Here is a 44724-nt window from a genome sequence, read left to right as displayed (position 1 = left end):
CTTTCGGCCGGTGCGGCGAGAGTGCGTGCCGGGCGCCGTGGGTGCTGTGCGGGACTTTCGAAACACCCCCTAGGACGGCGGCAGGCACTCCTTCGCCGGTGGCTTCCCCTCCGGCCAGGCGATCTTCACGAAGCGGTTGGTGCCCTGCGGGGTGACCTCCACCACCGGTACGGCCTTGTTGTACGGGTTGCCGTGCACGTCCAGGCAGATCCAGCCGCTCGCCCCGCTCACCTTCAGCGAGCCCTTGACCTGCGGCCACTGCAGGCCGACATCGGCGAGCGGCGGGACCACCTCGCCGTCGGGGGTGGCCTCGCGGATGCCCTTGACGGCCAGCTGCATGGCGTCGTACGCGATGATCAGCTGGCCGTCCGACAGGGTGATCGGGCCGAGCGGGCCGACCGGTTCACGCTTGCTGCTCGCGAGCAGCCCGTTGAGTACCTCCGCGTCCTTCGCCGAGCCGCCGGTCTTCACCGGGTCCTTCGTCCAGGCGTCCGGGTGGGCGAGAGCGGTGTAGCGCACGGAGAGGTTGTGGGTGAGGGCGCTGCGGTCGAGTTCCTTGTCGCCGGTGAGGTAGGAGCCCTCGTCGCCGGTGAGCAGGGTGAACCTGCGGTCCTGGCAGCCACGTCCGCCCAGCGCGTTGATGAACTGCCGCAGCTGGGTGTGCCGTCCGGCGAACAGGATGGTGTCGGTGTCCGGCGCGGTGTCGCACACGAGGTGGGTGATCTGCCGGAACGTGTTGGCGGTCGTGCCCTCCTGGCTGCGGTCGTCGGGCGGGGTGAAGGGCTGCGGCTCGTACGGCGAGCCCTTGATGAGGTCCGCGAACGACTTCTGCAGGGTCGTCGTGTACGGGTCGCCCGGCTTGTCGTAGACCAGCAGCGCGTTGCCCGCCGTCACCTCGGCGAAGGACGCGAGCGCGCGGGCCTCGTCGGTGTTGGTGGGGGAGACCCGGGCCAGCCCCGGGAAGGGGTCGGTGCCGTCCTGCCCGTTGGCGAGGTCGTCGGCGGTGATGGAGGTGCCGATCACCGGAATCCCGCGCCGGGTCAGCTCGGCGACCGCCTTCTTGTTGTTCTCGGTGCTCAGCCCGACCCCGGTCACCGCCCGCAGCCGGTCCGGGCCCTTGGTCATCTTCTCCAGCTGGTCGACCGTGTGCTCCCAGTGGGCGCCGGTCGCCCCCGGGTTGGCCAGCACCAGCCGGATCGCCGGGGTCTGCCCGGCCGACCTGTGGTTGGCCTGGTACTGCGCGAGATACGCGCCCTGCAACTCGTGCAGCGCGTCCCCGAGGTTGTCGCTGTCGGTCGCGGTGAAGGGTTCGAGGAGGGCGACGGTGACATAGCTGTCCGCCTTGAGGGACCTGTTCTCCCGGTCGATCGCCCTTACCGTGTCCCGCAGTTGAGGCCGGCCGAAGTAGTAGTCCGTCGCCGACACGCCCACGCACTCGTCGCTGCCCTCGGGCCGTACGACCCCGGGGGCGCAGGACCGGTCGTCGTGCGCGAGCGCCCGTACGCCGAAGACCAGGCCGGTCACCACCGCGGCGGCGACCAGCAGGGCGAGGTAGCGGCGCAGGGGGATCTCCCACACGCCCTCGCGCAACCGTGTGCCCAGTCCTCTGCCCGAACCCCCGCCCGCACCGCTCCCCGCCATCACGCCTCCCCGTCCGGTTCGTCCTCGTCGTCGTCCGGGACGCGCAACGGCCGCCCGGCGAGCGCGTCCTCGGGCCAGTCCCGCGAGGCCCGCCACAGCAGCGCGTTGCCCGCCGGGCGCAGGTTGGACAGCTGCTCCAGCTCGAACCGCAGCCGGTCGCACACCTTCGGGTCGGGCAGCGCGAGCGGGTCGGTGAGCTGCCACACGGCGTGGAGCAACCGACGTATTCGCAGGTGCAGTACGGCGTCCGCGCCCTGAGGCACGACCTGTTCGGCGTCGGTGCGCCCGAGCGCGATCGCCGCCCGCCGGTCGTCCCGCGCCGCGAAGTCGTGGCCCTCGGCGTCGTGCGCGTGGAAGTAGGGCGCCGACGCGATGAACCGCAGCGACCGCAGCCAGACGCGGATGTCCAGGGTGAGGAAGCTGTCCCGCAGATACGCCACCGCCGACTCCGGGCGGCCCAGGGCGAGTTCGTGGTGCAGCCGGTAGCGGGCGCGGGCCGGATCGTCGTCGGCCGCGTGCGCGTAGTAGCGGATGAGCGTCTCGTGCGCCTGCCGCCACTGCCCGTGGTCCGCGTCCCGGTGGTGCAGCCGCAGCAACAGCAGGGTCCGTACGAAGGAGTCCCCGACGAACCGGCCCGGCGCCTCCACCAGCCCCTCCGCCACGAGCCGGGTCTGCAACGCCCGTACGTCCGCCGGGCCGAAGTCGTCCGGCAGGAGCGCCTCGGCGAGCGCGCAGGCCGAGTCGTGGTCGTGGGCGGCGGCCAGCACGGTCAGCTCGTCCAGACGGTCGGCGGGCACCAGCCGGTCGAGGAGTTCGAGGTAGGTGGGCCGCCCGTCGCGGTTGTCGTCCAGCCGTACGTCCGCCGTCAGCAGCTCGCCGAGGGAGGCGGCATCCGGCAGGTTCTGCGCGGCGGAGTCGGCGAGCCGGACGATCCCCAGCGGGTTGCCGCCGGTCAGCCGGTGGGTGGCGTACGGCAGTTGGGGCGGCACCGGGACCTCGGCGCAGGCGGCGCCCACCAGGTGCAGGGTGTCGTCCGGGTTGAGCGGCGGCAGCGCCACCAGCAGGGCCCGGGAGGAGGGGGCCGCCGGGTCAGGCGCCCAGTCGCTGCGCCGCGCGACCTCCGCCAGCGTCCGCCGTACGGCGTTGCGCAGGACCGGGCGGTCGGTGCCGCGCAGGCCGCCGACGAACACGACCTGGTCGGCGATCCCCTCGGCGCGGTCGCGCAGTATGGCGTCCACCAGCCCGGGGCCGGGAGCCCGGTGCGCGTTGTCGATGAGGACGACGGGCCGCCCCAGCCGCTGCATCCGCGGCAGCATCCCCGCGTACGCGTCGGTCAGGTCGGCGAGCAGCGCCCGTACGAGATACCGCTCGGCGTGCTCCCGCGAGGTGCCGCCGGCCCGGAAGTGCCCGGACAGCAGCATCAGGCCGCGGCGGGCGTCGGCGCCCGCGTTCGGGTAGGCGCGCCACCAGGCGGAGGCCCGCTGCTGGCGCCGGTTCACGAAACTGTCGGAGAAGGACTCCAGGGTCGCCTCGATCGCCGACGCCACGAGCGGACCGGTGCCGCTCACCGCCGAGACGACGTTGGCGGTGACCCGGCCCGCCATCCGCCCCGCGAACCCGGCGACCCACGACCCGCCCTCGTTCAGCAGCAGGATCCGCTCCACCTCGCGCCGGATCCGCTCCGAGTCCGCGTCGTCCCAGCCGCCCGCCGCGACCGCGACCAGGCCCGACATCAGCCGCGGGAACGTGATCCGCCCGGCCCCGGTCACCGGCTCGGCCAGCTGCTCGGCGACCACCAGCAGCGCCTGCGACACCGGCGACCAGGCCTCCAGGGGCCGCCCGCCGGTCGGCCGCGCGAACTGGACGTCCTCGCAGTCGATCGACGCGACCGGCGTGTGCCCCTTGTAGGCGTCCCGCAGCTCACCGAGCACCGCGCTCTTGCCGAGCCCCCGCCCGCCGGTCAGCAACACGAAGGGCAGCTCCTTGGGATGCTCCACGGGAGTGGCCCGGTGCTGGTGCGGACGCAGGCCCACGAGCCGCGGAGCAAGACCGGCCGGATCGGTGTCGAACAACGCCCCGCGCCCGTGCAACCGTCTGCCCACCGCATCTCTCCCCCCAGAGACTCCAACCTCAGGGTAAAGAGAGGGAGTTGGTGCGGGCCAGACCGTGTGATGTCCGTTGGGTTACGAAACTCTCGACCGACTCTCGACCGGTCAGTCCACGGTGATCGAGTCCAGCTTCGCCCGCAGGTACGTGTGCGAGTCGACGGGCTCGTACGCCACCCGCCCCACCGGCGCGGGCAGCGACTCCACCAGCGTGCCCGGCGTGCACTCCCCGAAGTAGACGAGGGACATCAGCTCCTCGGCGGGCGCGTCGGCCGGCGGGGGGAGCACGCGGTGCCGTCCCGAACGCCAGCGGTCGCCGGTCCAACGGGCCATGAGGTCACCGATGTTGATGGTGAACGCCTCCGGGTCGAAGGGCGCGTCCTCCCAGCCGACACCCCCGTCCGCAGGGTCTGTGTACACCTGCAGTCCGCCCTTGCCGGCCTGCCGGTCGAGGATCGTCACCGTCCCGAAGTCGGTGTGCGGGCCGATGCGGAACTGCCCCGGCTGCGGCTCCCCGACGACCTCGGTCCCCGGGTACCAGTTGATGTTGAAGCCGTACGTCGGATGGTCCATGTGCTTGGAGAAGAAGTCGGTGTCGAGCCCGAGCGCCTCGCCCAGCAGGGACAGCAGCTCCTTCTCCAGGTCGGCCATCCGTGCCAGGTACTCCTCGCAGAGATCCCGGAGCTCGGGCACCTCCGAAGGCCAGACATTGGGCGCGGCCCACTCCGCGTCGACCACGGGGTCCTCGAAGTGCTCGTGCGTGGCGAACGTCAACGACTCCTTCAGGTCCGGCGGGGTCTGAGTACCCTCCGAATACCCGTTGGCCTCCGCACCCGGCCCGAGCCAGCCGCGCCCGCCGACCTTCGCCGTGTACGGCTGCTTGACGTCGACCGGCATCCGGAAGAACGCCCGCGCGGCCTCCCGGATGCGGGAACGCAGGGCCGGGTCGACCCCGTGCCCGGTGACCAGCAGGAATCCGGCGGTCTGGAGCGCCTCGTCGACGGTGCGGGCGATCTCGGCGCGGGTGTCGGGGGTGCCTTCGACCCAGGGTTTCAGGTCGATCGTGGGGACGCGGGGGTTGCCTGAGCTTCTGGGGTCGCGGGAGTCACTCACCGATGTCCTCGTTCCACAGTGCCGGGTTGTTCTTGATGAAGTCGCGCATCATCTCGACGCACTCGGGATCGTCCAGGAGCACGATCTCCACGCCGTGCTCCGCGAGCCAGTCGTGGCCGCCGTGGAAGGTGGCCGCCTCGCCGACGACGACCCGCGAGATGCCGAACTGGCGGACCAGGCCGGAGCAGTACCAGCACGGGGAGAGGGTGGTCACCATCGTCGTACCGCGATACGACCGCTGCCGTCCCGCGTTCCGGAAGGCGGCCGTCTCCGCGTGCATCGAGGGGTCGTCGTCCTGGACGCGGAGGTTGTGGCCGCGGCCGAGGAGGGTGCCGTCGGAGCCGTAGAGGGCGGCGCCGATCGGGATGCCGCCCTCGGCGAGCCCGGCGCGGGCCTCGTCGACGGCGGGGGCGAGCCAGGTACGTGCTGTCGCCTGATCCAAAGGGTCCATGTCTTCACTCTGCTGTGGCGGAAACACGAGGGCAACGTGCGGAAAGTACTCTCCGGGCATCCCGCAGCCGGACGAACTGTCAGCGCCCTGGAGGTTCCCGTGCCCGCACTCACCCTCCGCGAAATCCTGGAGCTGGACCCGGTGCGGGCCGCCGAACCCCGGCTCCTGGCGGGCGAGGGCTCGCTGGACCGTCCCGTGCGCTGGGTGCACTCCAGCGAGGTGTACGAGGGCGCGAACTTCCTGGACGGCGGGGAACTGCTGCTGACCAACGGCTTCGGGCTGACGGACGCGGACGAGGAGGTCCGGCGGCGGTACGTACGCGAGCTGGCGGCACGGGACGCGGCCGGGCTCGCGGTGGAGGTGGGGCGCTCGCTGCCGTCCATGCCGGACGAGGTGACGGACGAGGCCCGCCGGCTGGGCCTGCCGCTGCTGGCCCTGCACCGGGTCGTGCCCTTCGTACGGATCACGGAGGCCGCGAACCGGGCGATCGTGGCCCGGGGCCTGTCGGGGCGGTCGGTCGTCCGGCCGTGGGGCGACGACCATACGGCGGCCCTGCTGGCGGACCTGGCCGACCGGGCGGCGCTGAACCAGCCCGAGGTGGAGGCGCGGGCGGCCCTCGCGGGCTTCCACCCGGGCCCCGGGGCTCGCCTGCTCGGCGTGTCCCTGCACGGCACGCGGGACGTGAGCACGGTCGATCGCGCGGTACGTCTGCTGGGCGGGGCGGGCGTGCTGCGGGCGGCGTTTCCGGGCGATGTACTGGCGCTGCTGTCCCTCCCCGGCTCCCGTGCCGGCGACCCCGTACGGGCCGTCCAGGACGCCTTCCGTACGGCCGGCGAGCCCGGCCTGACCGTCGCGGTCGGGCACGCCGTCGCCGCCGGCGGAGGCTGGCTGCGCTGGAGCGACACGCTGCGGGCGGCCCGTACGACGCTGGAGCTGGCGCTGACCGTGCCGGCCGCCGAACCGGGCATGGCGGGCGGCCCGCTGGTGACGTCCTCGCGCGCGCTCGCCCTGGAACGGGAGCTGACCCGAGGCGGCGTCGACGCCAACCGGGAGCGGCTCGCCGGGCTGGTCCAGCACGCCCTGGGCCCGCTGCTGGCCTGGGAGGCGGCCCACCCCAGCGACCTCGTCCGCACCCTGGAGGTGCATTTGCGGCACGGCTGCTCGCCGACGCGTACGGCCGCGTTGCTGCACATCGGCCGCCAGTCCCTCTACCAGCGGCTGGAGCGGATCGAGTCGTTGCTGGGGCTGGAGATCGGTGACCCGGACCTGCTGGGGGAGCTGCTGACGGCGGCCTGTGCGCATCGTGTGGTGCGGGGGATGAGGCCGGCGGTGACGGGCGGGTTGCGGACGGTGGCCTGACCTAAGCGTCAGCGGAAGGTGACCTGGCTCGGTCCGTTGAAGGGCGCGTAGCACGTCACCGTCCGTGGGGTGCGCAGGATGTCGTCCTCCGCAAACAGCTGCTGCGCCGCCTCGAAGGACACCTCGCCGCAGGCGACGGGGGCGACACGGTCGTAGAAGTCACGCGACGACTCCGGCAGGGGCTCCCCGGGCTTACCTTCGTCCTCGCCCCATACGTCCCACAACAGCGTCTCCACCTTGTTGAGCGCGGCGAGGTCGAGCCGGATGCTGCCGGCCACGTACCGCTCGCCCCAGAACGGCCCCTCCGACGGCGGGTGCAACCCGAAGGTCTTTTCGTCGGCCTCGCCTTCACGGATCGCGTGCCAGGCCTCGCCCGCGACGACGAAACGGTCGCGCGGGACGTCCATCGGGTCGAAGTCCACCTTCCAGTGGTCGGTGACGAAGGGATCGGCGAGCTGAGTGTCGGCGAACGACCAGCCGCGTTCCTCGTCCCAGTATTCGGTGACGACGTGGTCGACATGGAAACCGTTGGACCCCCAGTAGTCGGCGAAGCCGATCCGGATGCGGGCCGGGACGCCGAAGTGGCGCAGGAACGAGCAGTGCAGCAGCGCGAAGTCCCGGCAGGTCCCGACGAAGCGGTCTTGGGGCTCGCGCCGCCGGTGCAGCGAGGCGTCGTTCCGCTCCAGGAGGATCCGCAGGATGTCGTCGATGTAGCGGGTCTCGGCGTCGTTGTGCAGACGGTCGACCGGGTGGGTGTGGCCGAACAGGTCGCCCTCAACGCGGTGTATTAGCAAGTCTCGGGTGAGGCAGGCGAGTTGGGGAGCGTCGTCCGGTAGGCCGATGTAGTGGGGAGCGAGGGCGCCGGGATCGGAGAAGGCGCTCTGCGCGGCGTAGAAGGCAAGAGTGTCCGGGGTCTCGCGGTTCTCGGGCATGGCCCGAACCGTGTCAAAATTCCCCGCGAAATGTCCAGGAGTCCGGGCAGGTAACCTGTGCCGATCACCGCCGCGTCAGCGGCAGTTGGGCCCCCCTTGGAGGAACGTTCATGGTTGCTGCTCCGGTTCTGGAGGAGCTGCGGGAGGTCTGCCAGCCGCAGGCCAAGCTCGCGAGCCGCAACGGCGAGCACTGGGCGGGCCGGCTGTACATGCGGCGCGTCTCGCTGCGGTTCACCCGGCACCTCGTGCGCACGCCGGTCACCCCCGACCAGCTGACCTGGACGATGGTGGTGTGCGGGGTCGCGTCCGGGGCCGCGCTGATGATCCCGGGCCTGACAGGTGCCGTACTGGCGGTCGTCCTCATGCAGTTGTTCCTGCTCTTCGACTGCGTGGACGGCGAAGTCGCCCGCTGGAAGGGCCAGAACAGCGCGTCCGGCATCTACGTCGACCGCCTCGGCGCCTACCTCGCCGACGCGGCCCTGCTGGCGGGCGCGGGCTACCGCGCCGCCGAGTCCGGCGTCGGCGGATGGCTCTCGATCGGCATCGCCACCGCCCTGGGTGTAGTGCTGCTGAAGGCCTCGACCGACCTCGTGGACGTGGCCCGCGCCCGGCGCGGCCTGGGCGTCGTCGACGACGAGTCGACCCGCCCGCGCTCGCAGGGCGTGGCGACGGTACGCAAGCTGGCGGCCGCCTTCAAGATCCACCGCGTGACGAACGGCATCGAGGCGTCGCTGGTGCTGCTCGTCGCCGCCGTCGCCGACCAGATCACCGGCGGCATCGAGCCGACCCGCTGGGCACTGGGCGCCCTCGCCGTCATCACGTGGGTGATGGTTCCGGCCCACGTGCTGTCGATTTTGTCGTCGTCGCGACTGCGCTGAAAACTCCGTACGACAGTCGGCCGATCGCGTACCGTGAGGATACGAAAGCGCACGTGAACGGCCGTCACGGGGGAGGCGGTTATGGCAGGCCCGTCCCCGCAGCGCACCGCAGTCCTCCTCACCGCGGCCGGCACCGCGTTCGGCATCTACGTCCTGGTCGTCACCGCGCCCGACCGCCATGCCGACTCCACCTCGACGCTGTTCTCGGGGGCTGTCGGCGGCCTGTATCTCGGGGCCGGACTGCTGGCCCGGCTGCGGCGGCCCGGCAACGCGGTCGGGCTGCTGATGCTGTTCGTCGGCATCGGCTGGTTCGCGGAGGACCTCCAGATCTCCACCGACCCGCTGGTGCACACCATCGGCCTCTTCCTGCGCTCCGCGTCCACAGGCTTCCTGATCCCGCTGCTGCTGGTGTTCCCCTACGGCCGTCTGCGCACCCGCGAGGACGACGGCGCGGTCGCCGCTGTCGCCGACCGGGTGCTGCTCGCCGTCGGCTGTGCGGTGGCCTTCGTCCTCCAGTCGGCCGGCGTGTTCTTCCACGCGTCGGTGACCGAGAACCTGCTGCTCGTGCACTACGTGCCGTGGCTCGGCCAGTTGACCGACGCGATGCAGCTCGTCGTCAGCGCGGCCGTGGTCGCCGTACTGCTGTGGCGCTGGGCGAAGGCATCCCGGCCGTACCGACGGGAACTCGCTCCGCTGCTCGCCGTCGGCCTGGTGGGAGGTCTCGCCTCCGGGCTCGACGCGGCGCTCGGCGCCGACCGGGAGTGGTCGCACCCCGCGCTGCTGGCGGCCGCGCATCTGTCGGTGCTGTGCCTGCCACTCGCGTTCCTCGCCGGGGTGTGGCGGATCCGGCTGGGCCGGACCGCCGTGGCCGAACTGCTGCGCCGGCTGCCGCTCGACTCCCGCCGCCGACTGCGCGACGAACTCGCCAGGACCGTCGACGACGAGTCGCTCCAGCTGGGCTTCCCCGCACTCGACGGGGACGGTTACCTCGACACCGACGGCAGGCCCCTGACCGCCGGGCCCGGGCAGTGGACGAGCGTCCTGGAGCGCGGCGGGCGGCCGGTCGGCGTCCTCATCCACGACCCGGCGCTGCGGGAGGACCGGTACGTCCTGGAGGCGGTCGTCTCCGCCGCCGCGCTGGAGCTGGACAACCAGGCCCTGGTCGCCGAACTGCGTGCCTCCCGCCGCCGGGTCATCGAGGCCGGCGACGAGCAGCGGCGCGAGGTCGAGCGGGCCCTGCACGACGGGGCCCAGCAGAAGTTCATCAACCTGGGCCTCCAACTGCGCATCGCCCGCCGCTGGTTGGACCGCACGGCGAGCGGCCCGGAGCTCGCCGGAATGCTGGACGACGCGCTCGCCACGTTGGAGCAGGGGCACGCCGAACTGCGCGTGGCGGCCCGCGGCATCCACCCCGTGGTGCTGAGCGAGGCCGGGCTGGTGCCGGCCCTGCGCTCGCTGACCGCCGACCTGCCCCTGCCCGTCGACCTGCACGCCGACGGACTGCCCGAGCTGCCCGAGCCGGTGGAACTCACCGCGTACTACGTCGTGAAGGAGGCGATCAGCAATGTGCTCAAGCACGCCGACGCCCGCACCGTCCGCGTCGACCTCCAGCACGCCGACGGAACGCTGAGCCTGAGCGTCACCGACGACGGCGTCGGCGGCGCGGACCCGGGGGACGGCGGCACCGGCCTGCTCGGACTGCGCCACCGGGTCTCCGCGTACGACGGCAGCCTGACCGTCCGCTCCCGCCCCGGCGAGGGCACGGTTGTCGCCGTAACCCTGCCCACCCGTGCCACGAGAGAGAAGGGCGAGCCGGTATGACGGCCAAGTTGGGTTCCCGGGGGCTGCACATCGTGCTGGCCGACGACGACCCGGTCTACCTGCGAGGACTCGCGATCATTCTGGAGGACGAGGGCCACGAGATCACCGCGCGGGCCGGGGACGCGCGCGGGCTGCGGGCCGCGGTCGCCGACACTCTGCCCGACCTCGCCGTGGTCGACATCAGAATGCCGCCCACGCACACCCTGGAAGGGTTACGGGCGGCCGTGGAGATCCGCTGCGCCCATCCGTCGGTGGGCATCCTGCTGCTGTCCAAGGACATGGAGCTGACCCATCTGCGGCAACTCCTGGAGGCCGGGCCCGCGGCCGCCGCCGGGGGCATCGGCTACCAGCTCAAGTCGCGAGTCACCGGAGCGGACTTCGTCACCGAGGTCGTGGACGAGGTCGGGGCCGGCCGGTACGCCATCGACGGGGAGATCCAGCGCGCCCTCTACCGCACCCCGCGCCGCCGCGACCTGCTGGCCGCCCTGACCGACCAGCAGCTGAAGGTGCTCGAACTCATGGCGCGCGGGCTGTCCAACTCGGCCCTCGCGGCGCGACTGTCGATCAGCAAGAGGACGGTGGAGGACCACGTCAACACCATCTTCGACAAGCTGGGCCTGAGGCCCGAGGCCAAGGAGATGTACGACCGCCGGGTGCGCGCGGTGCTGATGTACCTCTCCTCCGACGACTGATCCCGCGCTCAGGGTCCGCCGCCGGGCGTGACCAGCCGCGTCAGCGCCGCCGCCGATAGCCGTTCCTTCCCGAGGAACCCCACCGCCGGGGACCGGGCGATCCGTTCCCCGTACAACTCGGCCTCCCGCGCCGAACACAGCACCACCGCCGTCTCCGGAGCCACCCCGTGCAGGGCCCGGCAGACGGCGAAGCCGTCCTCGAAGCCGTCCCCGTCCGACAGCCCGATGTCCAGCAGCACGGCGTCCGGCCGCGCTCGCACAACGAGGGCGAGCGCCTCGGCACCCGACCCCGCCTCCGCCGCCGCGAAGTCGCCGTCCGCCTCCAGCAACGCCCGTGCCACGGCTCTGAATCCGGGGTCGTCGTCGACGATCAGCACGGTGCGCGGCATGGGCCCATGGTCACCGCCGACGGCGGATTCCGTCATCCGTGTGGGCACGGATCCCAGCCCCGCGGATCCCGTGCGGACCACGATGTGCCCGCCCCGGACGGGCGCCCACACTGACGTGACCGTACGCCGACCGGCGACCCGGAAGGAGCCACAGGGAGACCATGAAACGCACACGGGGGAGAGGGCGCACGGCTGTTGCGCTCGCGTTGGTCCTGGCCGTCCTCGGCATGCTGGCGGCGAAGTGCCCCGGCGAGAAGGTCGCCGTACGGGCCGTCGCGCGCGGAGTGATGAGCGCGGCGCCGTTCTTCGTGAGACTCGGCACCGACATCGCCATCGGGGCCGCGATGGACTACATAGCGGGGGAGATAGGGGGCGGCGACCCGGGTCTTTACGGGGGTACCCGGGACGCCGGCCACTGCGACAAGGCGAAGCTCGTCGAGTTCCTCGAGAAGCCGGAGAACCGGGGCAAGGCCAAGGAGTGGGCCAAGGCCGCGGGCCTGGACGACGTCGGCGAGATCAAGGGCTTCGTGAAGAAACTGACGCCGGTCCTGCTGCGCGCCGACACCCTGGTCAAGAACCACGACTTCAAGAAGGGCAAGGCGAAGGCCTTCGACGCGCTGCTGGAGGCGGGAATCGCCGTCCTGGTCGACCAGTTGGGGCGGCCGGCGGTCCAGTGCAGCTGCGGCAACCCGCTGGCCTCGTTCGAGGACGACATCGACGCCGCCGACGTGAAGTTCGACGACCGCAACAAGAAGTGGCCGGCGTACGACTCGAAGAAGGTGGCCAAGGTCAAGGCGGCACCGGAGGACGAGAAGGTCGAGGTCTTCCAGCTCGTCGACGTCGAGGATCCGGAGGCCGGGCTGGCCCGCGAGGCGGGTTCCGACGGTACGGAGGACGAGGTCCTGCCGGAGGCGCCGAACCCGGACGACCCGTCCGTCGCGCCCACCGACTCGCCTACGTCCACGTCCACGTCCACGTCCACGTCTACGGCGGAGACGGTCACGGTCCCCGACGTACGGGGCCAACCTCTCGCCGACGCGCAACCCGCCCTGGAGGCCCAGGGCTTCCAGGTCACCACGACCGAAGAGGTGACCGACACGGCCGCGCCCGGCACGGTCGTCGCACAGAGCCCGGAGGCGTGGACCGAGGCGTCGGCCGACTCCCTGGTGACGCTGACCGTCACGAGTGACGGCACCGTCACCGTCACCCCGGAACCCACGGGAGACATCGAGGACGGCGACAGCAGCGGGGAGACCGGCGGCACCGCCGAGAGCGGGGGATCCGACGAGGACGGCGCGGACGTCGGTGCGTCCGACTCGGGCGGACTCTTCGGCGGTACGGCCGACGAGGGCTGACGCCGGGAGCGGGGCGCCGGTGCCATGCGGGCTGGCACCGGCGCCTCAGCTCTGCCGCTCCAGCACCGCTCAGTCCGTGCTGGAGCTCCTGGTCGCCGACGCCGCGACCGGCGGCATCGAGCCCACCCTCTGGACCCTGGGTACCCTCGCCGTCATCATGTGGGTGATGGTCCCGGCCCACCTGCTGTCGATCCTGTCGTCGTCGCGGCTGCGCTGAGCGCGATCACTGGACATTCGGTTGCAGGCGGATCATCGGGATGCCCGGGCGTACCTTGGCGATGGCCGCGAAGTCGTCGTCGATGTGGAGGACGGTCAGACGGTGGTGTTCGGCGGTGAGGGCGATGAGGATGTCGATCGGTGACGGGCCTAGGTGGTGGCCGATCTTCAGCAGTTCACGCTGTACGGCGACGATCCTCGGCCAGGCGTCGTCGAGCGCCGGTACCCAGCCGAAGGTCTGCCCGAGCATGGTGAAGAAGGGCTTGTGGTCGCGGTCCGCGCGCACCCCGCGCATCAACTCGGCCTCGACAGGAGGGGAGATGGCCACCAGGCCGCGCGCGATCTGTTCGGGCCAGGGAGCTTCGATCTGCCCCCGCAGGAGTCGCCATACCGCCGAGGTGTCGGCCAGGTAGGTCACTGCCCTGATCGCTCCAGTTCCTCGAGGGCCTCGAAGTCGAGGTAGTCGTCCGCGTTCTCCTGCAACCAGCGCAGCGCCCGTGCCCGGTCGTCCGCGCTGACCGCGGCCGCTATCGTCAGGGCGCGGTTGATGGTGTCCCGCTTCGTCTTGGTTCCGAGCTGCTGCTGGGCGAAGGCCAGCATGTCGTCGTCGACGTCGACCAGGGTCCTGGACATGTGGCCTCCCGAGCTGACGCTTGATATACACGTTCATGCCAGTATATCAAACGCTGTATCGCGCGGCCGGAGGGTCTCGCTGTCATGCTCTCGGTGCAGGTCCCGGCTCACGGTCGTTCGAATACCGCGTAGTCCGCGAAGCTGCGGCGGTAGCGCAGGTGACGGGTCTCCTGGGTGTGCCGGCGCTGCCACTCCTCGACCTCGCCGGGGGCCTGGCGAGGTCCTGAACTCGCGCCGCAGTCCGCCTCGTCGCCCGAGACGCAGTGCGCCTCGTACTCCGGCTGTGCCGAGGCGTCCTGCACGATCGTGTAGGGCACGTACCGGAAGATCCGGCGTCCGGCGGCCGGGGCTCCGCCGTGTTCCCGGCCTTGGTGTTGCCGCAGCAGTACGTTCGCGCCGGTCTCCGCGCTGCCGTCGAACACGGCCCGGGCCTCCTCCCGCCGGGTCGCCAGCTCCTCGCAGGTCGCGCACCCGGGGACCGGGACGGGCGGCCGACCGGCATCGGCCTCCAGCAGAGGCGGCGCCGCGAACCCTTCTCTGGAACGGTCGTTGGCCGCCCGTACGCCCGCGCTCAGCCGTTCCTCCCGGGTCGCCGCCCGGATCCGCGCCGGGTCCGCCTGCCACTCCCGGCCGCCGCCGACCGGGCGCAGCATCGCGTACGGGCCGACTCTGTCCTGGTACTCGCCCACCTTGCGCAACTGCGGGTCGTAGACGAGCGTTCCCGGTTCCAACCGCTCAGGCATGTGCAACTCCCGGCACCTTTCGTAACTCTGGGTGTATCGAGCGTCGCCCAGGGGAACGGTCGGTATCAATGCCTGGCGCGTGCCACAGGGTCACTGTCACGTAGGACGGAGGGGGATGCCGTGAGCCGACGCAATGGTGAGGCGGGATCAGGGGCCAGTACAGCCGCCGTGTTCGGGGAGGTGCTCAAGCACTTCCGCGAGGCCGCGCTGCTCACACAGGACGCGCTGGCCAGGGAGATCCCCTGTGACCGGTCCCAGGTGGCCCGGATCGAGGCCGGTACGCGGGTGCCACAGGACACGTTCGCGAAGAAGTGCGACGAACTGCTGGGTACGGGTGGGGTGTTGCTGCGGTTGTGGGGGCGGATCGACTGGTATCCGGAGGTGCAGCATCCGGACTGGTTCGAGCGCAGGGCCGAGATGGATGCGAAGGCGGTGGCCCTGCGGGAGTATCAAGAACAGGTCATCCCTGGCCTGTTGCAGACCCAGGGTTACGCGCACGCGCTGTTCTCCCAGATCGCGAGCGGTGATGAGGTCGAGGAGCGCGTCCGGGCTCGGCTGAGCCGTCAGCCGCGCTTCCTCGCCGACGACGGCCCGTTGTACGTCGCCGTGCTGGACGAGAGTTGTCTGCGCAACGCGGTGGGCAGCCCGGAGATCATGCGTGACCAGTGCGCCCATCTGCTGAACGCCGGACAGCGCCCCAACATCCGTATCCAGGTGGCCCCGGCGGGACTCTACGGGCTCATTCGCCCCACGACCTCGATGTCGTTGATCAGGCTGCCCGATGGGCACGAGTGGATCTACTCGGAGTCGCTGGGCCGTGGGTATTTCAACGACGATCCGGCCGCCTTCGCGCGCCACGGCCAGACCTATGATGTGCTCAGGGCGGACATCCCGTCAGCCCGCGAATCCGCCGCTCTGATCAGCGACGTGATGGAGGGGTACGAGCACGATGGACAGTCACGAACTCGGCGCGGCGACCTGGATCAAGAGCAGCCACAGCGGCAACGACGGCGGCAACTGCGTGGAAATCGCCCCCGGTTTCCCCACCGTCGTCCCCGTACGCGACAGCAAGAACCCTGACGGCCCCGTCCTGCTCCTCGCCCCCGCCGCCTGGTCGGCGTTCACGTCCGCTCTCCGCTGACCAGGAGCAACAGCTCGTCGCTACTTGAGCTGTTCGGCTGTGTAGTAGCGGTTAGTGATCAGCATCTCGTAGTTGGTCTTGTCGACGCTCTCCGGCTGCAGCAAGTGGACGGGCACGTCCTTGACGCCGTTGTTGTAATCCCTTCTGTTGTCCACGTTCGGTATCCGGCCGGTGAGTATGTCGTCGACCAGCTCCGTGGCGGCCCTGGCGAGCTCGCGGATGTCCTTGAAGACGGTTTGCGACTGTTTACCCGCGATGATCGACTTCACTGAGTCCAGCTCGGCGTCCTGGCCGGTGACGACCGGGAGGGGCTTGCCGTCGGTGCCGTAGCCGTCCGACTCCAGCGCGGACAGGACGCCCCGGGAGATGCCGTCGTACGGCGACAGGACCGCGTCGACCGTCTGGTCGCTGTACCACTTGGTGAGGAGGTCGCTCATGCGCTTCTGCGCGGTGGGTCCGTCCCAGCGCAGGGTGGTGATCTTGTCGAGCTCGGTCTCGCCGGACTGGACGACCAACTGCTTGCTTTCCAGGAACGGCTCCAGGAGCGCCATCGAACCGTCGAAGAAGTATTTGGTGTTGTTGTCGTCGGGGGAACCGGCGAACAGCTCGATGTTGAACGGGCCGCCCTTGCCGTCCTCCAGGCCGAGCTTCTCGATGATGTGGCGGGCCTCTTGCCGGCCGACCATCTCGTTGTCGAAGGAGACGTAGTAGTCGACGTTCTTGGTGCCGAGGATGAGCCGGTCGTAGGAGATCACCGGAATGTCCGCGTCGGCGGCCTGTTGGAGCACGCCGTTCAGCGACTTCGCGTCGATGGCCGCGATGATCAGTGCGTCGACGCCCTGCTTGACCAGGGTCTCGACCTGTGAGGACTGGACCTTCGGGTCGTCGTCGCCGTACACCAGCGTGGTCTTGTACCCCATGCCCTTCAGGTTCTCGACGACGCTCTTGCCGTCGGTGAGCCAGCGCTCGGAGGCCCGGGTCGGCATGGCGATGCCGACGGTACCGCTCTCGGAGCTGTCCTCGGAGCCGGCCTCGCTGCTCTGGCCGCAGGCGGACAAGGTGAGGGCCATGGAGGCCACTCCGCCGAGGAGGGCAAGGGCGGCTCTTCGGGTGACCATGGTGATCGTTCCTTGTTCTTCTTGGATGGGGGGATGACGGCGTAGCGGAGGTCGATGCCCTGGACGGGCAGAACTGGTGGATCCGCACGCAGCCACCGAGGTCGTCGGGGGGCCGGCGTACAGCTTTGAAGGCGAGTTGAACGACCGGCGGACCTCGGTGTTCGACATCTCGTCCCACGTTCAGAATGTGGGCGTGACGTTAAGGGGGAGTGCGGGTGGTGTCAACGGGGTGAACTGGAACGGTTACAGAAAGTTCGCCCCCGTCAACCGGTGTGCGAGGAGCCCGAACCTTTGCCTCCCTCCCGGCGTCACAGTTCCGACAGCAAGGGGCAGGAAGGCACGGCAAGGGACGGAGGGGGACATGAGGGGTATCAGGCACCGAACCTGGATCGCGGCGGGCCTCGCGACCGCCGGCGTGGCCGTGGGCGCCGGGCTGTACATCGACGAGTTGGAGACCGGCCACACCGACGGGGGGTACCGCGTGGCACCCGCCGAGATCAAAGCCGCCGCCACGGACGAGAGTTGCGTCGGCACCCGCCCCGCCCCCACGGCCGGTGACGCCGTCCACTACACCCCGCTGGACCGGACCGTGGACCACCTCGGCCGGCTGACCGCAGGCCGTCACGCCGCCGTCTACACCGGTCTGTCCGTCGACGACGACGACAACGCGGCGGACGTCTGGCGCATCCCGTCCGCCGCCTTCGACACCGCCGCCTGCGCCGCCGCCGAGAAGGGCGTGACCGTACGGCTGCACAGCACCGACGTGAACCGCGAAGACCTCAGCGCCCTCTCCGACCGCATCACCGAGGACATGAGCCGCTGGGACGGCACCTTCCAGCTGCGCGAAGTCGGCGTGGACGAAAGCGGGTTCGTCTTCGTCGGCGTCGATGACCCGGAAAGGGCCGAGCCGATCCTCGAGGAGACCTTCGGCGAGCGGTACATCAGGGTCGAGCACGTGGAACAGGCCGACACGCTGCCGCTGGAGCTCCCCGAGGCCGGCTAGGCGCAATCAGTCAGCTGCGCGGAGTCATCCGAACATGCCGACCTGGTAGTCGCCGGCGGGCTGCTGGACGATGACGTTCCCGCGGTTGAAGGCGTTGATGACCGCGATGAGCGACACCAGCGCGGCGAGCTGGTCCTCGTCGTAGTGCTTGGCGGCGTTCGCCCAGGCCTCGTCCGTGACGCCGCCGGCCGCGTCGGCGATGCGAGTGCCCTGCTCCGCGAGCTCCAGGGCGGCCCGCTCGGCCTCGGTGAACACCTTGGCCTCGCGCCAGGCCGCGATCGGGTTGAGGCGCTGCGCGGTCTCCCCGGCGTGCGCGGCGTCCTTGGTGTGCATGTCGGTGCAGAAACCGCAGCCGTTGATCTGGCTGGCGCGGATCTTCACCAGCTCCTGCGTCGCGGCCGGCAGCGTCGTGTCCTCGACCGCCTTGCTCGCGGCGACGATGTGCTTCCAGATCCTGGTCGCGACCGGGTTGCCGAGGAGGTTCATGCGAGCTTCCATGGTGCACTCCTTGCCGTTGTCGATGGCTGCCGTTCATTGACGGCTACACCACTCGGACGGAACGGCCCCGGCAGGATGTGACACGGCCCGAATGTGACCTGCGTCTCTCGGCGTTGTCCTCCGGCGAGGTCCTTCAGCGAGGCGCCCGCCGCAGCACCGCGTACAGCCCCGCGCTCACCGCGAACCCGACCAGGCAGGTGATGTCACCGAAGGACGGCCACTGCTCCGGCACCCATCCCACGTACTTCTCCTGGTTGGAGAAGACCGGCACCGACACCGCGATACCGATCAACAGGGCGGCGATACCGGGCCAGTTGGCGAACGTCCGGTCACCGAGCCGGGCCGCCAGCTGCTCGACCGGCGTCCGCGCCTGCAGCCACCGCTCGACCAGCACGACCCCGAGCCACGGTCCCACCCAGTATGCGATGACCAGCAGGAACGCCTCGTACGCGTGCCCCGCGTCCGCGAGTGACGCCCACGCCGCCGCCGTACCGGCGACACCGCACAGGACGACGATGGCGCTACGGCCGAGCCACGGCGGGAGCTTGAGGCCCAGTGAAGTGATCGACATGGCCGACGAGTACACGTTCAGGGCGTTCGCGGAGACCGCTCCGAGGATGATGGCCAGCAACACCAAGTCGCTGAGCCAGCCCGGGAGGTGGCCGGTGAAGGCGGCCGTGGGGGAGGCGCCCTCGGGGGCGACGATCGTCGCCGAGGCCGCGCCGATCACGGAGACGATCGCGACCGACACGAAGAGGCCGACGGCCGGGTAGAGAGCGGTCTTGAAGCGGCTTGCCGTACGCGGGAGGTAGCGGGAGTAGTCCGAGGCCCCCGGGTTCCAGCCGGCCGCGTAGCCCCAGGCCGCGCTGAAGGCGAGGAGGAAGCCGCCGATGCCGCCGCCCGCGCCCGCCCCGCCCAGGTCGGCCTCCTTGAAGGTCCAGACACCGGCCAGCAGGAAGATCACCGCCAGCGCCGGGAAGGCGTACTTCTCGAAGACGTGGACGAAGTTGTGGCCGATGAAGCCGATCGCGATCTCGGCGACCACCACCAGCAACAGGGAGGGGAGCGGGCGCAGGTCTGTCAGCGTGTTGAGGGCGAAAGCCGCGCTCACACTGTTCACGGCGAACCAACCGACGCCCGCGACAAGCGCGTTCACACCCGCCGGCAGCAGATTGCCCCGGAAGCCGAAGGAGAAGCGGCCGACCGCCATCTGCGGGACGCCGAAGCGCGGGCCGTCCAGGGACAGGATCCCGTGGGTCAGCGAGCCGAGTGCCGTGCCCAGCAGCAGTGCCGCCGTCGCCTGCCAGAAGTCCAGCCCGAAGAACAGGACCGAGATCACGCCGATGTACACCGTCGCGAACTCGATGTTCGGGGACGCCCACGTCCACAGCAACTGGAGCGGGCTGCCGTGCCGTTCGGCGTCGGGGATCGGTTCCGAGCCCGCCGTCTCGACGGCGATGACCTTGTCACCGTATTCGGGGGTGAGCGTGGTGCCGGTGGAGTCGGCGGGAGCAGTCGTCATGCGAGGTAAGTGTCCGGCCCCCGCCCGCCGCCGCCCAGGGGCGCATTGTCCGCTTCGGGCGGCTCACCGGCGTACACCTTGTCAGGTGCGGTGAACTCAGGCGGTGGGGTCCTCGCCGCCGTCCTTCTTGTCCCGGTCCTTCTTGTCCCGGTCCTGCTTGTCCGGGTCCTTCGCGTCCTCGTCCTTGAGGGACTTGAGGAACTCGGGATTGTCATCGGGCGCCACCCACCGCTGCCCGCCGCCCCGGCGCCACGGAGAGCCGGCGGAACCCGCGGGGCCGCCCGCGCCGGCCGGGTGCCGCTTCTTGCCCGCGATGAGCCAGGAGATCGAGCCGGCGAGCGGGAACACCAGGACGAGGATGGCCCACAGCGGCTTGGGCATGTAGCGGACGTCCTCGTCCTTCGTGCTGATGCAGTCGATGAACGCGTACACGCTCAGCGCCAGTGGCACGAGGAACATCAGTACCCGGAGCATGGGGGCCTTCCAGTGGAACGGTCGTCGGGGCCACGAGCACGGGACCCCAGGTACCGGGCCAGGGTAGCGGCTCGGGGATACTTGACCCCATGGCTTACGACGATCTTCGTTCCCTGCTCAGGGCCCTGGAGCGCGAGGGCGACCTCAAGCGCATCAAAGCCGAGGTGGACCCGTACCTGGAGGTCGGGGAGATCGTCGACCGGGTGCAGAAGTCCCAGGGCCCGGCGCTGCTCTTCGAGAACGTGAAGGGCTCCGCGATGCCCCTCGCGATGAACGTCTTCGGGACCGACCGGCGACTGCTGAAGGCCCTGGGGCTGAAGTCGTACGGCGAGATCTCCGAGAAGATCGGCGGGCTGCTGCGGCCCGAGCTGCCGCACGGCTTCGTGGGTGTGCGGGAGGCCTTCGGGAAGCTCGGCGCGATGACGCACGTACCGCCGAAGAAGGTGAAGGAGGCCCCGGTCCACGAGGTCGTCCTGCACGGCGACGACGTCGACCTCGACCAGCTGCCCGCCCTCTTCACCTGGCCGAAGGACGGCGGCTCCTTCTTCAACCTGGGGCTCACCCACACCAGGGACCCCGAGAGCGGCATCCGGAACCTGGGCCTGTACCGCCTCCAGCGCCACGACAAGCGCACCATCGGCATGCACTGGCAGATCCACAAGGACAGCCGCAACCACTACCAGGTCGCGGCGCGGCGGGGCGAGCGGCTGCCGGTCGCGATCGCCTTCGGGTGCCCGCCCGCCGTGACGTACGCCTCCACCGCTCCCCTCCCCGGTGACATCGACGAGTACCTCTTCGCCGGGTTCATCGCGGGCAGGCGGATCGAGATGGTCGACTGCAAGACGGTGCCGCTCCAGGTGCCGGCGCAGGCGGAGGTCGTGATCGAGGGCTGGCTGGAGCCCGGCGAGATGCTCCCGGAGGGCCCCTTCGGCGACCACACCGGGTTCTACACCCCGCAGGAGCCCTTCCCCGCCCTGACGATCGACTGCGTGACGATGCGGAAGCGGCCGCTGTTGCAGTCGATCGTCGTAGGCCGCCCTCCGACGGAGGACGGACCCCTGGGCCGTGCGACGGAGCGGTTCTTCCTCCCCCTGCTGAAGATCATCGTGCCGGACATCGTGGACTACCACCTGCCCGAGGCGGGCGGCTTCCACAACTGCGCGATCGTGTCGATCGACAAGAAGTACCCGAAGCACGCGCAGAAGGTGATGCATGCGGTGTGGGGGGCACACATGATGTCCCTGACCAAGCTGATCGTGGTCGTCGACGCCGACTGCGACGTCCACGATCTGCACGAGGTCGCGTGGCGGGCCCTCGGCAACACGGACTACGCCCGTGACCTCTCGGTCGTCGAAGGTCCCGTCGATCACCTCGACCATGCCTCCTACCAGCAGTTCTGGGGCGGCAAGGCGGGCATCGACGCGACCAGGAAGTGGCCCGAGGAGGGCTACACACGCGACGGCGGCTGGCCCGACATGGTGCTGTCCGACCCGGAGACGGCGGCGAAGGTCGACCGCCGGTGGAAGGAGTACGGCCTGTGAGTTCAGCTTCTGCGGCGCTCCCGCAGCCGGGACGCACGAAGGCTTTCCTCCGCCTGGTGATGATCGAGCACTCGGTCTTCGCCCTGCCCTTCGCGTACATCGCCGCGCTCACCGCGATGTTCCAGTGGGACGGGAACATCCACTGGGGCCGCCTCCTCCTGGTCACCGTCTGCATGGTGGGCCTGCGGACCTTCGCGATGGCGGTCAACCGGATCATCGACCGGGAGATCGACGCCCGTAACCCCAGGACCGCGCACCGCGAGCTGGTGACCGGCGCGATGTCGGTGAAGCACGCCTGGACCGGCGCGCTGGTCGCGCTGGTGATCTTCCTCGGCTCGGCGGCCCTGCTGAACCCCTTGTGCCTGGCGCTGGCCCCCATCGCGGTGATCCCGATGGTGGTCTACCCCTACGGCAAGCGGTTCACGAACTTCCCCCAGGCCATCCTCGGCCTCGCCCAGGCGATGGGCCCGGTCGGCGGCTGGCTCGCGATCAGCGGCGAGTGGTCCTGGGACGCGGTGATCCTCGGGCTCGCCGTCGGCATCTGGATCGGCGGCTTCGACCTGATCTACGCCTGCCAGGACGTCGACACCGACCGCGAGATCGGCGTCATGTCGGTCCCGGCCCGCTTCGGCATCCCGGCGGCGGTCTGGGGCGCGCGGGTATGCCATGCGCTCACGACCGCGCTGTTCGTCTGGTACGCGGTCGCCACCGACGCCGGCACCTTCTTCTGGTTCGGCCTGATGATCGTCGCGGGCGCGTTCGTCTACGAGCACTCGATCGTGCGGCCCCATGACCTGTCCCGCGTGAGCAGGGCGTTCTTCAGCGTCAACGGGTTCATCGGGATTGCCCTGTTCGTGTGTGCCTTGCTGGACCTGCTGGTGCGCGGGCTCACGGTGTAAGCGCGGCTCACGGTGTGAGCGAGGGGGCGGTCCCGGCCCGGCGGCGGAACACGAACGCCGCCGCCACGCCCGACACGAGGCCGACCAGATGGCCCTGCCAGCTGACCCCGGTCTGGGTGGGGGCGATGCCCGCGAGGATCGAGCCGCCCCAGACCGCGCCGACCAGCAGGCCGACCAGAACGCCCAGCGGCCGGCGCTCGACGAAGCCGCTGACCAGCAGGAAGCCGAAGAGGCCGAAGATCAGCCCGGAGGCGCCGGCCGTGTTGCTGTTCGCCGGGGATATCAGCCACACCCCCAGGCCGTCCGCGACGATGATCAACGCACACACCGCGGCGAACCGGCGCAGACCGCCCAGCGCCGCCAGGAAACCGAGGACCAGCAGCGGCACGCTGTTCGCGGCCACATGGGCGAAACCGAAGTGCAGGAAGGCGGCGGGGACGATGTCGACCAGTTCGGCGGGGACGCGCGGGATGATCCCGAAGTCGTCCAGAGTATGGCCGGTGGCCACGTCCACCACTTCGAGGAGCCACAGCAGCGCGACCCAGCCCGCCATCAGCTGGGCCGCGGCCTTCGCACGGTGGCCGCGCGACCACTCGAGTCCGGTACCGGACATGGCAACCCCCACAGTTCGCTTGTCCCTCCAGGGAACGGCCGGGCCCCCTTGGCCGGTTCCCACCCTGCGACGCCGGATAGGCTCGGGGTTGTGAACCCAGTCAAGCCAGGAGAGACGCCGCGTACGCCTTGGATCGTAGGGGTGTCCGGCGCCTCCGGCACTCCTTATGCCGCCGCTGTGCTGCGCGCACTGCTCGCCGCGGGCGAGAGCGTCGACCTGGTGGTGTCCCGGGCCTCCCGGCTGACTCTCCTCGACGAGACCGGGATCTCCTTCCGGGACGCGCACTGGCACAGCGACCTGCGGGAATGGCTGTCCAGGGGTGCCGACGGGAAGCCGGGGACCTTCGACGTGGACGTCGAGGGCGTACGGCACTGGAGCGCCGGGGACCTCGCGGCGGGGCCGTCCTCGGGGTCGTACCCCGCGAAGGGGATGCTGATCGTGCCGGCCTCCACCGCGTGCGTCGCCGGAGTCGCGCTGGGCTTGTCCAAGGATCTGCTGCAACGGGCCGCGAGCGTCACGCTGAAAGAGCGGCGGACGCTGGTCGTAGCCGTGCGGGAGACCCCGCTGAGCGGGCAGACCCTGCGGCACCTGGTCGCCCTGGACGACGCGGGCGCGAGCGTCGTACCCGCCTCGCCCGCCTTCTACGCGGGCGCCACGCACATCCAGGACCTGGTGGACTTCGTCGCCGGACGGGTCCTCGACGCGGCGGGCGTCGGACACGGGCTGTACCGCCGGTGGCAGGGCGAGATCGGCGGGGGCTCCAGGCCCCCTGCGTGAGCACCAGGCACAGGCACCAGGCACCAGGCATCAGGAACCACGCACCACACAAACCTCTCTTCAGTCTCTTCATCGGAAGGCTTCGATCGCATGGACGCGGTGGACAGGCAGCTCATCCAGGCCCTGAGGGAGAACGGCCGGGCCTCCTACGCGGAGCTGGGACGCCTCGTCGGCCTGTCGGGACCCAGCGTCACCGACCGCATCAACCGGCTGGAGGCGGCCGGCGTCATCACCGGCTACCGCGCCACGGTCGACGCCGCCTCGCTCGGCCTCGGCGTCATCGCCCTGATCGGCATCTCGCTCTCGGACGCCGCCGACCACGAGGACGTGGCCCGCCGGCTGAAGGACCTCTCCGAGATCGAGGACTGCTGGTTCATCGCGGGCGACGACTCGTTCATGCTCAAGGTGCGGGCGACCGACGTCGACGGCCTGGAGAAGATCATCCGGCGGCTCAGCGGAACCAAGGGCGTGTCCCGGACCCGGACCACGATCGTGCTCTCCACGAAGTGGGAGAACCGGGTCGGGGAGCTGCCCGAAGAGGCATAGACGTACGGTGGGAAGTCGTCGGAGAAAGGTGTGGGTATGGACGTCGGACTCAAGCGCGAGCTGGAGCAGAAGGTCAGGGCCGGTGAGCGGCTGACCCGTGAGGACGGCATCGCGCTGTACGAGTCGGACGACCTGGCCTGGCTGGGCGGCCTCGCGCACGAGGTGCGGACGCGCAAGAACGGCGACGTCGTCCACTTCAACGTCAACCGCCACCTCAACATGACCAACGTGTGCACGGCGTCCTGCGCCTACTGCTCCTTCCAGCGCAAGCCGGGCGAGAAGGACGCGTACACGATGCGCATCGAGGAGGCGGTCAAGCTCGCCAAGTCGATGGAGGGCGAGAACCTCACCGAGCTGCACATCGTCAACGGCCTGCACCCGAACCTGCCGTGGCGCTACTACCCGCGGTCGCTCAAGGAGCTCAAGGCCGCCCTGCCGAACGTGTCGCTGAAGGCCTTCACCGCCACCGAGATCCACCACTTCGAGACCATCTCGGGGCTCAGCGCGAGCGAGATCCTGGACGAGCTGATCGACGCCGGTCTGGAGTCGTTGACCGGCGGCGGCGCCGAGATCTTCGACTGGGAGGTCCGGCAGCACATCGTCGACCACCGCACGCACTGGGAGGACTGGTCGCGGATCCACCGGCTGGCGCACGAGAAGGGTCTGAAGACCCCGTGCACCATGCTCTACGGCCACATCGAGGAGCCCCGCCACCGCGTCGACCACGTGCTGCGGCTGCGTGAGCTCCAGGACGAGACCGGCGGCTTCCAGGTCTTCATCCCGCTGCGCTACCAGCACGACTTCGTGGACATGAAGGACGGGAAGGTACGAAACCGGCTGCAGGCCCGGACCCAGATGGCCACCGGTGCCGAGGCCCTCAAGACCTTCGCGGTCTCCCGGCTGCTCTTCGACAACGTTCCGCACGTCAAGGTCTTCTGGGTCATGCACGGCGTCCAGACCGCCCAGCTCGCGCTCCAGCACGGCGCCGACGACATGGACGGCTCGGTCGTCGAGTACAAGATCACACACGACGCCGACAACTACGGCACGCCGAACAAATTGACGCGCGAGGACCTGTTGGACCTGATCAGGGACGCGGGCTTCCGACCGGTGGAGCGCAACACCCGCTACGAGATCATCCGGGAGTACGACGGCCCGGACCCGGCGCGCCGGGAGACCCCGCAGCCGATGCGGGTGTGACGTCGACCGCGGCCCTCAGGAGCCTGGTGCTTACCATGCCGACCAGGTACTCCAACCCAGGGGCGCGGGGAACTGCGCGACCAGCCCCCACGCACCCGCGGACGACATGGGTCCGAACCCCCCACGGCGGGTACTCGGGACCCATGCCTCCCGAGGACGCATACACCGCCGAACCCTTCGTCCCGGACGGCGGCGGCCTCCCCGCCCTGCGCCGCGCCGCCGCCGAGTGCCGGGGCTGCCCCCTGCACCGGGACGCGACACAGACCGTGTTCGGGGCGGGGGCGGCCGACGCCCGCGTGATGCTCGTGGGGGAGCAGCCCGGGGACCAGGAGGACAGGCAGGGCAAGCCCTTCGTCGGGCCGGCCGGGAAGCTGCTGGACCGGGCGCTGGCGGAGGCGGGCATCGACCCCGGCGAGGCGTATGTCACCAACGCCGTGAAGCACTTCAAGTTCACGCAGGCCGAGCCCCGCAAGCGCCGGATCCACAAGGCGCCGTCCCTGCGGGAGATGACCGCGTGCGGGCCGTGGCTCGTCGCCGAGCTGGCCGTCGTGGAGCCGGAACTGATCGTGGTGCTCGGTGCCACGGCCGGCAAGGCGCTGCTCGGGTCGTCGTTCCGGGTCACGCAGGTGCGCGGGACGGTGCTGGAGGAGGAGATCCACGGGCACGCGGAGCGGCTGGTGCCCACCGTGCACCCGTCCTCGGTGCTGCGGGCGGACGACCGGGAGGCCGCGTATCGCGGGCTGCTCTCCGATCTGCGGGTCGCGGCCCACGCCCTCGGGCCCGGGTGAACCGCCGGCCACAACGCGCTCAGCTCGCGCCCATGAAGGCCTTCGACCCGCAGACGGGCGTACGGCAGGCCGAACTTAAACTTGCCGACCATGGAGCTCATATTCCGGCCTGACCCCGACCTCACGCCCGAGCGGCTCGACGAGCTGACCCGGCTGTGGACGGACGTCAACAACGCGGGCGGAGCGGTCGGCTTCGTCGGCGACACCACGTACGAGGACGTACGGCCCGAGACCGACCGGTACGCGGAGTCGGTCGCGGCCGGACGCCACCGCCTGATCGCCGGGCTCGACCCGGACGGGCGGCTGCGCGCCACCGCCTTCCTCGGCCTCAACGCGCACCGCCTCCAGGGCCACTACGCCTGGCTGACCACCGTCATGGTCGACCCCTCCCTCCAGCGCGGCGGCCACGGCCGGGCCCTGCTCGCGGCGGCCGAGGAGCACGCCCGCGACCTCGGCCTGGAGGCGCTCAAGCTGACCTGCCGGGGCGGGATGGGCCTGGAGGACTTCTACGCCTCCGTCGGCTACAAGGAGGTGGGCCGGGTGCCGGGCGGGCTGCGGGTCGCCGCGGACGACTACCGGGACGACATCATGATGTGGCTTCCCCTGAACTGAGACCGGTACCGATGAACTGAGACAGGTACCGATGAACTGAGACCGGTACCGAGGCCCTCTCCTGAACGGCGACACCCCCTGCAAGATCGCATGCCGGGCGTGCTTCACTGGATGGTGCGTTCGGGAACATTCGGTCGGAACGGAAGAGTGGATTGAGATGCTCCGCTACACACTGATGCGCCTCGGGATCTTCGTGGGCTGCCTCGTGGTCGTCTGGGGCCTCGTCTATTCCGGTGTGGTCCCGCGCGGCCTGGGCGAGTCCAACGGCATGTGGGTCGTCCTGCTCGCCCTCGTGCTCTCCGCCCCGATCAGCTTCGTCGTGCTGCGCAAGGAGCGGGACCGCGCCTCTCTCCAGGTCGTCCAGAAGGTGGACCGCATGAAGTCCAACTTGGACGCCAACCGCAGCCAGGAGGACGGGGCCGACGACAGCGCCCGGGCGCAGGGACAGGCTCCCCAGGCCTCGTAAGAGAGCCGCTCACGGCCGTACCCAATTAGTCTTCCGGTATGGGTGCCGTGAAGAGCAAGCGGATGCCGCGCGCCGTCCGTGAGCAGCAGATGCTGGACGCCGCCGTGCGGACCTTCGGGCAGCGCGGGTACATGGCCGCGTCGATGGACGAGATCGCCGAACTCGCGGGCGTGTCCAAGCCGTTGGTGTATCTGTACCTGAACTCGAAGGAAGACCTCTTCACCGCCTGCATCCGCCGTGAGGCGAAGGCCCTCACCGTGGCCGTCCGGGCCGGCGTCGATCCGGCCCTGTCCGCCGACCGCCAACTCTGGGACGGTCTTCGGGCGTTCTTCACCCACACCGCGCGGCACCCGGACGCCTGGTCGGTCCTGCACCTCCAGGCCCGCACCCACGGCGAGCCGTTCGCCGCCGAGGTCGCCTCGATGCGCGAGGAGATAGTCGCCTTCGTGACCGGGCTGATCGTCGTCGCCGCCCGAGCGGCCCACCGCGACCCCGACCTCGCCGAACGCGAGGTCGCCGGTCTCGCCGAGGCCCTGGTCGGCGCCGCCGAGTCCCTCGCCGCCTGGGCCAACGCCACGCCCGGCGTCAGCGCCCGACAGGCGGCGGCGACCCTGATGAACTTCGCGTGGGCGGGGCTGGGGAACCTGATGGACGGGAGCCCGTGGTCACCGCCGGAGCCGGTTCACGAGGCGATCGGGTAGACCCCGCCGCTCACATGCACCCGGCCTCCGCCGCGCAGTTCGAACCGCTCGCCGTCCGCGGCGTACGTCACCGTGCCCGGCAGCGGCACGGGTGCCTTGAACTCCGCCCGCACCAGGGCGGCTTGCGGAGTTCCGTGCGCGGCCAGGCAGCGGGCCACGGTCCACATGCCGTGCGCGACGGCCCGGGGGAAGCCGAAGAGGCGGGCGGTGAGCGGGTGCAGGTGGATGGGGTTGCGGTCGCCGGAGACCGCGCCATAGCGCCGCCCCACGTCACCTGCCAGCCGCCACTCGGCGACGGCGGGCAGCGGCTCGTCGGCCGGCACGCTGGTCTGAGCGGTACGGCCGTCCGTGCGGTGCCGGGCCAGATACGTGCTCCTCGACTCCCACACAACGCTCCCGTCCGCCCGCACCTCGGTGATGACGGCCGCCTCCGTACCGCGTCGGTGCGGCGCCAATCCGTCGACGTACACGGTGAGTTCGTACTCCCCGGTGGCCGCGAGCGCGGTGTGCTGTGCGATCTCGACCGACGTATGGACGAGCCCGAGCAGCGGCAGGGGGAAGTCCCGTCCGCTCATCAGGCGCATCGCGAGCGGAAAACCCAGCACATGTGGATACGTCACCGGCAGCGCGTCGTCCCCGGTCGCGAAGCCGCACACCCGCTCGTACGCCGCGAGCCGGGCGAGGTCGACGCGCAGGCCGGGCAGCACCAGCCGAGTGCCGGGGAATTCGGCGGCCGGGCGGGGCCGCTTGAAGGGGGACAGCAGGGCGCCGCGCGCGAGGAGGGGCGCGAGGGCGGGGGACCGGGTGAGGACGACGGACACCGACCTAATGTTACCGCAGGTAATGCCACGTCACATGGGGCGAACCTGAGGGTCGCTCACATAACCTCCGAGGTTGCACATCCCCGGCTCCGGACCACCTCCGAACCCGCACGAACCTTCCACGCGGGCCCCGTACCATCACCGTCTTAACCCGCGGTAACCCGTCAACCGCGCACCGCTGGTGAACGCCCTGGTATGCCCCGTGCGTACCACATGCAGCAGAGCGGAACGCTGCTGCACGCCTCAGGAGCTGCCCATGTCCCTCTCCTACACGTCCGGTCACGACTACGACGGCGCGCCCGTGCTCGTGGAACCGGAGATCCGGCGGCTGGACGGAGAGGTCCGGGAGGTCTCCGTACCGCCGATGGTCCCGCCGCCGAGCCACGGATCGCTCGCCGACCTGCCCTTCGACAACGCCGACACGGCGCCCGAGCACCGGGTGCTCAGCCGCCGTACGGCGGAGGGCGGCTGGGCGGACGTCACGGCGGCCGAGTTCGCCGGGGAAGTGCTCGCCCTGGCCAAGGGGATGATCTCGGAAGGGATGATGCCGGGCGACCGGATCGCGATCATGGCGCGGACGACGTACGAGTGGACGCTCCTCGACTTCGCCGCGTGGGCCGCCGGCCTGGTCACCGTCCCGATCTACCCGACCTCCTCCGTCTACCAGACCCGGTGGATCCTCCAGGACTCGGGCGCGGTGGCCCTGGTCACGGAGACCGTCGCCCAGGCATCCGCGCTGGGCCCGGAACTCAGCCAGGTCCCCGACCTGCACCACCTGTGGATCCTCGAGAAGGGCCACCTGGAGCGCGTGGCCGAACTCGGCCAGGGCGTCGCCGACCAGGAGATCGCCGTACGGCGTGGGGTGCTGGTCCCGGACACGCTCGCCACCATCGTCTACACCTCGGGCACCACCGGCCGCCCCAAGGGCTGTGCGCTCACGCACGGCAACTTCCTCGCGGAGGTCGACAACGCGATCGAACTCCTGCACCCCGTCTTCAAGTCGAAGACGGCGTCCGAGGACTTCGCCACCCTCCTCTTCCTTCCCATGTCACACGTCTTCGGCCGCATGGTGGCCGTCGCCTGCATCCGCGCCCGGGTGCGTCTGGGCCACGCGCCGAGCCTGCAGGCGGAGGACCTGCTGGCGGACCTCGGCAGCTTCAAGCCGACGTTCCTGCTGGTCATCCCGTACATGCTGGAGAAGGTCTTCAACAACGCGCGCGCCAAGGCGGAGAGCGGCGGCCGCGTCAAGGTCTTCGACCGCGCGACCAACGTGGCCTGCCGCTACGCCGAGGCGGTCGAGGCCCGCCTGGCCGGCACGGGCTCCGGCCCAGGCGCCTCCCTCAAGGCGGCCCGCGCCTTCTACGACCCCATGGTCTACCGCCGTATCCGCAGCGCCATGGGCGGCCGCATCCGCCACATCATCTCCGGCGGCTCCCCCCTCGGCCGCCGCCTCGCGGCCTTCTACGCGGGCGCTGGCATGGAGATCATCGAGGGCTACGGCCTCACCGAGTCCACCGGCGCCGCCACGGTCACCCCGCCCCTCAAACCCCGCCTGGGCACGGTCGGCTGGCCGTTGCCCGGCACCAGGATCCGCATCGCCGCGGACGGCGAGATCCTCCTGAGCGGCGGCCAGGTCTTCCGCGGCTACTGGGACCCGCACGGCAGCGGCCTCATCCCCGCCTCCCCCGACGGCTGGTTCCAGACGGGCGACATCGGCCGCCTGGACGACGAGGGCTACCTGATGATCACGGGCAGGAAGAAGGAGATCCTGATCACGGCGGGAGGCAAGAACGTGGCCCCGGCCCCCTTGGAGAACTGGCTCCGCTCCCACCCCCTGATCTCCCAGTGCATGGTCGTGGGCGACACCCGCCCCTACATCTCCGCCCTCATCACCCTCGACATGGACGGCGTCACCCACTGGCGCCGGATGAACGGCAAACACCCGGTCCCGGCGGAACTCCTCGTGAACGACGAGGAGTTGCGCGCGATCCTCCAGCGGGCGGTGGACGAGGCCAACAAGCTCGTCTCCCGCCCCGAGTCCATCCGCCGCTTCACCATCCTCCCGGTGGACTTCTCGGAGCGGGCCGGCCACCTGACCCCGTCGATGAAACTGCGCAGGGAAGCGGTCATGAAGGACTTCGCGCAGGAAGTGGAGGGGTTGTACGAGCGGTGAGCGAGCCGGCGCGGCCGACCCGTGGAGGTCGCCACTCGCCGTTCTCCTTGGACATCACGTACATCGGGCTGCCGGGGTTGCCGAGTGGCTCGCCGTCGGGGGTCCGGTACTGGGCGCGGACCTTCACGGCGGCCACGTCGGGCCGGATGAACAGCACGTGTTCCACCTCGTAGGTCACCGTCGACTCGCGCATGGCGCCGGGGAGGACCTGACGCGTGAAGGCGGCGATGTCCTCCCGCCCGAAGAGTCGCCGCCCGTGTCCCGTCGTCCAGATCGCGTCGGCGCGGAACAACCCGACGAACTCCTCCGGGAGTTCGTTCCGTTGGGCGACTGCTCTGTCGTCGTCATGCGGCGATCCTCGTACCTCAAGTCCGGTCGAGGTCAAGGCTGTTGTGGTCGGCGCACGGCTCTTGACTTCACAAGACCCCCGCGCGACGTTTCCGTCCCCTCATCCCTTGAATTCGTTGCCGAGCGGGCTGGAGTGTTGCCATGACCACGAGCGCGGACCGCGTGAGATCAGGCGTCAGGCTTACTGGACGCCCGTCCCGAAGACACCTCCTGGCAGGCGCCGCCGGTGCCGGCCTCGCCGTCGCCACCGGGGTGCAGCAAGGGGCCCGGGCGGCCGATCTGCCTCCGCTCGGTACGTACGACGTCGTCGTCATCGGGTCCGGCGCCGCCGGGATGACGGCCGCGCTCGCGGCCGCCAAGCGGGGGCTGAGCTGTGTCGTGGTCGAGAAGGCCGCCACCTTCGGTGGCTCGGCCGCCCGCTCCGGTGCCGGGATCTGGGTCCCGAACAACCCGGTGATCCTCGCCGCCGGAGTTCCCGACACCCCTGCCAAGGCGGCCGCCTACCTGACCGCTGTGGTCGGGGCGGACGTCCCCGTCGACCGGCAGCGGGCCTTCCTCGCCCACGGGCCCGCCATGATCTCCTTCGTCATGGCCAACAGCCCCCTGCGCTTCCGCTGGATGGAGGGATACAGCGACTACTACCCGGAGCTTCCCGGCGGCCTCCCGAACGGCCGTTCCATCGAGCCCGACCAGCTCGACGGCAACCTCCTCGGCGCCGAACTCGCCCGCCTCAACCCGCCGTACCTCGAAGTCCCGGCCGGCATGGTGGTCTTCAGCGCCGACTACAAGTGGCTCGCCCTGACCGCGGTGAGCGCGAAGGGCGTCGCCGTCGCCGCCGAGTGCCTGGCCCGCGGCACGAAGGCCGCCGCGCTCGGCCAGAAGCCGCTCACCATGGGGCAGTCGCTCGCGGCGGGGCTGCGCCTCGGACTCCGGACCGCAGGCGTGCCGGTCTGGCTCGGCACCCCGCTCACCGAGCTGTACGTCGAGGGCGGGGCGGTGGCCGGAGCCGTGGTCACCAAGGGCGGCACCCCGGGGCTCGTCCGCGCCCGGCGCGGGGTCGTCGTCGGCTCCGGCGGGTTCGAGCACAACGCGGCGATGCGGGCGCAGTACCAGAGGCAGCCGATCGGCACCGAGTGGACCGTCGGCGCGAAGGAGAACACTGGGGACGGAATCCGGGCGGGGCAGCGGCTGGGTGCCGACCTCGCCCTGATGGACGACGCCTGGTGGGGGCCCGCCATCCCGCTCCCCGGCCAGCCGTACTTCTGCCTCGCCGAACGCACCCTTCCCGGCGGGCTGCTGGTCAACGCGGCGGGGCGTCGGTTCGTCAACGAGGCCGCCCCCTACGGCGACGTCGTCCACACCATGTACGAGCGGAACCCGACCGACCCCGACATCCCGGCCTGGCTGATCACGGACCAGAACTACCGCAACCGCTACCTCTTCAAGGACGTGGCGCCGACCTTCCCGTTCCCGGACGACTGGTACACCTCCGGTGCCGCGCACAAGGCCTGGTCCCTGGACGCCCTGGCCGCCGCCATCGGCGTGCCCGCGGCCGCCCTCCGTGCCACCGTCGACCGCTTCAACTCCCTCGCGGCGAAGGGCGACGACACCGACTTCGGGCGCGGCGACAGCGCGTACGACCACTACTACACGGACCCCGCCGTCCTCCCCAACTCCTGCCTCGCGCCCCTGTGGCTGCCCCCGTACCACGCCTTCCGCATCGTCCCCGGCGACCTCGGCACCAAGGGCGGCCTGCGCACCGACGCCCGGGCCCGCGTCCTGCGCCCCGACGGCTCGGTCATCCCCGGCCTGTACGCCGCCGGGAACGCCAGCGCCGCCGTGATGGGCCACAGCTACGCGGGGGCGGGCTCGACGATCGGTCCGGCGATGACCTTCGGGTACATCGCGGCACTGGACCTGGCGGGCGCGCTCTAGGACCTGCCCGGCCAGGCCCTAGCCGGCGGCCTCCAGCGGCTTCCTCACGATCAGGGACGCCTGCGGGGTCGGCTCCCCGCGCGCCTCGTCCGGCTCCCGCACCGTCCGCGCGACGGGGGCGAACCCCGCCGCCGACAGCAACTCGGCGATGTCCTCCGGCCGCCTGCGCTGGAAGTCCAGCGACACCGGGTGGCCGAAGGGGCGGTCGTGGTGCCGGGGCTTGTCGCCGACCTGGAAGGCGACGAGCAGATGGCCGCCGGGGGCCAGGACGCGGTGGAACTCGGCGAAGAGGTCGGGCAGCCGGTCCACAGGGGTATGGATGGACGAGTACCAGGACACGACCCCCGCGAGCGCCCCGTCGGCAAGCCCCAGCTCCAGCATCGAGCCCTGCTCGAAACGCAGGCCGGGGTTCTCCCGGCGGGCCACCGCCAGCATCGACTCGGACAGGTCGAGCCCGAACACGGACAGGCCGAGCGAGGCGAGGTGCGCGGTCACCTGCCCCGGCCCGCAGCCCAGGTCCGCCACCTCGCCGCCGGCTCCGACGAGTTCGGCGAACCCGGCGAGCACGGCCCGGTCCAACGGCGTCTTCGCCAGCACGTCATGGAAGAGGGTGAAGTAGTCCTCGGCGATGGCGTCGTAGAAGGTGCGGGTGTCGGTCAGGAAGGTGGTGTCGTGGGTCATGGGCGGGGACCCTAGCGGCAGCCACTGACAGCCGTGGCGACCCGACAACCGGATCAGGCCACCCCCAGCACCCGCAACCCGGCCGTCACCCCCGCCGCCCCCAGCACCACCACCGCGAACGGCGCCCGCCGCCACGCCAGTACCCCGCCCACCAGCACCCCGGCCGGCCGGGCCCACCCCGCGAAGCCGCCGCCCTCGGTCAGCGCCCCCGTGGCCAGCAGGGCCACCAGCAGCACGACCGCGCCGGCCGACAGCAGCTCCTGCGCCCGCGCCGGGAGCGTCACGCGCCCGTGGAGGACCGGTCCGACCAGCCGGAAGGCGTACGTCCCGACCGCGAGCGCCACGATCATGGCAACCGTGGCACTCATGTCGCCGACCTCTCACGCACGTTCGCCGAGTTCCTACGGCCGTACAGGGCCAGCCCCGCGAGCGCCACCAGCACCGGCACCCCCGCCGGAACGGCCGGCGTCACCGCCAGCGCCAGCGCGGCGCCGAGCACCGCGCATCGCCGTACGGCCGCACCCTCGCGGAGCGTGGGGAGGACCAGCGCGACGAGTACGGCGGGGAAGGCGGCGTCCAGGCCGTAGGTGGCCGTGTCGCCCAGCGCGCTGCCCGCGAGGGCGCCGGCGAGGACGGTCGCGTTCCACACGACGAACAGGCCGACGCCGGAGATCCAGAAGGCGGCCCGGCGCCGGGCCGGGTCCGGCTGGGCGAGGGCGAAGGCCACCGTCTCGTCGGCGACGAGGTGGGCGCCGACGAGACGGGCGAGGCGGCCCCGGCCGATGGTGTCGGCGACGGCGAGACTGAAGGCGGCCGTACGGGTGTTGAGCAGGAGACCGGTGGCCGCCGCGGCGACCGGGCCGCCCCCGGCGAGCAGCACGCCGACCGCGCTGAACTGGGAGGCGCCCGCGTACACGACGAGCGACATCACCACCGGCACCCAGACCGGGAGTCCGCCGGTGACGGCGATCGCGCCGAAGGAGACGCCGACGACGCCACTGGCCAGCCAGATGAGGGACGCGTCCCGGACCAGCTCCGGGTAGCGCCTGAGACAGGGTGTTCGCTCTGCCGTACGCATGTTCTCTACAGTGGACAGAAGAGACCGCGTTCGTCAAGGCGAACGAACATACCGATGGAGCGAACAGAATGGCCGACGGCGCGACACCCCCTGCCCGCCTCCCCCTCGACTGGATCGCCGCCTCCCTGCGCCGTGAACGCACCCGCGCCGGGCTGTCGTTGTCCGAGCTGGCCAAGCGGGCCGGCATCGCGAAGTCGACGTTGTCGCAACTGGAGGCGGGGAGCGGGAATCCGAGCGTGGAGACGCTGTGGGCGCTGGGGGTGGCGCTGGGGGTGCCGTTCAGCGCGCTGGTGGAACCGCCGACGCCCTCCGTCCGGGTGATCCGCGCCGGGGAGGGCCCGGCGGTCGCGTCCGAACAGGCGAACTACGTGGCCACGCTGCTGTCCGCCAGTCCGCCCGGGGCGCGGCGGGACATCTACCACCTGCGCGCGGAGCCGGGGGCGGCGCGTGAGTCGGAGCCGCACATTCCGGGCACGGTGGAGCATCTGGTCGTGAGCACGGGGCGGGTGAAGGCGGGGCCGCGGGGGGAGGAGGCGGAGTTGGGGCCCGGCGACTACATGACGTATCGCGGGGATGTGCCGCACTCGTACGAGGCCCTGACGGCCGGGACGACGTTCGTGCTGGTGATGCAGCACGTCTGAACCTCAGGGGGTGCAGGTCTGAACGTCAGGGGACAAAGGCAGGAGCCCCGTCGCCTTGCGGCGCGGGGCTCCTTGGGTACTGCTGTCGATTCCGGATCAGAGCTTTGGGCTCATGAACTCAGACAGGGGTGACGTTCTCCGCCTGCGGGCCCTTCGGGCCCTGGGTCACGTCGAAGGAAACCTGCTGGTTCTCCTCCAGCGAGCGGAAGCCGCTCGCGTTGATCGCGGAGTAGTGGACGAAGACGTCGGGGCCGCCGCCTTCTTGGGCGATGAAGCCAAAGCCCTTTTCGGCGTTGAACCACTTCACGGTTCCGGTAGCCATAAGCCCTCCTTGGGCCCAAAGGGTTGCCCTGCTCCAGAACCCTGCAAGTGTGAAAACAAAATGCCGCACAACTGCATACGTCTGAAAACGACTAGAGCCCGCGGTTACATGCTCCGCAGGCTCTGTACTGCAAGGGAAACCAAACTGCAACTTGCGGCGAGCCTAGCATGTGGGCAGCCGAAAGCAATAGAGGTCAAGATCACGTCACCCGGACGTTTGAAGGACCCGTTTCGGGGTTGACAGGGCGGCAGTGAAGCAGAGGTGACGCGTGAGCCACAGACAAGTCACGCTTGAGCCGTACCCGGGCCCTGCACGCTACCCCATGGGGTCTAGTGTCGCGATGTGGACATTTCTCGCACCCGGCCGCGCGTCGGCCACATCCAGTTCCTCAACTGCCTGCCCCTCTACTGGGGGCTCGCGAGAACCGGCACGCTGCTCGACTTCGAGCTGACCAAGGACACCCCGGAGAAGCTCAGCGAGCAGCTGGTGCGGGGGGACCTCGACATCGGGCCCATCACCCTGGTCGAGTTCCTCAAGAACGCGGACGACCTGGTCGCCTTCCCCGACATCGCGGTCGGCTGCGACGGGCCGGTGATGTCCTGCGTGATCGTCTCGCAGGTCCCGCTGGACGAGCTGGACGGCGCCCGGGTCGCCCTCGGCTCGACCTCCCGCACGTCCGTACGCCTGGCCCAGCTCCTCCTGTCCGACCGGTACGGCGTCCAACCCGACTACTACACCTGCCCCCCCGACCTCAGCCTGATGATGCAGGAGGCCGAGGCCGCCGTACTCATCGGAGACGCGGCGCTGCGCGCGAACCTGCTCGACGGGCCGAAGTTCGGGCTCGAAGTGCACGACCTCGGTGCGCTGTGGAAGGAGTGGACCGGGCTGCCGTTCGTCTTCGCCGTGTGGGCGGCCCGCCGCGACTACCTGGAGCGCGAGCCCGCCATCACCCGCAAGGTCCACGAGGCCTTCCTCGCCTCCCGCAACCTCTCCCTGGAGGAGGTCGGCAAGGTCGCCGAGCAGGCGGCCCGCTGGGAGGCCTTCGACGAGCAGGTCCTGGAGCGCTACTTCACGACCCTCGACTTCCGCTTCGGCGGCCCGCAGCTCGCGGCGGTCGCCGAGTTCGCCCGCCGGGTGGGTCCGACGACCGGGTTCCCGGCGGATGTGAAGGTCGATCTGCTCCAGCCATAAGGCGCGGGCGACTTCAGGACTACGCTGCTCAGGACGTGAGGCGTACGGGGGAGGGGTGACGCCATGCAGCCGCTCGGAGTCGACGAACCCACCGTCGTGGGGCCCTACCGGCTGCTCGGCCGGCTCGGCTCCGGCGGTATGGGCCGGGTCTACCTCGGCCGCAGCGCGGGCGGCCGCACGGTCGCGGTGAAGATCGTGCACCCGCACTTCGCGCTCGACGAGGAGTTCCGCGCCCGCTTCCGCCGCGAGGTCGACGCCGCGCGGCGGGTCGGCGGCGCCTGGACCGCGCCGGTCCTGGACGCGGACCCGGAGGCCCCGGTGCCATGGGTGGCGACCGCCTACGCGGCCGGCCCGTCGCTGTCCGCGGCGGTCGCGGACGGGGGTGCGCTGCCCGCGCATTCGGTACGGGCGCTGGGGGCGGGGCTCGCCGAGGCGCTGACGGCGGTGCACGAACTCGGCCTGGTGCACCGGGACGTGAAGCCGTCGAACGTGCTGCTGACCCTGGACGGCCCCCTGCTCATCGACTTCGGAATCGCGCGGGCCCTGGACGGCACGGCCTCCCTGACCTCCAGCGGCGTCTCGATCGGCTCGCCCGGCTACATGTCGCCCGAGCAGATCCTGGGCAAGGGGGCGACCGGCGCGGCCGACGTCTTCTCCCTCGGCGCGGTACTGACGTACGCGGCGACCGGGGAGGCGCCCTTCCGCGGGGACTCCTCGGCGGCGCTGCTCTACCGGGTCGTCCACGAGCCTCCCGAACTCGGCTCGCTGGACGGAGACTTGCGGCCGCTGGTGGAGGCCTGCCTGTCCAAGGAACCCGACGAGCGGCCGACGCCCGCGGAAGTGGCCCGGCGCCTGGCCCCCGAGGGCGCGGCGCGGCTGGTCGCGGGCGGGTGGCTGCCGGGGGCGCTGGTGGAACAGGTCAGCCGGGGGGCCGTACGGCTGCTGAACCTGGACACGGGGCATGAGGTGGCGTCCGGGCCGGTGGAGTTCAGCAGGACTTCGGAGGCCGCGCCGGTGATGGTGAAGCCGCCGCCGCTCGGGGAGTTCGGGCCGCCGCCGGTCATGGCTCCGACGCCGGCCCCGGCCTCCGCTCCGGTGGCCTCGCCCGGGTCCGTCCCCGAGCCCCGGGACGCGCGCGAACCCCGCCCACAGGACACCGCTCCCTCCGACCGCGGCCCCGGCAAGCTCTCCGTCTCCATCTCCGCCACGGCGGCCCCCACGCCCACCGGCCGAGGACGTCGGCTCAGCTGCACGGTGGCCCTCGCTGTCGCGGGGGCGCTGGCGGCGGTGACCGTCGGGTCGGTGTTCGTGTTCGACCTGTTGCCGGACAGCGGCAGGCCCGGCACGACCGGCGACTCCGACAGCGGCGCCCACTCCTCGACACCGAGCGCGACCACCGGCGGCGACGCGGTCGCGGTGCCGGCCCGCTACGTCGGTACCTGGGAGGGCCAGGCCGCCGCACTCGACGGCACGCTTCCCATGGGGACCTTCCGGCTGACCGTCGCTCAGGCCGACGTGGGCGAGAAGTTGGGCACACTGCGGCACACCGATGTGCTCGGCGGGGTCTGCGACGACGTACTGACCCTGAAGAGGGTGACGGACAAGCAGGTCGTGGCGACCGCCGTCGGTGCCGAGTCGAACCGGGGCGTGTGCAGCCAGGCCGCCCACACGGTCCGGCTCACGCCTGTCGGCGACGACCTTCAGTACGACTCGGACAGCGAGGACTCGGGGCGGCCGAAGGCGCGGCTGTCGAAGGTCGAGCAAGGATGACCGGTCTCTTGATCACCGTCGCCGTGGTGTGGGGGGCGGTGGCGGGGGCGCTGGTGCCGCGGGCCGCGTACCGGTTCTCGGTGCCCGCGGAGGAAACCTGGCGGGAGCGGTGTCCTGGGGGGCATCCGATCCGGGGGTGGGTCGGGCGGGCCCGGTGCGGGGAGTGTGCGGGCCGGGTTGGGGTGGGGGCGGACGCCGAGACCGTCGTAACCGCGGACACCGACGCCGAGACCGTCAGGACGAACGAGTCCGCGCACGGGACGTACGGCCCCCGCACCCCCGTCCTCGTCCTCAGCACCGCTCTCCTCTGTGCCGCCCTCGCCGCCGCCACCGGCACGCGGCCCGAGCTCGCCGTCTGGCTGCTGCTCGCGCCGGTCGGCGTGCTGCTGGCCGTCGTGGACTTCCGGGTGAAGCGGCTGCCGGACGTGCTGACGCTGCCGCTCGCCGGGGCCGCGTTGGTGCTCCTCGGGCTGGTCGCGCTGGTGCCCGAGCATGTCGGGGACTGGCCGTCCGCCGCGCTGGGCGCCCTTGCGCTCGGGGCCGGTTACTTCGTGCTGTGGCTGATCAACCCCGGTGGCATGGGCTTCGGCGATGTGAAGCTGGCGCTCGGGATCGGGGCCGTGCTCGGCTGGTACGGCTGGGGGACGGTGCTGCTCGGTACCTTCGCCGGGTTCCTGCTGGGGGCGTTGTACGGCGGCGCGCTCGTCGTGGCGCGGCGGGCCGGGCGCCGGACGACGATCCCGTTCGGGCCGTTTCTGATCGCGGGGGCGTACCTCGGGCTGCTGATCGGCGCGTACGCGGCCTGAAGTCCGTAGCCGAAAACGGCTGGCGTAGGCTGGTTCGGACCCGTCCTCACCCCTTGACGAAAGGGACGCCCCCGGTGACCGAGAAGGCCGACCTTCAGTCCGTCCTCGACCGTGCCGCCGAAGGTGGGCGCATCACTCCCGAGGAGGCGCTCCTCCTCTACCGCGACGCCCCGCTGCACGCGCTGGGCGCAGCCGCCGACGCCGTACGGCGACGCAGGTACGCGGGGACCGAGCACATCGCGACGTACATCATCGAGCGCAACATCAACTACACGAACGTGTGCGTCACGGCGTGCAAGTTCTGCGCCTTCTACGCCCCGCCCAAGGACACCGCCAAGGGCTGGACCCGCGATCTGGACGACATCCTGCGCCGGTGCGCCGAGACCGTCGAGCTCGGCGGGACGCAGATCATGTTCCAGGGCGGTCATCACCCGGACTACGGCGTCGAGTACTACGAGAAGCACTTCTCCGCCATCAAGCAGGCCTTCCCGCAGCTGGTCATCCACAGCCTGGGGGCGAGCGAGGTCGAGCACATGGCCCGGATCTCCAAGGTGAGTGTGGAGGAGGCCATCACGCGGATCCACGCGGCCGGACTCGACTCCTTCGCCGGTGCCGGTGCCGAGTTGCTGCCCGCCCGTCCGCGCAAGGCCATCGCGCCGCTGAAGGAGTCCGGCGAGCGCTGGCTGGAGATCATGGAGACCGCGCACGGGCTGGGCGTGGAGTCCACGTCCACCATGCTCATGGGCACCGGCGAGACCAACGCCGAGCGCATCGAGCACCTGCGGATGATCCGTGACGTACAGGACCGGACGGGCGGCTTCCGCGCCTTCATCCCGTACACCTACCAGCCCGAGAACAACCACCTGAAGGGCCGCACGCAGGCCACGCTCTTCGAGTACCTGCGGATGATCGCCATCGCGCGGCTGTTCATGGACAACGTCGCCCACATCCAGGGCTCGTGGCTGACCACCGGCAAGGAGGTCGGCCAGCTGTCGCTGCACTACGGTGCCGACGACCTCGGCTCGATCATGCTGGAGGAGAACGTCGTCTCCTCCGCCGGCGCCAAGCACCGCTCCAACCGGATGGAGATCATCGACCTCATCCGCAAGGCGGGGCGCGTCCCCGCCCAGCGGGCGACGACGTACGAGCACCTCGTCGTGCACGACGACCCGGCGAACGACCCCGTCGACGAGCGCGTGATGTCCCACATCTCGTCCACGGCGATCGCGGGCGGCACGGCTCATCCGGAGCTGAAGCTGCTGGCGTCCAACTGACGCCCCTGTGCTGACGATTCACGCCGCCGACCTCCTGATCACGGGGGATCGGCGGCCGCCCGTGCCCGGTGGGGCGGTACTCGTCGAGGGGCGGGAGATCGCGGCGCTCGGGCGGTACGAGGAGCTGGTCGCCGCGCATCCGACGGCTCGGGTGCGGCGCTGGCCGGGGCTTCTGACGCCCGGTCTGGTGAACGTCCATGGGCCCGAACTCCTGGAGCGGGCCTACCATCCCGATCCGCGCGAGGCCGACGAGCTGGGCACCGAGCCGCTCACCGGCGCGGGCCTCGCGGCGCTCGCCATGACCGACGCGCGGTGGGGCGCGAGCGCTCGGCGCGGAGTGCAGCGGATGCTGGCCCACGGGACCGTCGCCGTGGCGGGGAGCCTGTGGCGGCCCGGGGTCGTCGACGCCGTGTACCGGGCGGGGCTGACGGTCGAGGAGCGGTTCGAGGATCCCCCGGGCCCGCCGACGCTCGACCCGTTGGCCGGGCGGACCGGGCGGACCGGCCAGACCGGGCGGAGCCTGGCGGAGGCGATCCTGCTGCCGCTTCCGCGGGACGGTGCGGGCGGCGTCGACCGCATCGACGGCGTGGACGCGACGTTCGCCGTGTTCGACGTCCCCGACGAGGCCGCGCTCGTCAAGCGCGGAGCCGCGAGCTGCGTGGCGACGGTCATCAAGGGGCGCCTGGTGTACCGGCGCCGTTAGCCGGTTCGTGCACCGGTCGGTGGACCGGCCCTGTCGGCCGGGCTCAGCCCGCGAACGCCTGCGCGAACGCCCCCGGACTCTGCTTCACCCCGCTGCAGTCCGTCGCCGCGTCGTCCTCGCCGGAGCTGCCCTCCTCGCACTGCTGGTCGCGTTCGGTCGACCACATCGACACCCACGCGATCCCCTTCTCCTCCGCGAACGACCGCACCTGGGCCGCGTCGGAGAGCGTGAACGTCTCGTTTTCCACGTCGTTGACGCCGATCATCGAGGTCAGCGCCATGCCCCGCCAGGCGGCCGCGTCCGCGAGACCGAACACGTCCTTGAGCTGGGTGTGAGCGGCCTTCGCCGAGGTGAGTGCGTAGCCGCCCATGTCGCCGTCGTACGACTCGGCGTAGTTCATCGTCATGAGGTTGACGGTGGAGACCTGTACGTCGTGCTCGTTGGCCGACTCCAGGAGGGCGAGGCCGGCTTCGTCGAGGCCGGACGGCATGACCGGGAGCGTGAAGGAGACCTCCAGGTCGGTGCGCTCCTCCTGCAACGCCGCGATCGCCTTTGAGCGCAGGGCGACCGAGTCGGAGTCGGTGAGTTCGTCGCCCTCGATGTCGAAGTCGGCCTGGGTGGAGCCGGCCGCGTCCAGCGCCTTGCCGTACGCCTCGGCCAGTTCGGAGGCGCTGTCGCAGGTGGCCGCCAACTCCTCGCCGGAGGCGCCGCCGAAGGAGACCCGGACCGTGGCGCCGTCCTCCTTGAGCTTTGCTATCCGGGACTTCACGGACGAGTCGCCGATGGCGTGCGTCTCGTTCCACTTCGGCGTGCAGCCGCTGCCCTCTGAGATCACGAAGGCCAGGTTGTACGTCGTGGGGGAGGCGGCGGAGTCGTTGTCGGACGCGGTCGTGGCGTTGACGTAGGGGGCGTACGAGGTGGTGGAGACGGGTTCCTGGGCGGGGGACGCGCTCGACTGTGCGGGGGCGGCCGGCGCCGCGTCCGAGGTGTCGTCGGATCCCGCTGAGCATCCCGCGGTGGCCAGGGCAAACAGGCAGGTGAGCCCGGCCGCCGGTTTCAGGAAACTCCGCATTGAGTATTCTCCCGCTCTAGTGATTTCTGTCTCAGGACGGAAACAAACCGCGTTTCCGAAGTGGAAATGTCTCACACGGAGCTGAGCTCCGGGCGGACAACGACCGCACAGGCGCTTCATGGGCACAAGCGGTCAAACGGTGCTCAACGGGCGAGCAATTCAGGCATTCAACACCTTTCACTCCGCTCGAAGTTGCGCAGGCTTTCTGGGAATCTCTCAGCGAAAGAACAGGTTTCCGGGTTTCTCATGGTTCTCTCACAAGGAACCCTGAGTTTAGGCCACATAAAGGGTCCCTAATATCCGGGAATGCATTCCGAGCCTGCCATCGAAAACCGCGCTGCCGCCGCTGTCGTGCGCGGTCGCCGCCGCAAACGCGGCAACGGGTCCCCGACCGAGGGTCCCGTGTTCGTTGACAACTCCGGACGCCGCTCCAAGGCGCTGCGCCGGATCGGCCTCCTGGTCGGTGTCGTCTGCCTCGGGTACGCGGTCGTCCTGGGCATGGCCTTCATGGGCGTCGGCATCTCGGTCAACCCGTCCTCGCTGGTGCCGTTCGGCGGAGGCGGCGGGAGCGGGGCCGGGCCGGGCGGCACGGGCCCCGGCGGCTACCAGCCGCAGGGCGGCATCGGCGACCGGGGCGTCCGGCCCAGCGGTGCCCCGTCGGCGCTGCCCTCTGTCAGCCCTTCGGCCACCCCCTCGGTCACCGCCACCCCCTCGGCGGCGTCATGAGCACGAACATGAGCACGAACACGAACACGAACACGAACACGAACACGAACACGAACCCGCCCGCACGCCGCCGCCGACGTGCCCCCTCCCGGATCGAACGGGCGGCGGGCAAGGCCGCGGCGTTGCAGAAGCCACGGGTCATCCTCGCCCTGCTGCTCCTCCTCGCCCTGACCAGCATCATGCTGCTCGACGGCTATCTGCGTGCCGAGGTCGGCGGCGACCAGCGCGTACGCGACGGGGCCAGCGCCAACAAGGTGCCGGACAAGATCCTCAACGGCGGCCCGATCGTCACCTTCCGGGGCGGTCAGGCCACGACACTGTCCGTGCCGGACAAGACGATCGCGCTCACCTTCGACGACGGCCCCAACCCGACGTACACGCCCCGGGTGCTGGAGATCCTGGAGAAGTACGACATCCCCGCCACGTTCTTCGTGGTCGGCTCGATGGTCTCGCGCTACCCGGGCATCGTGAAGGACATGGTCGGGCAGGGCAACGAGGTGGGCATCCACACCTTCACCCACGTCGACCTCTCCTACCAGAGCGACGCCCGCGTCCGGCGCGAGATGGAGCAGACGCAGCTGGCGCTCGCGGGCGCGGCCGGCATCACGACCACCCTCTTCCGGGCGCCGTACTCCTCGGAGACGGACGCCATCGACAACTACAGCTGGCCGGTCTACAAGCAGCTCGGCGCGGACGGTTACACCAGCGTCTTCGTCGACACCGACAGTGACGACTGGAAGAAGCCGGGCGTCTCGAAGATCGTCAAGTGGGCCACGCCGTCGGGGACCGACGGCGCGGCGGTGCTGATGCACGACGCGGGCGGCGAGCGCGAGCAGACGATCAAGGCGCTGCCCCAGTACATCGAGAAGATGCAGGCGAAGGGGTAGGCAACTGCTCGCCGGGAAGCGTGCGTGAGGGTGATTTAGCTCGATCGTGTGATCGTCGGCTTTCGGGCT

General features: G+C 70.7%; 48 protein-coding genes and 1 pseudogene. 28 read left to right on the top strand and 21 right to left on the bottom strand.

Annotated features, from left to right (window positions below):
* Window positions 1-69 precede the first annotated feature (69 nt).
* The 4 genes from AC5P09_RS40125 to AC5P09_RS40110 all read right to left on the bottom strand — a co-directional run bounded on the left by AC5P09_RS40125 (window position 70) and on the right by AC5P09_RS40110 (window position 5310).
* Window positions 70-1641 carry a hypothetical protein gene (locus AC5P09_RS40125; RefSeq protein ID WP_493878635.1) on the bottom strand — a complete coding sequence of 524 codons (1572 nt, stop codon included), beginning with the start codon at window positions 1639-1641 and terminating at the stop codon, window positions 70-72.
* A complete protein-coding gene (locus AC5P09_RS40120) occupies window positions 1641-3743 on the bottom strand; it encodes a hypothetical protein (protein WP_493878634.1) in 2103 nt (700 codons plus the stop codon). Before AC5P09_RS40120 ends, AC5P09_RS40125 begins: the two co-directional genes overlap by 1 nt.
* A 111-nt stretch (window positions 3744-3854) precedes the next feature.
* Window positions 3855-4859, bottom strand: coding sequence for an isopenicillin N synthase family dioxygenase (locus tag AC5P09_RS40115; protein WP_493878633.1), 1005 nt, complete (start codon window positions 4857-4859; stop codon window positions 3855-3857).
* The gene (locus AC5P09_RS40110; protein WP_493878632.1) at window positions 4852-5310 is read right to left on the bottom strand and encodes a nucleoside deaminase; all 459 of its coding nucleotides are present in this window, start codon (window positions 5308-5310) and stop codon (window positions 4852-4854) included. Before AC5P09_RS40110 ends, AC5P09_RS40115 begins: the two co-directional genes overlap by 8 nt.
* Before the next feature lie 99 nt (window positions 5311-5409).
* On the opposite strand from AC5P09_RS40110, the gene AC5P09_RS40105 reads away from it, so the two are divergent.
* Window positions 5410-6669 (top strand): PucR family transcriptional regulator, encoded by a 1260-nt coding sequence (locus AC5P09_RS40105; RefSeq protein ID WP_493878631.1) that lies wholly within the window; start codon window positions 5410-5412, stop codon window positions 6667-6669.
* 8 nt (window positions 6670-6677) lie between these two features.
* Here the strand turns inward: AC5P09_RS40105 and AC5P09_RS40100 are convergent, their stop codons facing one another.
* Entirely contained in the window at window positions 6678-7601 is a 924-nt protein-coding gene (locus tag AC5P09_RS40100; RefSeq protein ID WP_493878630.1) for a transglutaminase-like domain-containing protein, read from the bottom strand.
* Between the two features lie 110 nt (window positions 7602-7711).
* Here AC5P09_RS40100 and AC5P09_RS40095 point away from each other — a divergent pair, with 110 nt between their 5' ends.
* From AC5P09_RS40095 to AC5P09_RS40085, 3 genes are all read left to right on the top strand, one after another.
* On the top strand, window positions 7712-8479 hold the full coding sequence (locus AC5P09_RS40095; protein ID WP_493878629.1) for a CDP-alcohol phosphatidyltransferase family protein: 768 nt from the start codon (window positions 7712-7714) through the stop codon (window positions 8477-8479).
* 81 nt (window positions 8480-8560) lie between these two features.
* Entirely contained in the window at window positions 8561-10300 is a 1740-nt protein-coding gene (locus tag AC5P09_RS40090) for a sensor histidine kinase (protein WP_493878628.1), read from the top strand.
* Window positions 10297-10992 carry a response regulator transcription factor gene (locus AC5P09_RS40085; protein WP_493878627.1) on the top strand — a complete coding sequence of 232 codons (696 nt, stop codon included), beginning with the start codon at window positions 10297-10299 and terminating at the stop codon, window positions 10990-10992. The genes AC5P09_RS40090 and AC5P09_RS40085 overlap by 4 nt, the downstream gene beginning before the upstream one ends.
* Before the next feature lie 8 nt (window positions 10993-11000).
* Here the strand turns inward: AC5P09_RS40085 and AC5P09_RS40080 are convergent, their stop codons facing one another.
* A complete protein-coding gene (locus AC5P09_RS40080) occupies window positions 11001-11381 on the bottom strand; it encodes a response regulator (protein ID WP_493878626.1) in 381 nt (126 codons plus the stop codon).
* A gap of 161 nt (window positions 11382-11542) precedes the next feature.
* On the opposite strand from AC5P09_RS40080, the gene AC5P09_RS40075 reads away from it, so the two are divergent.
* Both AC5P09_RS40075 and AC5P09_RS40070 read left to right on the top strand, forming a co-directional pair.
* On the top strand, window positions 11543-12736 hold the full coding sequence (locus tag AC5P09_RS40075; RefSeq protein WP_493878625.1) for a DUF6777 domain-containing protein: 1194 nt from the start codon (window positions 11543-11545) through the stop codon (window positions 12734-12736).
* Window positions 12737-12812: 76 nt separating this feature from the next.
* The gene (locus tag AC5P09_RS40070) at window positions 12813-12953 is read left to right on the top strand and encodes a hypothetical protein (RefSeq protein ID WP_493878624.1); all 141 of its coding nucleotides are present in this window, start codon (window positions 12813-12815) and stop codon (window positions 12951-12953) included.
* 6 nt (window positions 12954-12959) lie between these two features.
* Here the strand turns inward: AC5P09_RS40070 and AC5P09_RS40065 are convergent, their stop codons facing one another.
* From AC5P09_RS40065 to AC5P09_RS40055, 3 genes are all read right to left on the bottom strand, one after another.
* Window positions 12960-13370, bottom strand: coding sequence for a PIN domain nuclease (locus AC5P09_RS40065; RefSeq protein ID WP_493878623.1), 411 nt, complete (start codon window positions 13368-13370; stop codon window positions 12960-12962).
* Window positions 13367-13585: a type II toxin-antitoxin system VapB family antitoxin gene (locus AC5P09_RS40060; RefSeq protein ID WP_493878622.1), complete on the bottom strand. Its 219-nt coding sequence runs from the start codon at window positions 13583-13585 to the stop codon at window positions 13367-13369. The genes AC5P09_RS40065 and AC5P09_RS40060 overlap by 4 nt, the downstream gene beginning before the upstream one ends.
* Window positions 13586-13692: 107 nt before the next feature.
* Window positions 13693-14328 (bottom strand): DUF7848 domain-containing protein, encoded by a 636-nt coding sequence (locus AC5P09_RS40055; RefSeq protein ID WP_493878621.1) that lies wholly within the window; start codon window positions 14326-14328, stop codon window positions 13693-13695.
* 120 nt (window positions 14329-14448) lie between these two features.
* Here AC5P09_RS40055 and AC5P09_RS40050 point away from each other — a divergent pair, with 120 nt between their 5' ends.
* The gene (locus AC5P09_RS40050; RefSeq protein ID WP_493878620.1) at window positions 14449-15408 is read left to right on the top strand and encodes a helix-turn-helix domain-containing protein; all 960 of its coding nucleotides are present in this window, start codon (window positions 14449-14451) and stop codon (window positions 15406-15408) included.
* Entirely contained in the window at window positions 15356-15469 is a 114-nt protein-coding gene (locus AC5P09_RS40045; protein ID WP_493878636.1) for a DUF397 domain-containing protein, read from the top strand. The genes AC5P09_RS40050 and AC5P09_RS40045 overlap by 53 nt, the downstream gene beginning before the upstream one ends.
* 20 nt (window positions 15470-15489) lie before the next feature.
* On the opposite strand, the gene chvE is transcribed toward AC5P09_RS40045, so the two are convergent.
* Entirely contained in the window at window positions 15490-16587 is a 1098-nt protein-coding gene (gene chvE, locus AC5P09_RS40040) for a multiple monosaccharide ABC transporter substrate-binding protein (protein ID WP_493878619.1), read from the bottom strand.
* A 361-nt stretch (window positions 16588-16948) separates the two neighbouring features.
* Here chvE and AC5P09_RS40035 point away from each other — a divergent pair, with 361 nt between their 5' ends.
* Complete coding sequence (locus AC5P09_RS40035) at window positions 16949-17590, top strand: hypothetical protein (protein ID WP_493878618.1); 642 nt, start codon at window positions 16949-16951, stop codon at window positions 17588-17590.
* A gap of 24 nt (window positions 17591-17614) precedes the next feature.
* Here the strand turns inward: AC5P09_RS40035 and AC5P09_RS40030 are convergent, their stop codons facing one another.
* From AC5P09_RS40030 to AC5P09_RS40020, 3 genes are all read right to left on the bottom strand, one after another.
* Window positions 17615-18088, bottom strand: a complete 474-nt coding sequence (locus AC5P09_RS40030) for a carboxymuconolactone decarboxylase family protein (RefSeq protein ID WP_493878617.1) — start codon at window positions 18086-18088, stop codon at window positions 17615-17617.
* Window positions 18089-18221: 133 nt separating this feature from the next.
* Entirely contained in the window at window positions 18222-19610 is a 1389-nt protein-coding gene (locus AC5P09_RS40025) for a purine-cytosine permease family protein (RefSeq protein ID WP_493878616.1), read from the bottom strand.
* 96 nt (window positions 19611-19706) lie between these two features.
* A complete protein-coding gene (locus AC5P09_RS40020; RefSeq protein WP_493878615.1) occupies window positions 19707-20084 on the bottom strand; it encodes a PLD nuclease N-terminal domain-containing protein in 378 nt (125 codons plus the stop codon).
* 89 nt (window positions 20085-20173) lie between these two features.
* Here AC5P09_RS40020 and AC5P09_RS40015 point away from each other — a divergent pair, with 89 nt between their 5' ends.
* Entirely contained in the window at window positions 20174-21625 is a 1452-nt protein-coding gene (locus AC5P09_RS40015; protein ID WP_493878614.1) for a menaquinone biosynthesis decarboxylase, read from the top strand.
* Window positions 21622-22524, top strand: coding sequence for a menaquinone biosynthesis prenyltransferase MqnP (mqnP, locus tag AC5P09_RS40010; RefSeq protein ID WP_493878613.1), 903 nt, complete (start codon window positions 21622-21624; stop codon window positions 22522-22524). Before AC5P09_RS40015 ends, mqnP begins: the two co-directional genes overlap by 4 nt.
* Window positions 22525-22531: 7 nt before the next feature.
* Here mqnP and AC5P09_RS40005 read toward each other — a convergent pair whose 3' ends face one another.
* Window positions 22532-23137 carry a rhomboid family intramembrane serine protease gene (locus AC5P09_RS40005; RefSeq protein ID WP_493878612.1) on the bottom strand — a complete coding sequence of 202 codons (606 nt, stop codon included), beginning with the start codon at window positions 23135-23137 and terminating at the stop codon, window positions 22532-22534.
* Between the two features lie 90 nt (window positions 23138-23227).
* Here AC5P09_RS40005 and AC5P09_RS40000 point away from each other — a divergent pair, with 90 nt between their 5' ends.
* The 7 genes from AC5P09_RS40000 to AC5P09_RS39970 all read left to right on the top strand — a co-directional run bounded on the left by AC5P09_RS40000 (window position 23228) and on the right by AC5P09_RS39970 (window position 28227).
* Window positions 23228-23914, top strand: a complete 687-nt coding sequence (locus AC5P09_RS40000; protein WP_493878611.1) for a UbiX family flavin prenyltransferase — start codon at window positions 23228-23230, stop codon at window positions 23912-23914.
* A 90-nt stretch (window positions 23915-24004) separates the two neighbouring features.
* Window positions 24005-24460 (top strand): Lrp/AsnC family transcriptional regulator, encoded by a 456-nt coding sequence (locus AC5P09_RS39995; protein ID WP_266435423.1) that lies wholly within the window; start codon window positions 24005-24007, stop codon window positions 24458-24460.
* Window positions 24461-24496: 36 nt separating this feature from the next.
* The gene (mqnE, locus tag AC5P09_RS39990) at window positions 24497-25660 is read left to right on the top strand and encodes an aminofutalosine synthase MqnE (RefSeq protein WP_307676602.1); all 1164 of its coding nucleotides are present in this window, start codon (window positions 24497-24499) and stop codon (window positions 25658-25660) included.
* A 143-nt stretch (window positions 25661-25803) separates the two neighbouring features.
* On the top strand, window positions 25804-26448 hold the full coding sequence (locus AC5P09_RS39985; RefSeq protein ID WP_493878610.1) for a UdgX family uracil-DNA binding protein: 645 nt from the start codon (window positions 25804-25806) through the stop codon (window positions 26446-26448).
* Window positions 26449-26538: 90 nt separating this feature from the next.
* The gene (locus tag AC5P09_RS39980) at window positions 26539-27060 is read left to right on the top strand and encodes a GNAT family N-acetyltransferase (RefSeq protein ID WP_493878609.1); all 522 of its coding nucleotides are present in this window, start codon (window positions 26539-26541) and stop codon (window positions 27058-27060) included.
* Between the two features lie 157 nt (window positions 27061-27217).
* The gene (locus AC5P09_RS39975; protein WP_493878608.1) at window positions 27218-27526 is read left to right on the top strand and encodes a DUF4229 domain-containing protein; all 309 of its coding nucleotides are present in this window, start codon (window positions 27218-27220) and stop codon (window positions 27524-27526) included.
* A gap of 38 nt (window positions 27527-27564) precedes the next feature.
* On the top strand, window positions 27565-28227 hold the full coding sequence (locus tag AC5P09_RS39970) for a TetR/AcrR family transcriptional regulator (RefSeq protein WP_493878607.1): 663 nt from the start codon (window positions 27565-27567) through the stop codon (window positions 28225-28227).
* Here AC5P09_RS39970 and AC5P09_RS39965 read toward each other — a convergent pair.
* Window positions 28209-29048: a MaoC/PaaZ C-terminal domain-containing protein gene (locus AC5P09_RS39965; protein WP_493878606.1), complete on the bottom strand. Its 840-nt coding sequence runs from the start codon at window positions 29046-29048 to the stop codon at window positions 28209-28211. The two genes, AC5P09_RS39970 and AC5P09_RS39965, sit on opposite strands and share 19 nt — an antisense overlap.
* Window positions 29049-29304: 256 nt before the next feature.
* Between AC5P09_RS39965 and AC5P09_RS39960 the strand changes: the two genes are divergently transcribed.
* A complete protein-coding gene (locus AC5P09_RS39960; protein ID WP_493878605.1) occupies window positions 29305-31221 on the top strand; it encodes an AMP-dependent synthetase/ligase in 1917 nt (638 codons plus the stop codon).
* On the opposite strand, the gene AC5P09_RS39955 is transcribed toward AC5P09_RS39960, so the two are convergent.
* Entirely contained in the window at window positions 31175-31606 is a 432-nt protein-coding gene (locus AC5P09_RS39955) for an SgcJ/EcaC family oxidoreductase (protein WP_493878604.1), read from the bottom strand. The two genes, AC5P09_RS39960 and AC5P09_RS39955, sit on opposite strands and share 47 nt — an antisense overlap.
* A 104-nt stretch (window positions 31607-31710) precedes the next feature.
* Here AC5P09_RS39955 and kstD point away from each other — a divergent pair, with 104 nt between their 5' ends.
* Window positions 31711-33504 (top strand): 3-oxosteroid 1-dehydrogenase, encoded by a 1794-nt coding sequence (gene kstD / locus AC5P09_RS39950; RefSeq protein ID WP_493878603.1) that lies wholly within the window; start codon window positions 31711-31713, stop codon window positions 33502-33504.
* Between the two features lie 18 nt (window positions 33505-33522).
* On the opposite strand, the gene AC5P09_RS39945 is transcribed toward kstD, so the two are convergent.
* Genes AC5P09_RS39945 through AC5P09_RS39935 form a run of 3 tightly spaced genes read right to left on the bottom strand, consistent with a single transcriptional unit; the run spans window position 33523 to window position 35263 of the window.
* Window positions 33523-34185 carry a class I SAM-dependent methyltransferase gene (locus tag AC5P09_RS39945; RefSeq protein WP_493878602.1) on the bottom strand — a complete coding sequence of 221 codons (663 nt, stop codon included), beginning with the start codon at window positions 34183-34185 and terminating at the stop codon, window positions 33523-33525.
* A 53-nt stretch (window positions 34186-34238) separates the two neighbouring features.
* The gene (locus AC5P09_RS39940; protein WP_493878601.1) at window positions 34239-34553 is read right to left on the bottom strand and encodes an AzlD domain-containing protein; all 315 of its coding nucleotides are present in this window, start codon (window positions 34551-34553) and stop codon (window positions 34239-34241) included.
* Complete coding sequence (locus AC5P09_RS39935) at window positions 34550-35263, bottom strand: AzlC family ABC transporter permease (RefSeq protein ID WP_493878600.1); 714 nt, start codon at window positions 35261-35263, stop codon at window positions 34550-34552. Before AC5P09_RS39935 ends, AC5P09_RS39940 begins: the two co-directional genes overlap by 4 nt.
* A gap of 68 nt (window positions 35264-35331) precedes the next feature.
* Here AC5P09_RS39935 and AC5P09_RS39930 point away from each other — a divergent pair, with 68 nt between their 5' ends.
* Window positions 35332-35904 carry a helix-turn-helix domain-containing protein gene (locus AC5P09_RS39930; protein ID WP_493878599.1) on the top strand — a complete coding sequence of 191 codons (573 nt, stop codon included), beginning with the start codon at window positions 35332-35334 and terminating at the stop codon, window positions 35902-35904.
* Between the two features lie 118 nt (window positions 35905-36022).
* Here AC5P09_RS39930 and AC5P09_RS39925 read toward each other — a convergent pair whose 3' ends face one another.
* The gene (locus tag AC5P09_RS39925; RefSeq protein ID WP_003992177.1) at window positions 36023-36226 is read right to left on the bottom strand and encodes a cold-shock protein; all 204 of its coding nucleotides are present in this window, start codon (window positions 36224-36226) and stop codon (window positions 36023-36025) included.
* A 342-nt stretch (window positions 36227-36568) separates the two neighbouring features.
* Between AC5P09_RS39925 and AC5P09_RS39920 the strand changes: the two genes are divergently transcribed.
* The 5 genes from AC5P09_RS39920 (at window position 36569) to AC5P09_RS39900 (ending at window position 41970) form a co-directional block, all read left to right on the top strand.
* Window positions 36569-37417 (top strand): menaquinone biosynthetic enzyme MqnA/MqnD family protein, encoded by an 849-nt coding sequence (locus AC5P09_RS39920; protein ID WP_266435385.1) that lies wholly within the window; start codon window positions 36569-36571, stop codon window positions 37415-37417.
* Between the two features lie 63 nt (window positions 37418-37480).
* Window positions 37481-39187: a serine/threonine-protein kinase gene (locus AC5P09_RS39915; protein ID WP_493878598.1), complete on the top strand. Its 1707-nt coding sequence runs from the start codon at window positions 37481-37483 to the stop codon at window positions 39185-39187.
* Window positions 39184-39993, top strand: a complete 810-nt coding sequence (locus AC5P09_RS39910) for a prepilin peptidase (protein WP_493878597.1) — start codon at window positions 39184-39186, stop codon at window positions 39991-39993. The genes AC5P09_RS39915 and AC5P09_RS39910 overlap by 4 nt, the downstream gene beginning before the upstream one ends.
* A 74-nt stretch (window positions 39994-40067) precedes the next feature.
* On the top strand, window positions 40068-41267 hold the full coding sequence (mqnC, locus tag AC5P09_RS39905; RefSeq protein ID WP_493878596.1) for a cyclic dehypoxanthinyl futalosine synthase: 1200 nt from the start codon (window positions 40068-40070) through the stop codon (window positions 41265-41267).
* A 7-nt stretch (window positions 41268-41274) separates the two neighbouring features.
* On the top strand, window positions 41275-41970 hold the full coding sequence (locus AC5P09_RS39900) for an amidohydrolase family protein (RefSeq protein ID WP_493878595.1): 696 nt from the start codon (window positions 41275-41277) through the stop codon (window positions 41968-41970).
* A gap of 43 nt (window positions 41971-42013) precedes the next feature.
* Here AC5P09_RS39900 and AC5P09_RS39895 read toward each other — a convergent pair whose 3' ends face one another.
* The gene (locus AC5P09_RS39895) at window positions 42014-43042 is read right to left on the bottom strand and encodes a chitinase (protein WP_493878594.1); all 1029 of its coding nucleotides are present in this window, start codon (window positions 43040-43042) and stop codon (window positions 42014-42016) included.
* 402 nt (window positions 43043-43444) lie between these two features.
* On the opposite strand from AC5P09_RS39895, the gene AC5P09_RS39890 reads away from it, so the two are divergent.
* Both AC5P09_RS39890 and AC5P09_RS39885 read left to right on the top strand, forming a co-directional pair.
* Window positions 43445-43768 carry a hypothetical protein gene (locus tag AC5P09_RS39890; protein WP_493878593.1) on the top strand — a complete coding sequence of 108 codons (324 nt, stop codon included), beginning with the start codon at window positions 43445-43447 and terminating at the stop codon, window positions 43766-43768.
* Window positions 43769-43776: 8 nt separating this feature from the next.
* Window positions 43777-44652 (top strand): annotated as a pseudogene (locus tag AC5P09_RS39885) (polysaccharide deacetylase family protein); the annotation flags it as partial.
* Between the last annotated feature and the right edge of the window lie 72 nt (window positions 44653-44724).

The organism is Streptomyces sp. a15, assembly GCF_059026085.1.
This window is presented reverse-complemented; position numbering and strand designations above follow the sequence as displayed.

Coding starts and splice junctions, on each gene's coding strand:
- AC5P09_RS39895 (WP_493878594.1), bottom strand. CDS start 43,042: ATGCGGAGTTTCCTGAAACCGGCGGCCGGGCTCACCTGCCTGTTTGCC.
- AC5P09_RS40035 (WP_493878618.1), top strand. CDS start 16,949: ATGAGGGGTATCAGGCACCGAACCTGGATCGCGGCGGGCCTCGCGACC.
- AC5P09_RS39975 (WP_493878608.1), top strand. CDS start 27,218: ATGCTCCGCTACACACTGATGCGCCTCGGGATCTTCGTGGGCTGCCTC.
- AC5P09_RS39940 (WP_493878601.1), bottom strand. CDS start 34,553: ATGAGTGCCACGGTTGCCATGATCGTGGCGCTCGCGGTCGGGACGTAC.
- AC5P09_RS39945 (WP_493878602.1), bottom strand. CDS start 34,185: ATGACCCACGACACCACCTTCCTGACCGACACCCGCACCTTCTACGAC.
- AC5P09_RS40015 (WP_493878614.1), top strand. CDS start 20,174: ATGGCTTACGACGATCTTCGTTCCCTGCTCAGGGCCCTGGAGCGCGAG.
- mqnE (WP_307676602.1), top strand. CDS start 24,497: ATGGACGTCGGACTCAAGCGCGAGCTGGAGCAGAAGGTCAGGGCCGGT.
- AC5P09_RS39995 (WP_266435423.1), top strand. CDS start 24,005: ATGGACGCGGTGGACAGGCAGCTCATCCAGGCCCTGAGGGAGAACGGC.
- AC5P09_RS40080 (WP_493878626.1), bottom strand. CDS start 11,381: ATGCCGCGCACCGTGCTGATCGTCGACGACGACCCCGGATTCAGAGCC.
- AC5P09_RS39910 (WP_493878597.1), top strand. CDS start 39,184: ATGACCGGTCTCTTGATCACCGTCGCCGTGGTGTGGGGGGCGGTGGCG.
- AC5P09_RS39980 (WP_493878609.1), top strand. CDS start 26,539: ATGGAGCTCATATTCCGGCCTGACCCCGACCTCACGCCCGAGCGGCTC.
- AC5P09_RS40085 (WP_493878627.1), top strand. CDS start 10,297: ATGACGGCCAAGTTGGGTTCCCGGGGGCTGCACATCGTGCTGGCCGAC.
- AC5P09_RS40025 (WP_493878616.1), bottom strand. CDS start 19,610: ATGACGACTGCTCCCGCCGACTCCACCGGCACCACGCTCACCCCCGAA.
- AC5P09_RS39960 (WP_493878605.1), top strand. CDS start 29,305: ATGTCCCTCTCCTACACGTCCGGTCACGACTACGACGGCGCGCCCGTG.
- chvE (WP_493878619.1), bottom strand. CDS start 16,587: ATGGTCACCCGAAGAGCCGCCCTTGCCCTCCTCGGCGGAGTGGCCTCC.
- AC5P09_RS39915 (WP_493878598.1), top strand. CDS start 37,481: ATGCAGCCGCTCGGAGTCGACGAACCCACCGTCGTGGGGCCCTACCGG.
- AC5P09_RS39935 (WP_493878600.1), bottom strand. CDS start 35,263: ATGCGTACGGCAGAGCGAACACCCTGTCTCAGGCGCTACCCGGAGCTG.
- AC5P09_RS40125 (WP_493878635.1), bottom strand. CDS start 1,641: ATGGCGGGGAGCGGTGCGGGCGGGGGTTCGGGCAGAGGACTGGGCACA.
- AC5P09_RS39925 (WP_003992177.1), bottom strand. CDS start 36,226: ATGGCTACCGGAACCGTGAAGTGGTTCAACGCCGAAAAGGGCTTTGGC.
- AC5P09_RS40030 (WP_493878617.1), bottom strand. CDS start 18,088: ATGGAAGCTCGCATGAACCTCCTCGGCAACCCGGTCGCGACCAGGATC.
- AC5P09_RS39930 (WP_493878599.1), top strand. CDS start 35,332: ATGGCCGACGGCGCGACACCCCCTGCCCGCCTCCCCCTCGACTGGATC.
- kstD (WP_493878603.1), top strand. CDS start 31,711: ATGACCACGAGCGCGGACCGCGTGAGATCAGGCGTCAGGCTTACTGGA.
- AC5P09_RS40090 (WP_493878628.1), top strand. CDS start 8,561: ATGGCAGGCCCGTCCCCGCAGCGCACCGCAGTCCTCCTCACCGCGGCC.
- AC5P09_RS39985 (WP_493878610.1), top strand. CDS start 25,804: ATGCCTCCCGAGGACGCATACACCGCCGAACCCTTCGTCCCGGACGGC.
- AC5P09_RS40075 (WP_493878625.1), top strand. CDS start 11,543: ATGAAACGCACACGGGGGAGAGGGCGCACGGCTGTTGCGCTCGCGTTG.
- AC5P09_RS40095 (WP_493878629.1), top strand. CDS start 7,712: ATGGTTGCTGCTCCGGTTCTGGAGGAGCTGCGGGAGGTCTGCCAGCCG.
- AC5P09_RS39970 (WP_493878607.1), top strand. CDS start 27,565: ATGGGTGCCGTGAAGAGCAAGCGGATGCCGCGCGCCGTCCGTGAGCAG.
- AC5P09_RS40055 (WP_493878621.1), bottom strand. CDS start 14,328: ATGCCTGAGCGGTTGGAACCGGGAACGCTCGTCTACGACCCGCAGTTG.
- AC5P09_RS40110 (WP_493878632.1), bottom strand. CDS start 5,310: ATGGACCCTTTGGATCAGGCGACAGCACGTACCTGGCTCGCCCCCGCC.
- AC5P09_RS40100 (WP_493878630.1), bottom strand. CDS start 7,601: ATGCCCGAGAACCGCGAGACCCCGGACACTCTTGCCTTCTACGCCGCG.
- AC5P09_RS40060 (WP_493878622.1), bottom strand. CDS start 13,585: ATGTCCAGGACCCTGGTCGACGTCGACGACGACATGCTGGCCTTCGCC.
- AC5P09_RS40005 (WP_493878612.1), bottom strand. CDS start 23,137: ATGTCCGGTACCGGACTCGAGTGGTCGCGCGGCCACCGTGCGAAGGCC.
- AC5P09_RS40020 (WP_493878615.1), bottom strand. CDS start 20,084: ATGCTCCGGGTACTGATGTTCCTCGTGCCACTGGCGCTGAGCGTGTAC.